Origin of the sequence: Campylobacter sp. LR291e (assembly GCF_008633915.1) — a bacterium.
Lineage (GTDB): Bacteria > Campylobacterota > Campylobacteria > Campylobacterales > Campylobacteraceae > Campylobacter_D.
Genome location: NZ_VJNV01000015.1, coordinates 111,850 through 167,881 on the forward strand (window position 1 = coordinate 111,850; position 56,032 = coordinate 167,881).

Consider the following 56,032-nt stretch of genomic DNA (forward strand, 5'->3'; position numbering starts at 1 on the left):
CTAATTGCATAAAAAATTCGTTCAAGAGAAAAACCTTAAAGGAGGTGGCCGGGAGAAAGGGATTCGAACCCCTGGAGGTGTTACCCTCAACGGTTTTCAAGACCGCCGCTTTCGACCACTCAGCCATCTCCCGATTAGCCAAATTTGGAGGCGACACCCGGATTTGAACCGGGGATCAGAGCTTTGCAGGCTCGTGCCTTACCACTTGGCTATGTCGCCAAAAACTAAAACAATGGTGCCCGAGACCGGACTTGAACCGGTACGGAAATAATTTCCGAGGGATTTTAAGTCCCTTGTGTCTACCAATTCCACCACCCGGGCGTTAATGGAGCGGGAAACGAGATTCGAACTCGCGACCCCAACCTTGGCAAGGTTGTGCTCTACCCCTGAGCTATTCCCGCAAAAGTATAAAGATGAGATTTTAGCAAAAAAAACTTAAATTGAGTTTATTTGCAAGTAAAGCCTATTAAAGCGTTTAAAACTTGTTCTTGTTCTTTGTTAAAATTCTGGATAGGTTTTCTATCTTTCATAGAATTTGTTCTTATGCTTTTAAGCGTACAAGTCTTATTTAAATCTATAGAATAAACACTTTCAAGCGAGTAGGCCTTGCTAATTAATTCTTTATTAAGTATTTTTTCATTTTCTTCTAGTATTAAAGGTGAAATTTTAGGATGAATTTTAGGATTTGACACGGCTATAAATTCGCTTTTTTCTATTTCTTTAAGTATATCTTTAAATAAATTATCAAAAATTTCCATTTCTTTAAACTCACAATCTAAACTTGCTTCAAGTCGTTGTCCCATAGGCAATTTAAAGCTGTCTTTTTGTGCAAAATGTGGTTTTAAAGTATATTCTTTTTCAACGCAAATTCCATTATTTTTAACGCGTTCAAATATGCTTTTAAAACTACTATCAATGCTTTCTTTATCTTCATTTGTTAAGATAAGCTTTTTACTTAAATTTTCATTTGAATAAAATTCAATACTAGCTGTAAAGCTATCAGCCTTTATTGGCATTTTTACGCTAAGGTCTGTTGAAAAATGAAGTTCATTTGAATTATTTTTTAAAAACTCAACATTAAAAATTACACCAGCTACAAAAAGAAGCAAGCACAAAAGCCCTACGCCAAGTCCTTTGAAAAAAGCTAACATATGAATCCTTTAAAAATGATACGCTTATTTTATCAAAAAATTATAAATTTAGCTAAAATTAGCAAAGTTATATTTTAAAGATTTATGATGAAATTTAAAAAAATTTATATAGAATTAAGTGATATTTGTGGGCTTAATTGTCCTTTTTGTCCTACAAAAAAAGAAGTTAGAGACAAAATGAGTGTGAGTAATTTTAAGACACTTACTAAGCAAATTAAAAATAAGGCCAAGCTTTTTACCTTTCATGTCCTAGGCGACCCTTTAATATTAGATAATATACAAGCTTATTTAGATATTGCTTTGCAAAATAATATGCTACTTGAACTTACCACTAGTGGCTTTTATATGAGTGAAAAAAATCAAAATTTGCTTTTAAATTATAAAAACATAAGGCAAATAAATATTTCTTTAATGGCATTTTTAACACAAGATAAGATAAGTTGCAATGAGTACTTTGATAAAATTTTTAAACTTTGCATTAAGCATTTACAAGCACAAAATAAAAGCTTTATTAATCTTAGGCTTTGGAATTTAACTTCAAATTTTGAGCATAAAAATGCTTTAATTTATGATTTATTAGAGAATTTTTTTAAAATAAAGATTGATAAAAGTTTAGATAAAAATCGCCTTGCAAGGCATATTATATTGCATCAACAAAGTTTATTTAAGTGGCCAAACTCAAAGCACAAAGCTAAAAATTTAGAATTTTCTTGTCATGCTTTAAATTCTCAAATTGCTATTTTAAGCAATGGTTCTTTGGTGCCTTGTTGTATGGATACAAAGGCAGAAATTTGCTTTGGAAATGTATTTAAACAAGATTTTGACACCTTGCTTAAAAGCCCTAGATTAAAGGCTATGAAAGAAGCTTTTAAAGAAAATAAACGTATAGAAAAGCTTTGTACAACTTGCGAATTTTACAAGGCTAGATAATTTTTAAAAAAAATGATTAATAAATTTATTATAAAATTACAAAAAACAATAAAGGACAAAATATGTTAATGCAAGGCAAAAAAGGCTTAATTGTAGGCGTAGCAAATAATAAATCAATAGCTTATGGCATAGCTAAGGCTTGTTGCGAACAAGGTGCAAAACTAGCCTTTACTTTTTTAAATGATACCTTAAAAAGACGCGTAGAACCAATAGCACAGGAATTTAACTCAAATTTTATTTATGAACTTGATGTAAATAATACTTCACATTTGCAAAATTTAGCCCCTATTTTAAAAAATGATTTTGGTGAAATTGATTTTGTAGTTCACGCAGTAGCCTATGCCCCAAAAGATGCATTAGAAGGAGAATTTATCAACACTAGCAAAGAAGCCTTTGATGTGGCTATGCAAACTTCTGTTTATTCTTTACTTTCACTTACAAGGGCTGTTATGCCTGTTTTAAAAGAAGGTGGGTCTATTTTAACTTTAAGTTATCTAGGTGGAGTAAAATATGTACCTCATTATAATGTTATGGGCGTTGCAAAGGCTGCACTTGAAAGCTGTGTTCGCTACTTAGCAAGGGATTTAGGACAAAAAAACATACGCATTAATGCTATCTCAGCAGGTCCTATTAAAACCCTAGCAGCAAGTGGAATTGGCGATTTTAGAATGATTTTAAAATATAATGAGATAAATTCTCCTCTAAAAAGAAATGTAAATACCCAAGATGTAGGAAATTCTGCTATGTATTTGTTAAGCGATTTAGCAAGTGGGGTAACTGGTGAAATTCATTATGTAGATGGTGGATATAATATCATGGGTATGGGCGATGTTAGCCTTGATGATGATGGAAATACCATACTTGCTTGGGATAAGGCAAAACAATAAATATTTTCATTAGTTTTTAAACTTCTTTTTATTTGCTTTATGTTAAATTGCCATTTATTTTTTAGAGGTGTAAAATGCAAGATTTAAAGCAAATTTTACAAAGCCGTATTAATGAGTTAAACACTTCTTCGCTTAAAGAAAAAAATACCATAAACGAAGAAAGTATTAAAACTTTATTTAAATATCTAAGCTTAAATAATGAACTACTTCCACTAGCACAAGAACTTTTAGAAAATTCCCCAAGAACTAAGATTGTTTGGCTTCACCTTTGTGAGTGCACGGGTTGTTCTGAAAGTGTTTTAAGAAGTGGAATGCCTAGCTATGATGAGCTTATTTTTGATTTTTTTTCCTTAGAATACCACGAAACATTAATGATAGCAAATGGCACAAAGGCTGAGGAGTGTCTTGAAAATGTTTTAAATTCAAATGAAGAATTTATCTTAGCAGTTGAAGGTGGTGTGGCTGATGGCTTTTTTTATACTATAGGTTTACATGGTGAAAGTGGACGCAAAATACTTAATAGATTAGCTAAAAAGGCTAGTATTATCTTTGCTGTTGGAAGTTGCGCAAGTTATGGAGGCATACAAGCTGCAAGACCAAATCCTACTAGAAATTGTGGCATTGATGAAATTTTAACTCAAAATGTGGTTAAAATTCCAGGTTGCCCTCCAAGTGATGTAAATATTATAGCTACCTTTTTTTATTATATTTTATTTAAACAAGCCCCAACCCTTGATTCTCAAAATAGGCCACTTTGGGCTTATGGTAAATGTTTGCATGATATGTGCGAAAGAAAGGCTAAATTTGAAAGTGGAATTTTTGCAAAGGAATTTGGCGATGAGTTTGCAAAGCAAGGGGCTTGTCTTTTTAAGCTAGGTTGCAAGGGGCCTTACACTTATAATAACTGCCCTAAGATTAAATTTAATTCTAAAACTTCGTGGCCAGTGGCTGCTGGTAGGGGTTGTATGGCTTGTAGTCAAAAGGATTTTTGGGATGATTTTGGCTGTTATGAAGCCCCTATGATTAATAAACTTGCTTATAAAAAGATAACACATAGTGAAAAATTGCTTTTTGAAAATAAAAATTCTAATTTAAACGAACTTGATTTAAATAGCGATGAAATAGCACTTTATCTAAAAGAAAAAACACAAATTTTATATAAAGAAAATGGAGAAAATAAAGAATTCTTAGACTTTGAATTTGAAAGCAATTTAAAGCTTGTTTTGCAAAATCTAGCTAAAACTAAATTAGGGGCTTTGCTGGTTGAAAATTATAAAAAAGAATTTAGTAAAAATTATGATTTTATACAAGAAAATTTTGACGAAACGCCGGCTTTAAGTAGTGATATTTGGACATTTTTTGAATCAAATTTTATTTTGGCTAAGGGCGAGTTTTTGTATAGAAAGAGTTTTTTTATTGATTGTGCTAAAAATTATTCTTTTACCCATGCTAGTCCTTATGATTTTAAATTAAATATAAATGAAAAGGCAAAGCTTGATATAAATAAGGCCTTTCGCTGTCCTTTGATTTATCTTTGTGGAGGCTTAGAATTAAGTGGCTTAGCCTTCAGTGCGATTAAGGCCTTTGCAAAAAGCGTTAATGATATTTCTAAGCATTTTAACGATAAAAAATTGGTTTTATGCCTTGATGATGATATAAATTCAAGCTTTTTACATAGCTTATTTAGTCCTTTGAATTTAAGCAAGGATAGTTTTTAACAATAACTGCTTTTGCAGTTATTTTAAATTTATAATCTTTCATAGCTTAATTTTATATCACAAATTTTAGCCCTATACATAGCCGTGCTAACTATGATATCAACACCAGTTCTTGCAAATTCGCTTACATTTTCTAAATTTATATTGCCCGTGGCTGAAAGTAAAATGTTAGGAAATTCTTCATCTCTTATTTTTTTAATAGTCTTTAAATCATTTACGCAAAATCTCTCACATTGCAATATATCAGCTCCCATTTTAGCAAATTTAATACTCTCTTCAATGCTAGAAATTTCTACTATAATTTTGTGTTCTTTAAATTTTGTTTTTAAATTAATAAAATCATTTTGCAAATTTTCGCATAAAAGTTTATGTTCATCAAAGATTAAAATGCTATCACTTAGCCCATATCTATGAGGTAGACCTCCTCCACTTATAAGGGCCTTTAAAAGCAATTTTTTAGCAAAGGGCATAGTTTTTCTAGTACCAAGAAGTGCTATTTTATCATTTTCTTTTCTTGCTAAATTTAGCATTTTATTTGTATAAGTAGCAACGCTTGAGGCGTATTCTAAGATATTTTGAAAGCTTTTGGCTACCTTTAAAACAATTTGTGCCTCACCCTTAATGCTTAAAAATGTCTCTTTTGCCTTTATGAAATTTGCATTTTCTTTACTAAATTCAACTTCTAAGCCTTGAAGTTTGGCTAATTTCACACACTCATCAATGCCACAAAGTATAATATCATCATTTTTTGGAAAAAAACTAAGCCTTGTATCTGTTTTAATATCTAGTCCAAAGCTTGTATTATCCAGGAAAGGTGCGTCTTGTGCAAGTAAATTTTCAAGTTCATATAAACTAAAATCAAACATAATAAACTCCAAAAATTAAAATATTAACCTTTAGAAATTTAAAATGCCTTTAAGAGGGGTTTATCCCTCTTTTTTAGTTTATGGTTCTAATTTTGCTGAATTTTATCCAAGCTATGATTTCTATAATAACTGCGATTAATAAAAAGAAGCTATTTATAAGCCAACCAATTACTGGTACTGGTAGAATAATTATTGATATTGTAAATACTGCTTTTGCAAAGAAAGTATAAAGGAAAAATCTTTCGTTTGTAACCCTTGCCATTGTGTGATAAAATTTGTAGTATAGATACAAACTTCCAAGAACGGCTATAAATCCTAGTATTACAAACCATGTACTTGTTACACCCAAAACTATTAGCAACGCCCCTACAAAGAAAAGTACGCAAGCTAGTACTAGCTTTGATACTAAATGAACTTTAGCCCTTTTTGCTATATGATGCTAATATAAAAAATACCAAGGCTATGGCTAAGAAAAACCAACCAGCAAATGAAATCATGTATAATAAATAGCAAAATAGGTAAATATAACCCATCATTTTAATCGATGATAGATTACCAGAGGAATTTGTAGAATTTAGCACAAAGATATTTTTTGCAATATCACCACTGGCCTCAAAATCCACTTGCGAATTTATCAATGAATTTGCACTTTGACCATTTAAATTTTGCACCTTATCCAAGACAAATGAGTACCTATTACCATCATCGCCACTTATAGTAAGGCTATCTAAGATAATACCACGTATAATGCTCCTTTTAAAGAATTTCAAAAGCAGCATTATATTTTTTTTAATTCTTGCTTTAAAAAACATAAATTTTTTTACGTACTTTAAATAAATTTATTTAAAAAGTTCATTGTGAGAACCTAAGTTAATAGCTTTTAAAATTAAAAGATTTTTATTTTTTTCATATATCAATAATAAATCTGGTTTAATGTGACATTCGCGAAGTTCAATTAAGCTTCCTTTTAACTTATGGTTTTTATATTTTTGTTCTAAAATTTCATCATTTATTAATTTTCAATAACATAATCAACAAGTTCTCTATCTTTATCACTTAGCTTGTCATAGGATTTATCAAATTTTTTTGTTGTAATAAAATCATATTTCATTTGATTTTTCTAAATTCTTTATATTCTTTCATTGATTTAAAGGTTTTTAATTCACCTTTTTTGTATTTTTCATTAAGTTCTTTACTTTCTTTTTCCATTTGTGTAATAATTTCCTGCCTTATTTTTATTTGTTTTTATTTTAGCATCTATACTTTTTGCAAGTCCCCTAAAAGCTGGTAAAAATTCTTCTTTAACATTTTCTATAATCAGTGTTATTTTTTCACCTTTATTTATAAATTTATTAATCACACAAGCAAATTTACATTGCTATCATCATTATTTTTTAACAATGCTTCCTGACTTTTTTCTAAATTTTCTCTAAGTTTTTCTTGCATTTTTTTCAATACTTCTTCTAATAAATTCTTACTATCTTCAAGCATTTTTAAATTTGTGCTTGCATTTTCAGTTTTGTTTTTATTTAGTAAATTATCAAGTGTGCTTACAAGCTTATCCATAGCAACATTTTGCGTATTTTCATCGCTTGTACCAGGTAAAATATCAGCTATTTGCATAGCAGAAGTAATCAAGTCCTGTGGGTTAAGCTCACTCACCTTAGAATTATCCAAAAATTCTTGTAAAAGTGGTTCTACATCTTTCATAGCCTCTTTAATCTCATCTAAATCTTCTTGACTTAATTTTGACCCCTCATAAGAAAAGTTAAATCCATATTCTCTTCTTAAACTTAGACTTTGTCCACTTTCATCTTGTAAATAATTTACACTTTGATTATCATACATACTTAAAGAAATGGTATTGCCACTTTTTGTAGTGTATGTAGTGTAAAAATTTTGATTATTGCTTGCATCAACTTGCATTTTGCGCCTTTCAATTATATTTGCTTACAAAATCGCTTTTTTTGCGTTTTATTTTAGTATAATTTTTCTTATGAATGAACAAATTTTTAATTTTATTAAAAAAAATAAGCTTTTAAGCCTTTGCATACGTGATGAAATAGGCGTTTATACAGCAAGTTGTTTTTATGCCTTTGATGAGTTAAATTTAGCCCTAATAATTGCCTCAAATGAAAATTCAAAGCATATTAAACTAGCCTTAAAAGATTCTAACATAGCTATAAATATAGCAAAGCTTAGTAAAATTTCTCTTTTAAAGGGTATCCAGGCAAAGGCTATTTTTAAAATAGCTAATGAAAAACAAGAAAAAATTTATTATAAAAAATTTCCCTTTGCAAAATTTGCTAATGATTTTAAGCTGTATAGCCTTTATTTACAATGGGCAAAGCTAACTGATAATAGCTTAATGCTTACTTCAAAGCTTGAATTTAATCGCTAGTTTTAAATTTAAGATATTTTTAGGCTTTTTTATTTTTACAATTTTTATATAAATTATATTTTTGCGTTTAAAAAAATAAGTTAAAATAAAGTAGATTTATAAATATTTTTGGATAATTTTTATGTTAAATGTAATCTACGCTCTATTTTTTAGAGAGCTAAAAACGCGTTTTGGTCGCAATAGACATCTTGGATATATCTGGGTTGTTGGTGAGCCAATGAGCGTTGTTTTAACTATAACTGCTATTGTTACTATAATTAGACAATATCATGATCAAGTAATGCCTGAGGGAATTTCTATTTTTATGTTTTTAGTTTCTGGCATTGTGCCTTATTTTATGTTTAGAACTATAGTTACTCAGTTAATGGGAGGAATTGCTGGAAATTTGGGGCTTTTTTCTTATAAGCCAGTAAAGCCTATACATGTTTTTATAGCTAGGACCTTGCTTGAATTTTGTATTTATTTTACTATATTTATATCCGTGCTTTTTGTGGTTGGTTGGTTTTTTAGGATAGATGTTATCCCAAGGCATATTTTAGAAGTGCTTTTTTGTATATTTTTATTAATGTGTGCTGGTTTTTGTTTAGGGCTTTGCTTTGCTATAGTATGGCATTTTTTCGAGCCTTTAAGGACCTTGCTCAATTATTTTAGTATCATTTTTTATTGGACTTCTGGGATTATTTTCCCTACTTGGTTAATGCCTCAAAGTTTGCTTGATATTTTTTATTTTAATCCCTTGCTTCATATAATGGAGCTTTTAAGATATAATTTTTTTGATTATTATCCTTTGCAAGATGAATATAGCTTTATTTATCCTATTTGTTGCTTAGCAATTGTATTATTTATAGGACTTTTCTTTTATTATTATAATAGACAGGCCCTAACTGCTGCGAGAAGATTATGATAAAACTAATAAATTTAAGCAAATCATATCCTCTATTTAATGGTTCTAGGCATTATATTTTTAAGGATTTTAGCTTTGAATTTCCTGAAAATTGTTCTATAGGGCTAATGGGTGGTAATGGGGCTGGAAAATCTACATTAATGAAGCTTTTAAGTGGTGCAGAATTGCCTGATAGAGGAAAAATCGTTACAAATAAAAAACTTTCTTGGCCACTTGGCTTAAATGGGGCCTTTCAAGGTTCTTTAACTGCAAGGGATAATGTTAAATTTGTGTCAAGGGTTTATGGCTATCATGGACCGGCTTTAAAAGAAAAGGTTCAATTTGTACAAGACTTTGCTGAAATTGGTAAATTTTTTGATGAGCCTATGAAAAATTTTTCTTCTGGAATGTGTGCAAGGATTGCCTTTGGTTTAAGTATGGCATTTGACTTTGATTATTATCTAATAGACGAGGCAGGGGCTGTTGGGGACCCTAAATTTAGAGAAAAAAGCGTTAAGCTTTATAAGGAAAGATTGAGTAAATCAAAGGTTATTATGGTATCGCACAATGTTTCTGAAATTAAAGAATGGTGTGATAAAATCATATTTATGAAAGACGGGACAATTACTGTATATGATGATATAGAAGAAGGAATTGCCGTTTATCAAGGAAAACAATGAAATATAATTTTAATGATATAAAAAATTTAAATATTTTTGATTCTTTTAAAATAGTTTGGATTTTAATGATTTTTGTTGTTGTTTATTATGTATTAATAGCAGCGAATCGTTATGTAAGTACTATGAGTTTAAGCGTTCGTTCTACTAGTGGAGAAGTAGCACAAAATAGTGGAATTTTATCCTTACTTAGTACAAGCACTAGCACGGGCGAGGATATTAAATTTTTACAAGGATATATACAATCTTTCGATATGCTAAGATTGCTAGAAGAAAAAATAGAACTTAAAAAGCTTTACCAAGAACAATTTATAGACTTACCTTTTAAAATTTGGGATTCTTCTTCTTCTGAAAGTTATTTACAATACTTTCAAAACAGGGTTAAGGTTCATACTGATGATAAAACAGGGCTTTTAGTAGTTGACGTAGAAGGCTTTACTCCTGATTCAGCCTTGCTTATCGCAAGGACCATTATGGAAGAGAGTGAAAAATTTATCAATGAAATTTCTCACAAGGCCGCAAGAGAGCAAATGGCGTTTGCAGAAGAAGAAATTTTTAAATATAAAGAAAGATTTCAAAAGGCACAAGCTGAGTTAATAGCCTTTCAAAACGAACATGGCACCTTTGACCCATTAAAACAAGCCGAGGCCAAGGCTACCTTAATAGCAAAGCTTGAAACGGATATAGCTCAAAAAGAAGCACAATACTCAACCATGCAAAGCTATATGAATGAAACAGCACCAGAAGTAGTTTTAATAAAGGCAGAGTTATCTTCTTTAAAAAAGCAACTTGATAAAGAATATTCAAAAATTTCATCAAATGAAGAAACAAGTAAGCTAAATGAGTTAGGGGCTTTGTATCAAAATTTAATAATAGAGGCAGAATTTGCTCAAAAAGCCTACGAGGCCTCGCTTACTTCTTTTGAAAGTTCGCGTATAGAAGCAGCTAGGAAGATAAAGCAATTAGTAGTAGTTCAAAGCCCAACCCTGCCTGATAGCGCAAAATACCCAGAAAGACTTTATAATATAATAACTGCTTTTATAGTGTTTTCTGTGTGTTTTGGTATCTTTAAATTTATAAAAATCATAATAGAGGAGCATAAGTATTAATGAAAAAATTAGTTATTATTTTAAGCCTTTGTATATTTTGTTTTGGTGCTGTTGATGTAAGTCAGATTGCTGCATCAAGCCAAAGCACAGAACAAAACTTAACAACCCAGCAAACAACAATTCAAACTCAACAAAGCCAAGATTTAAACGCAACTATGCAAAAAGAACAAATTCAAGTATTTGGTGCACATTTATTTAGTGGAAATTTTAGAAATTTTACTCAAAGACTTTATAATCCTGATTATAAAATAGCAGTAGGGGATCAAATTAGCCTTAAAATATGGGGAGCTGTTGAGTATGCCCAAATTTTAGTAGTTGATTCGCAAGGCAATATTTTCATACCAAAGGTGGGGGCTATAAAGGTTTTAGGAGTGAAAAATAGCCAACTTTTAAATGTTATACAATCAAGCGTTAGAAGAGTTTATAAGCAAAATGTCTTTGTTTATGCAGATATGAATGCCTATCAAAATGTAAGCGTTTTTGTAACGGGTAATGTAAATGCTCCTGGACTTTACGAGGGATTAAGTTCAGATTCTATAATCCAGTATATAGATAAAGCGGGAGGCATAAATTTAGAATATGGTAGTTTTAGGGACATTAAAGTTTTGAGAAACAATAAAGTTATTAAAGAAGTTGATTTATATGATTTTTTATTAAATGGGCAAATGGAGTTGTTTCCTTATAGAAGTGGGGATGTGATTTTAGTAGGGGATGTTTTAAATTATGCCTTTGTAAGTGGGGACGTACAAAAGCCTTTTCGTTTTGAGTTAGCAGATGATATTCAAAATTTAATGGACTTAGCAAGGGTAAGTGGAGCTAAGCCTATAGTTACAAATGCCATTGTTAAAACATATGGAGATAACCATAAATTAGATGTTAATGCTTATAATAAGCTAGAATTTGCAAATATAAGATTAAAAACGGGTGATGAGGTATTATTTCGCCCAGAATACATTTCAAAGGATATTAGTATAACTATTCGTGGAGAACACGATGGAATTCAAAGCCTAGTTGTAAAGAAGGGCTCAACCCTTGAAGATATATCTAAAATCATTAAAACAAATGCAATGTCTGATATAACTTCTTTGCAAGTATTTAGAAAAAGCGTTGCAAAAACACAAAAAGAATTAATCGCCGCCCAGCTTAAAGAACTTGAAACAATAGCCCTAACTAGCCCTTCTGTAAATGCCGAACAAGCTGCTATTAGAGCTACTCAAGCAGGGACTATTTTAGAATTTATTGAAAGGGCTAAGCAAGTTGAACCTAAGGGGCAAATTGTTATTGAAAATGTTAAGGCTTATTCTTCTATAGTGCTTGAAGAAGGCGATATTATCAATGTCCCAAGTAAAAATAATCTAGTTATAGTACAAGGCGAAGTATCTGTTCCAGGTGCCTTTGTGTATATAAATAAAGAAAATTTAAAATATTACATAGAATTAGCAGGTGGATATAGTGATAGGGCTGATACTTCAAGGGTTTTAGTAATTAGGGCAAGTGGCAAGGCTGAAAAATATCGTTCAAGTGTAAGTATGAAACCAGGGGATTCTATCTTAGTTTTACCAAAGGTTGATACTCAAAATTTACAAATTTTTGGAATGATTACTCAAATTTTATATCAAATTGCCGTTGCTACAAGCGTTGTGGTAAGTATTTAAGGTGTAAAAATGGATGCGTTAAAGATTGCAAAGGAAGTATTTGAAATAGAGGCTAAGGCCATTTTAGATTTAAGCAATAAGCTAGATGATAATTTTACCAAGGTTGTTGATTTAATCTTAAATACCAAGGGACGTTGTATAATAAGTGGCATGGGAAAGAGTGGGCATATAGCTACTAAAATAGCAGCGACTTTGGCAAGTACAGGAACGCCTAGCTTTTTTTTACACCCAAGCGAGGCATTGCATGGGGACTTAGGAATGCTTACCCCTGCTGATGTTCTTATAAGCATATCAAATTCAGGCGAAACAGAAGAACTTTTAAAAATAATACCTGCTGTAAAAAGGCGTCAAATTAAGCTTATAGTAATGACAGGAAATATTAAATCAACCCTAGCAAAGCAAGGTGATATTATCTTAAATATATCGGTTGAAAAAGAAGCTTGTCCCTTGCAACTTGCCCCTATGAGTTCAACCACTGCTACTTTAGCAATGGGTGATGCCCTAGCGGCAGCTTTAATGAAGGCTAAGAAATTTAAGCCTGATGATTTTGCACTTTTTCACCCAGGAGGAAGTTTAGGACGTAAGCTTTTAACTAAGGTTAAGGATGTAATGGTAAGTAAAAATTTACCTATAGTTAATCCAAATACCGAATTTAACGACCTAGTAGATGTTATGACTAGTGGCAAACTTGGGCTTTGTATAGTTGTAGAAAATGAAAAATTAGTAGGCATTATAACAGATGGGGATTTGCGTAGGGCCTTAAAAGGCAATAACAGACCTCGTTTTGATTTTAAGGCACAAGAAATTATGAGTAAAAATCCTAAATTAATTGATGCTGAGGCTATGGCTACTGAGGCAGAAGAATTAATGATAAAAAATAAGATTAAAGAAATAGTAGTCTCTCATAATGAAAAAATAGTAGGTATTATACAACTTTATGCTATAGGAAGTTTGTAGGTGAAGTATTCTGTCGCTATTCCTGTGGATTTAAATTTAAGACCTTTGGATATTATTAAAAAAACAAAGGATATTTTAAAAAGGGCTAGTAATGAAGTAGAACTTGTCTTTGGGCACAATGATAGGGGCAGTATTTTTGATAAATACTTTAAAAAAATCACAAAAAAAGACAATGTCAAGTTAGCCTCTGGTAAATTTTACACTCACTTAGTTTGTCAAAGTTTATTAAGAAACGAGGCCTTAAAGCTTTGTAGTAGTGATTTTGTTTATATAATGGACGTGGATTATATCTTTGATGAAGAGATTGCTGATTCTTGTATAAATGAGCTTAAAAATGGAGAAAAGCCTTTTGTTTATTTGCCTTGTTTATACCTTACAAGAAAGGGGTCAAGGTGCTTTTTTAAAAGCAATAGATTAGAAATGTTTGAAAAATTTATCAATTTTAGAAAGGACCTATTTTCAGGCATAGCCTCTCCTAGCGGTGGTAGTATTTTTTTAAAAAAGGATGATTATTTTAAAATAGGTGGCTTTGATGAGAGTTTTGTCGGACGTGGAGGAGAAGACTTTGAATTTATGATAAGGCTTGGTTTATATCATAAGCTTTTAACGCCAAGCAAGGATTTTAAGATAAATAAATTTTATAAATCCCCTATTTTAAGTGAGGGTTTTAGAAAGTATTTAAATTTCTTATCCTTGCCTTATTTTTTTGAAAAAAAGGTATCCTTTCATATTTATCACGGACGCAACCGCCTTAGGTCTTATTTTAGACAATATAAAAAAAATGCTGATATACTCGATGAAAAGATTAAATTTAACAACGAAAATTTAAGTACAAACGAGACTTCTTTGTTAAAGCTTTATGAAGAACTTTGTAAAAAATATGAACTTTCACTTGATAAATATATTATTTTATTTGATAGTTATCGCCCAAAATTATTTAGTATAGAACGTTTTATTTTATTTTTAAGAGGGCTTTAATGGTAGGCGTAATCGTGCCTATTTATAATGTGGCCCCTTATTTAAAAGAATGCCTTGAAAGCATTATTAATCAAAGTTATAAAAAATTAAGCATATTGTTAATAAACGATGGAAGTAGCGATGAAAGCTTAGAATTTGCTAAATTTTATGCCTTAAAAGATGAAAGAATAATACTTATAGATAAGCTTAATGGTGGCCAAGCACATACTAGAAATATAGGCATTGATTTTTTTAGTGGGGTTTTTGAATTTAAAGAATTTGAAAAGATAGAAAATTTATATACTTTTAAGGCTATAAATTCAAATACAATAAAACAAATTTATACAAAAAAACAAAAGTTTAATATCTTAGACCTTAATTATTTAATCTTTGTGGATAGTGACGATTTTTTAAACCTAACTTGCATTGAAGAATGCGTTGAAAGAATGAAAAATGTCGACGTGCTTTGGTTTGATTATAAAATGATAATGCATATTAAAAAAAGCACCTTTAATACCCTTATGCAAGATTATGGTTATAAAAATGAATGTGTGATTAGTTCAAAAGAATGGCTTTTAAATATTGATAAGCACGAAAAACCCCTGCCCTTATTTTGGTTTACTTGGCAAGGAATGATAAATTTTAATTTTTTAAAAAATTTAAAATTACACTTTGTAAATGGGGTAATCTTTGAAGATACACTTTTTGGAATTATTCTTTTCACAAAGGCTAAAAATATTTATATTTATCCAAAACAAGTTTATAATTATATACTAAGGGCTGGTAGTACTATGAATTATAAAAAAAATAGTATAGAAAAAAGTTCTTATTTGTATGATTTATATAAGCATTTTAATGATGATTTTTCAAGCTTTAAACGTTATCAACAAGCTTATAGTTGGCTTTTGCTTTGTATTTCAATGGCTGAGTTTTTTGAAAAAAATAGCGATGAAAGTTCTATTTTATCAAAGCAAATTTTTATGCCTTATTTTTTAGAATATGCCCTTAATATCTTATATATACAAAAGGACCCCTTAAATTTAAAAGCTAGATTAAAAGAATTAAAACCCCTTTTTGAAAGAACGTCTCTTTTTGGGGTAGCATCTTTACTAAATGATTATGAGTTTAGACTAGGTTATGTTTTTTTAATGAATTATAAAAGCTTAAAGGGCTTATTTTTGTTGCCAAGCTTATTAAAAAAAGAATTTTATCAATGCAAAAAAGATAATATCACCTTTAAAGAAAATCTCAAAAATTACCCCTATATACACTTTGATGAAAACAAAGAAAAAGACAATAAATATATAAAAAAGGTAAAAAATTTTTACTCGTATAAAACGGGTAAGATTATAGTAAAAATACTTAAAATATTAAGAATTTTTTAAGGGGCTTTGCTGATTAATTTATCGCCTTTAAAATACCCATATAAGCGATTTGTTCCATCTTTTAAAAGTAAAATTACAGGATATTCTTCTTCTATGCCTTGTTGCATTCCAGGACTTCCTTGTGGCATACCGTGTACTGAAAGCCCTATGATATCAGGCTTGTTTTCAAGTAGCCATTCTATAGCAGATACAGGTACATGCCCTTCTATAGCATATCCTTCAATTATTCCTGTATGACAGCTTTGATATTCAGGTTTAATTTTCATTTGTTCTTTAATCTTATAAAATTCATTACTCTCATGCAAATTTACTTTATAGCCATTATTTTTAATATACTTAACCCATTTCTTACAACAACCACAATAAGCACTTCCATAAACTTCTATATTTTTACTAAATAAACAAAGTGGCAAAGCAAGATATATAAGCCATTTTTTCATTTTGTAACCTTTATGAGATTTTTAAAAAATGATAGCTTAAAAAATTGAATTTGTTATTAAATTTTGCCCTAAAGGGACAAAATTTAGAAAGGTTAAGTAAAGAAGTTTTTAATCAAATTTTTGACCTAAAATATTACCATTTGCATCGGTATATACTTTCATGCCATTGTTAAATTTAAATTTGTAGCCGTGTACTTCTTTTTCTACTTGAATGATTTGAGCACCTGCTTGAGTAGATGATGCCTTTTGAACTACATTTGCAGGTAAAAAGTCTGTAGGTATTGCCTTATATTTGCCATCCACATCTTTCCACTCGCCTGTTATGATAAAATCAATCTCAGTACCATCAGCTAAGGTAACATCATAAGAATCTAAATCCTTTTTAACAAGTCCTATAGTAACACCCTTAAAATAAGTGTTAATAAAGCTTTGGGCATTAGCTGGAAGTTGATTTGCAGGAATCACCACATCATAAGCATAAGCTAAACCACTAAGTAACATAGCACAAAGTCCTAATTTTAATTTCATTTTTTCTCCTTTTAAAAAATTGATTTATGAAAGTGTAACTTATTTTTGTGAATTTAAAGTGAACTAAAAATTTATTCTCAAAAAGCTTTACATTTTGATTAGTATTATTATGTAAGATAGGATAAATTTGGGTGATTTTTTTACAAATATAGCTATTTTAAGTTTTTATTTTAAAGAAAAATGATAATATATATTAAAGTAAAATTTATTTTTATGATATATAATATCAAAAATTTTTGGAGCTTTGATATGGAATTTTTAAAAGAATACATAGATATAATTATCTTTGCTATACTTGGTTTAATGGCCTTTATCGCATTTTGGTGCGTTATTGAAAGAATTTTATTTTTTAGAAAGCTTAATTTTTCAGATTTTGCTAATCAAGAAAACTTTGATGATGCAATAAGTGAGAATTTAACGACTATTTATATAATATACTCAAATGCCCCTTATATAGGGCTTTTAGGCACGGTTATAGGCATTATGGTTACCTTTTATGAAATGGGTTTGGCTGGAAACATAGATGTTAAGGCCATTGTTATAGGACTTTCCTTGGCCTTAAAGGCTACTGCTCTTGGGCTTTTAGTAGCAATACCAGCTCTTATGGCGTACAACGCATTGCTTAGAAAAACTGCACTTTTAAGCAATGCTTATAGGCAAAAAAATGCTTAAATTACCACATAATGAGGGCTTAAATATCGTCCCTTTTATAGATATTATGCTAGTTTTATTAGCCATTGTGCTAAGTATTTCAACCTTTATAGCCCATGGAAAGATTAAGGTAAATTTACCACCTAGTGAAAATAGCGTTAGTATAGATGATGATAAACAAAAATTAATTATTGCCATTGATAAGGACAATATTTTTTATGTAGATGATAAAGAAGTTCAGCTTGAAACGCTTAAAACGCATATAGATTTATTAGAAAAGGCTACTATCGTAGAATTAAAAAGCGATAAGGATGCTAAATTTGAAAGCTTTGTACAAGTAATTGACATGCTTAAAGCAAAAGAACATGAAAATTTCCAAATTTTAACGGAGAAAAACAGATGAATGCCTTAATTACACACCATAAATTTCACGCCCTTTATATAACCTTTGTATTTTTTTCTCCTTTAATGTTTTTACTATTTTCTTCTGTGGTATTTTTTAAACTAGATTTTCAGCCAAGAGAGGAAAGTTTTTCTCTAGCAATGAAACAATTTGTTAGCACTCCAGCTTCTCAAGTTATGCCAACTACTCAGCCACCCACACCGGTAGTAAGCAAACCTGAACCTATAATTAAGCCCATTAAAAAGCATCACCATAAAAAAAAGCATATTAGAAAAGAAGTAATAGCTCAGCCTGTACCAAGTGTAGTTAATACAAATGAAAATGTAGCAAGTGTTGCAAATGAAGTCTCAAGTCAAGGTCCAAGCCTTGAAAGCTTTAGCCAAAGTGATGATAATGCCTTTTTAAGAAAAATGAGAAAGGCTATTGAATCAGTAAGAGAATACCCAAGACAAGCAAGAAAAATGCACCTAGAAGGCGTAGTAACAATAGAATTTTTATGGAAAGAAAATAAAAGTCTAGGTTATGTCAAAATACTTAAAAGCTCAGGTCATAAAGTCCTAGATGAAAACGCCATAGCAAGCATAAAAAAGGCAGCAAATTTTTTCCCATATTATAAAAATGACGCACGCATTACAATGCCTATTGCATATTCTTTAATAAAGTAGAAAATTTTAAAGACTTTTATGCTAAAATCAAGCCTTAAATTTAATTAAGGATAAATTATGCTTAATAATAGTCGTTTGCGTATAGCTATTCAAAAATCGGGTAGATTATCAAAAGAATCAATAGAACTTTTAAGGGCGTGTGGCGTTAAAATGCATATACACGAACAAAGCTTGATTGCAGTAAGTACAAATTTAGCCATAGATATATTTAGAGTAAGGGATGATGATATACCAGGGCTTATCTTTGATGGGGTTGTAGACCTTGGCATTATAGGCGAAAATGTCTTAGAAGAAAACGAACTTGAAAGAAAGTCCTTAGGAGAAAATATACAATATAAAAATCTTAAAAAGCTTGATTTTGGATATTGCAGACTCTCACTTGCCTTGCCCGTAAATGCTAAATTTGAAAGCATAAAGGATTTTGAAGGACTAAGAATAGCTACTTCTTATCCTCAGCTTTTAAAAAGATTTATGAAAAAACATAATATAAATTATAAAAATTGTCTTTTAACAGGTTCAGTAGAAGTAGCCCCAAGGGCAAATTTAGCTGATGGAATTTGTGATTTAGTTTCAAGTGGGGCTACCTTACAAGCAAATGGCTTAAAAGAGGTAGAAACGATTTATGAATCAAGGGCTTGTTTGATACAAAGGCAAAGCGAGTTAGACTCACAAAAACAAGAATTAGTAGATAAAATTTTACTTCGCGTTAGTGGGGTTATGCAAGCAAGAGAAAGTAAATATATCATGCTTCACATTAAAAAAGATAAGCTTGATGATATTATTTCTTTATTGCCAGGGCTTGAACACCCTACTATTTTACCACTTGCACACGATGAAACAAGCGTTGCTTTACATATGGTAAGTAAGGAAAATTTATTTTGGGAAACTATGGAGGCCTTAAAATTAAAAGGGGCTAGTTCTATTTTAGTTTTACCTATTGAAAAAATGCTTAAATAAGGAGAAAAAATGCAAATTGTTTCTTATAATGATTTAAATGAAAATGAAAAAAAAGAAGTTTTAAAAAGACCTGCAATTAGTGCTAAGGATGAACTTAGCAAGATAGTTAAAAATATTATTAGTGATGTTAGAAAAAGAGGCGATGTTGCCTTAATCGAACAAGCCCTTAATTTTGATAAGGTTGAAATTTCTAGTATAAAAGTTAGTAAAGATGAGATTGAAGAGGCAAGTAAAAGGGTTAATACAGAGTTAAAAGAGGCTATAAATTTTGTTTATAAAAATATCAAAAAATTTCACGAGGCCCAAATTTTTGAATCTATAAGGGTTGAAACCATAAAGGGCGTAGTGTGTGAGTTAGTTAGCAGACCTATTGATAAGGTAGGACTTTATATACCAGGTGGACTTGCCCCCTTACTTTCAACTACCCTAATGTTAGCCATTCCTGCAAAGATAGCAAAATGTGAAAAAATCGTCCTTGCAAGTCCTGCAAAGATAAATGATGCTATTTTGTATTGTGCGAATTTATGTGGAGTAGATGAGATTTATCAAATGGGTGGGGCAGGGGCGATTGCAGCCCTAGCTTATGGTACAAATTCAGTTTGCAAGGTGGATAAAATTTTTGGTCCCGGAAATTCCTTTGTTACAGAGGCCAAGGCACAAGTAAGTGCTGATATTAATGGAGCTGACATTGATATGCAAGCTGGACCTAGCGAGGTCTTAGTTATCGCTGATGAGAGGGCAAATGTTAAATTTGTAGCTTCTGATTTACTTTCTCAGGCCGAGCATGGGACTGACTCGCAAGTTATTTTAGTATGTTTAAGCAAGGAATTTGCAAAAAAAGCAGATGAAGAAGTAAAATTTCAACTTGAAAAATTATCAAGAAAAGAACTAGCCACTAAAAGCATAGCAAATTCAAGGATTATCATAGCTAGTAATTTAAATCAAGCTGTAGAAATTTCAAATTTTTACGCCCCAGAACATTTAATAATACAAACTGAAAATCCAAGGGCTTTAGTTAGTGATATAAAACACGCAGGGTCGGTTTTTCTGGGTGCATATTCTCCTGAGTCAGTTGGGGATTATGGAAGTGGGACAAATCATGTTTTGCCAACTTATGGGTTAACTAAAACGCATTCAAGCCTAAATTTAGCTGATTTTACTAAAAAAATGACCTTGCAAGAATTAAGTCGCGATGGCTTTAAAGCCCTTGGAAAAAGCATTGAACTTTTAGCAGCAGCAGAATCACTAGATGCTCATAAAAATGCTGTAAGCTTTAGGTTACAAGCCCTAACATAATCTTTTTTAAAGCAAGAATTAAAAAAAATATAATGCTACTTTTGAAATTCTTTAAAAGGAGCATTATGCGTGGTATTATCTTAGATACGTTACTATAAGTGGCGATGATGGTAATAGATACTCATTTGTCTTGGATGAGATTAGGAATTTAGATGGTCAAAGTATAAATTCGCTGATAAATGCACAAGTGGATTTTGAAGTCGATGCAATAACACAAAGGGCGTTTTTATCATGAAAAAGCTTTTCACTAGATTCTTTTAATGATGGTAGTCTATCGCCAATCAAGTTAAAGGCCTATATTTATTTGGTTTGTTCGCTTTTGTTTATGATACCAAGTGCTGGTTGGTTTTTTTGGGGAATAGGTTTTGTATTTTTAGTACTAGCTTCTATGAGTATAGCTAAAATAGCAAAGGTATCCTTAGTACCTAACATATTCTTAGCCTTTGGACTCTTCTTTTTTGGTATGTTGCTTATATTTTTCAATATAGCCACTTTACTTTGGGGTGGAGATTATACTTTAATCATAATAGGCTTTATAATGTTTCTTGCAAGTATATATTTTTATTACAGATTCTACAAAGTACTAGCCCTTGCTACAAATGAAAGATTTTTCCTTTATACCTTTTTTGCTAAAGCAGCCTATACTTTATCGTTATTCTTTATTTTTATACCTTTTTTGGTTGGTTTATAATCTATTTTTTACTAGTTGTTTCAGTTATAGTAGAAATCTTTGCTTGGATAAACTTTAAGGAAATTAAAACTATCAATTAATGTTTGTGGTGTTTTGCACCACAAATTTTTACTTATTTGATTTAGTTCTATTACAAGTCTTACAAAGCATTTGACAATTTTGCTTTTCTGTCTTTCCGCCTTTGCTCCACGGCTTTATATGGTCTGCTTCCATTTGTTCTATGTCACATTTCTTGTTGCATTTTTTGCAGATTCCATTTTGCGCCTCAAAGACTTCTCGCTTGATATTCTCGCTAAATGTGCGCAAATTCAAATGCTTTTCATTGCCACTTAGTGCATACGCATAAATTCCCTTTTTGCTTTGTATCTCGTCATCTTGCATTAATGCCGAGATTTTTTCCTCCAGCTCGTCTTTATCCAAGCTTTTATCCTTAAACTCATTGTAGAAAAGTCCCCATTCTAGCCCTTTCATCTCTTTGCGGTATTTTGGGAATTTCATTTCCACCCAGTCAATCACATTACAAAAATATCCCCATAATTTATCTGAGTTTTTCTCATCTTTTGCCACCTTTGCCATATATTCGCAAATCGCCTTATCATCGCCTTTTTTCTCATAGCTTATGCCCGTAATCCAGCTTAAAGCTAGCTCTAAAATCTCCTGCCTTATTGCCATCGCGCTTATGTATTTATTGCCTTTTTGTTCGGCTAGACAACTTCTTTTGCTAAATCTCCTTTTTGCATCACTTAGCCACGCGCTCGTGTAAATGGCATTTCTTAGCTCTTGCTCGGCTAGTTTCACGCCAGCGATATTTATCACTCTAAACCATTCTAGCTTCTCGCTATCGCTTCCCTCGCAAACATAAATCATCAATTCATAATCCAAAAAATTCTCTTTTTCGTTATTTTCTAAATTGTGAAAATATCGTTCATTGACAGAAAAATTGCCCTCGTAATATTCGCAAATACTAATCGTTCGTTGCTGTCCGTCCAACACCTCAAATTCGGGCGAATCCTTATCCTCCGTCTGCCTTACCCAATAAATCGAATTTAGCGGAAAGCCTCTTGAAATCGTTTCAATCACGGCGTTTCGTTGTTTTTCTTGATAGACAAATTCCCTTTGATACTTTGGGCGAATGTTTAGATTTCCGCTATACGCGCCCACTTGCGAAGTCTCCTCATCGTTGAAATAGTCTTTTACTAAATCTCGGATTGTTATTCGTTTTAAGTCTATTTTCATTGTTTTTCCTTTGGATTTTTGTTTTTGATTAGGATTCTTGCGTAAATACTAGAATACAACTCTCCTGTTTCACAATCTTGAAATGCCGGCTTTTCATCAGTTTTTGGATTAAATTTTCTATAAAGCGTTCCTTTGGCATTAAAGGTAAATTTTCCCGTTGGCAAGCCATTTTTATCTAAAATTTCCATTTTTTTATTACAGCTAAATTCAATAGAACCTACTATCCCTAATGCTAAAATATCGAATTGCTCGGGATTGTGTTTATCTAAAAAGGTTATTGGCACACCCATAACACCTTCATAATCTAGCGGAATCTCGCTCGTTTTATCCACATTTATAGCGTCATAATTGTCGTATTTTGGATATTTACTAGAATCTTTATAGTAACTAGCGATAGTCTCTAAATTTTCGTGTCGTTTTTTAATGTCTAGGTTTGTGAACCAGCAAATATTTCCCATAGAACGCCATTTTTGTCCATTATCATCTATCCAAAATCTTGTAGTCTTTTCTTCATAATCACTAGGTACTTTAAAGGCACAATAAGATAGACTTGAGCCAAGCCAAATTTGATTGTTTTTAATAAGTTTAAAAATTTCTTTATAAGTTATAGCATTTTGATTGCCGATAATCACAAATTTTTTATCATATTCCACTAGTTGCGCGACATATTCGCGAAATAAAGAAAATGGAGGATTTGTTACGACTATGTCGCTTTGTTTTAAGAACTTTATGCACTCATCGCTACGAAAATCACCGCCTTGTTTTAGCGTAATTTGTGGAGGATTCTTTTGGAAGTCGTTTCTCTCTCTCTCTCTCTCTCTCTCTCTTATTGTGTCTTTATCAAGAAGGCTAGGACTTATATATTCTTTGTTTTTGGCGACCATTTCGCGCGTGAGTTTTTCTGCGTAAGAATCGCCATCTTTATTGTAATGCGTGGTAATTAGGGATTTTAAGCTTAAAACTTCAAAATTCAATCTAAAATATCGGTGGAAATTACTATATTTAGGGTCATCGCAATTGCAGAAAATAACCTTGTCTTTGAAATGTTCTTTGTAATGTTTTAGCTCGTTTTCTATGTCGCTAAGTTGCGTGTAAAACTCGTCTTTCTTGGCTTCCTTAGCATTGTGTAAATTGTCATTTTTTGCCATTTGTAGTCTTTTTGCTAGTATTTATGAGTAAAATTATATAAAATCAAAACTTAAATTTATGCAAATATGCCTTTTTTGTTTGCTTATACAAAATGATATTAATTTAAAAAAATTTAGAATATTAAAATTGTACTAAACAAGGATTATTTAAAAAATAAAAGGCAGATGTTTTTCAGCAATTAATTTTTAATATCCACAACCACAACGGCCATTGCGAAATTTAAATCGTGAGATATACTAAGGCTTGAAGATTTAATATTAAAATATTTTTTAAGTTTTTTTGAGAATTTAAAAAAGGGTGAGCCATTTTTATCCTTACAAATTCTTATATCAAAAAAGCTACACTTCTTAGAAATTCCAACACCCAAGGCCTTACTTAAGGCCTCTTTCGCAGCCCAAAAACCAGCTATTGAATTTATAGAATGAATTATTTTTTGTTCTTTTTTGCTTAAAAATTTATCTAAAAATTTAGTGCTAAAATTATCATGTAATCTTTTTATACGATTAATGCTTACTAAATCACAACCCGTTTTTATCATGTTAAAAAAGCAAGAAAATCTTGCTTTATGATATTACAAAGTCAGCAAAAAAGACATTTTTAACAAAGCCATCGGTTAAAATTTCATTAATCTTACCGACAAGTTCATCTTTTAATCTTTCCTTGCCCTTTGCAGTGCCTACTTCTTCATAGGTTTTTGAAGTAAGCGTTCTAATGATAATGTCTCTTATAACAACCACCTTTTTTTCAAGTTCTGGCTGTAAAAGCTCGGTATTTTGTTCAAGTTGAATAGTGCATTTTACATATCTTGTGCCACTATCGCTTAGTAAATTTAGGGTAAATGGGTCAAGTGGATACATAGGACCTATATTTGAATAATCACTACCCCTAGAACCAGATTGTTTTTTAGCTATATTTTTATTTTTGCTTGTTTCTTGTGGTGCTTCTGTAACATTTTCATCGCTTGAAGTTGAAGTAATAAGCCAAGCGATAACGCCCATAAAGCCGATTAACAAGACAAATAGCAAAATAACTATTATAATGACAAAGGACCCACTTTTTTTCTTCTTCGCCTCGCCACCTTCTACTACTTCTTCTTCCATAATTTCCCTTTGTTTAATGAATTTAATGTAAAATTGTAGCAAATTTTTTTTTTCATTCCAAATTTTTTTAAGGTAAATTTGGAAATTTTATGAAATTTAAGGATAGATTAATGTTAGATGTAATTTTTAGAGAATATGATATAAGAGGGCTTTATGGCAAAGAATTAAACGAAAAAAGCGTTAAGGCAATAGGTTTTTGTCTTGGTAAAAAAATGCTAGAAAAAGCTTGTAAAAATGTAAGCGTGGGTTATGATGCAAGATATAGTGCAAATGAACTTTTTAATTATCTTGTAAGTGGACTAAATGCTACTGGTATAAGTATTTATAATATAGGGCTTGTGCCTACTCCACTAGGGTATTTTAGCTTATTTGAAGGTAGGAAATTTGACGCAAATATTATGATAACTGGTTCTCACAATCCAAAGGATTATAACGGCTTCAAAATCACTATTAATAGGGAGAGTTTCTTTGGACAAGATTTAAAAGAACTTTCAAAAGAAGTTAGTAAGCATTTAAACGATGATATAAAAGATGATTTGAGAACTCAAAATTATGATATTTTAAGCCTGTATGTTGATTTTATGAGTAAGCAATTTGCTCATTTAAAAAGCTTTAATTATGATTTTTTAATTGATTGTTCAAATGGGGTGGCTGGGGTTGTGATTGAACCCTTAATGAAGGCTTTAAATTTAAGATCTAGTATTTTATTTGCAAAACCTGATGGCAATTTTCCAAACCATGCACCAGACCCTACTGAAACGCAAAATTTAAAACAAGCACAAGAATTTTTAGAAAAAAATCCTAACACAAAAATAGCCTTTGCTTTTGATGGAGATGCTGATAGAATAGTGGCTTTAAACAAAAATCATATATTTTGTGGGGATGAGCTTTGTTATTTGTTGGCAAGGGATATTGATAATCCTAGAATTTTAGCAGAAGTGAAGTGTTCTAAAAATCTTTTTGATGAGGTGGCTAAATTTGGCACTATTTTTATGGGAAAAACAGGGCATTCAAATATTAAAAAAATGATGAAAGAATTAAATATTGATTTAGCAGCAGAAGTTAGTGGTCACATATTTTTTAAGCATAGATATTTTGGTTATGATGATGGAATTTATGCCTTTTTACGCACCCTGGAATTAATTTATAAGGGCTTTGATTTACAAGGTTTAATTGATACTTTGCCAAAACTTTATACCACGCCTGAGATTAAAATAAGTGTAGATGAGGATAAGAAATTTAAGATAGTTGAAGAATTTAAAAAAGTGGTTAAAAATGCGAATTTAAAGGGCGTTAAAGAATATTGTGAGATAGATGGCGTAAGGATAAATTTTAACGATGGTTTTGCACTTTTAAGGGCTTCAAATACCAGTCCTTATTTAATAACTCGTTTTGAAGCCACTACAAAGCAAAGGGCAAGTGAGCTTGAAAAAACTATTTTTGATATATTAAATAGTTTAAGCCTTTAAGCTAATCTCATCTATCGCATTAATGGCATTTAAGCTTCTAGGATAGCCTATGTATGGGATTAAGGCAGTTACCACATTAATAAGCCTTTGTCTGTCATTGCCCATATTTAAATTTCCTCTTACATGTCCTTTTACTTGTTCTTGAGCCCCTCCCATAGAGATTAAATAAACAAAGGTTAAAAGTTCTCTAAATTGTAAATCCAAACCCTGTCTTGTATAATAATCCCCAAAACAATTAGCCGATAAAAAGGTTCTAATGTGCTTATAATCTTTAGGAGTTTCATCATTTGCTTTATCAATAATATCTCCAAAAATCTTTTTTTGAACGCTAAGCCCTTTTTCAAAACGTTCATTATACTTAACCCTGCCTTGTTCTTTAAGTGGCAAGGCTATATTAAATTCCTTATAAATTTCATTTGTGGCATTTATAAAATCAAGCACTTTAGGCATTCCTACATAAGCACTTGCTTGATAAATCATTTCTTTAATGGCTACTGGATTAACGCCGTTATTTAAGGCTGCCCTTAGGGTGATTTTAAACTCACTTAATGCAGGGATTGATACAAAACAAGCTAGACTTATTAACAAATATTCTTTAAGTTCTAAATTTGACGCCCTTAACGTCTCATCAAAGGCAAAATTTACATAGTTTTCAAAATACTCAGTATCGCTTTGTGCTAAGTCAATTAATGGCGATTTGGTATTTGAAAAAAGTTTGTCAAAATTTTTTTGTGCCGTTTTTGTAAATTTCATTTCTTTCTCCTTTGCTAATAAAAGCGTGTCAAAACTCATTAATAAAGCTGTTAAAATAACGCTTTTCTTTAAAAAATTACGTCTTTTCATGTGTACTCCTTAAAGTATATTATAAAGCATAATAGCTAGTCTAAGTCAAGGTCCTTATTATTAAACTTGTTGGTAGATTAAAATATTTTATTAATTCTTCTTCTTTTTTTCTCATTTGTCCCTCATCTACTTCGTGATCATAACCTAATAAATGAAGCATTGCATGTATGAAAAGTAAAGATAGTTCATCATTTAAACTATGATTAAACTCCACGGCCTTTTTTTTAGCTAAATCCAAATTTATAACTATACTTCCAAGTGGTAAATTTGGTATTATGGCTTGCAAGGGAAAGGATAAAACATCGGTACTTTTATCGATATTTCTGTGAGTTTTGTTAATTTCTTGCATTGTTTTATCATCAACAAAAAGTAGTTCTATATCCTTATCGCTTAAAAAAATAGCGATTTTTTCTAAAAATTTACAATCTTCATCACAAAGTATCATAAGCCCTCTTTAATCAAAGCATAAAGTTCATTTATCTCATCATCATCAAAAACCGAAGAATTCTTACTTTCATAAAATTCTTTTAATTTATCCTTATTAAAACCATAACTTTGAATACACTCATAATGGGCGGGTAAAAACGCCCTTACAAGTACTATATTTTGCGTAATTTTTTCATCGCATACAAAGCAAGTAAATTTTTTATGAAGTCTTCCCTCATGTTCTAAAATTCGCACATAAGCATCGATTATAATGCGTTTTGGATTTTGTTTATCAAATTTTTTCACGCACTCATTTAAAAGTTCAAAATAAAAATTATCAATACTTTCAACCCCATTTAAATGCTTATACAAAAGTCTTATAAAATCTTGCCATATAAGCATTTTTTCCCTTTGAAAAAGCCAGTAAAAGCCTATATGCAAGACATCTTTTAAGCGAGGTAAGAAACGTGAATTTTCTTCTAGGGCAAAGTCTATTTTATAGCCTGTTAAAATACTTGAATGCCTAAGTCCATAAAAACGATAGGTTTTAAAAATAGCCTTTTTACTTAGTATAAAAACGATTAAATCTTCATCTTTAACCCTTTGAGTATGCAATACAAAACCTTGCATTTAAGCCCTTAAATACATTTTAAGATATGATAAAATTGAGGTATGTTAAATTGTGGTGGAAAGGGGACTTCGGCTTGAAAATCCTTGTAAGTATTACCGGGCAAGTAATCTACAATCTCTATAGTATAAACAGCACTTGTATTTTTCATTTGAGCACTTTTTATATTTTTATTATCAAAAACCTCGCCACCAGTAACCTTTTTATTGGTAATTGTAAGATGCAAATAACATTTTTTTATATCATATTTTGTTAAATTTTCAACCCTGCCAGATACTATAACGCTTTCATTTTTTAAATTTCTAGCGTATGTTAGTTTGATTAAGTCAGCTTGAGTTATAAATTGATTAATCATAGAAAAAACAGAATATATTAAAATCGCTGTAAAAATGGTAGCTATGGTATAGGCTATTAAAACAAATTCTTTTTTTGTCTTAACCTTTAAAAAAATCAATACACAAGCTATAACATAAAGGGCTATAAAAATCAAAAGGCTTAACCAGTGAAATAAAGTAAAATGCATTTTAAAAACACTCCGAGCTAATTTTTAGACTATAATTTCCTTCTGGGTTAAAATTTTCAAAAGAAATTCTTTGGGGCTTACTAGCATTTTTTTTAAGTTCTTTTAAATTCACGCTTTTCTTGCGATATGCTATAAATTTATCCTTATAAACTTGGACAAAATCAGTACTATTGCTATCTTTATAAATTTTAGCTACGACGCTACACTCATTAAAATCATGCTTTGAAGTATTTTTAATATCAAAATCTAAAATTAAAGCACCAGTACTTGGTATAATCCTTTGTTGAGATATAAAAATTTCTCTTTTTCTTACCTCAAAATCAATAAAACGATATCCATAAATATACACAAAAACACAAGCAATTATATCAAAGGCTATTACCATTAAGGCAATAATAGGGCGATGCCTTAAAAATACACATAAAAATAAAATGCAAACGAAAAGAAAAAAAACAAATAATATTAAGGCATAATCAACCGTGTAAAAATGGCTCGTATAAAAAAGTACTATTTGTCTTAATCTTTCCACTTTTTTACCTAATTTGAATTTATAGCACTTTGCCTTTTAGTATCCTTTGTATCCACCCATATATTTGGAACTGCCCCACCTGGTGTTAGGAAAATTTTAGCATCATTATTTACCTTTAAGGCATCATTAAAGGCCTTTTGTGTTTCAATTTGCCTTAAATTTAATAAAGGATTATTTAAACTTTGTGCTATTTCTTTATTTGCGTAAGCTTGTGCATCGGCTTCAATCCTAGCAGCATCAGCACGGCCTCTTGAACTAATAATAGTAGCATTTGCCTCGCCTTCTGCTAAGGTGGCCTTTTTGATAGCTTCTTGGGCTGCTCTTTCTGCTTCTTGTTTTGCAATTTGTACTAGTTCAATTTGCTGTTTAACTCCTGTTGGCAAAACAATTTCTCTAAGTTGAACCGAATTTAAAGTAACGGGGTGATTTGGCAATGCAGCTATAGTTCTACCTATATCTTCGTTAATTTGCTGTGCTATTGCATTACGATTTGCAGGCAATTCCTCGGCCGTATACTTACCAACCACGCTACGAACGACATCTCTAACTGTAGGATCTATGATTTTATCCTCCCAGTTTACATTCCAAGTAGCTATTGTTTGAGGGACTACATTTTCATTTAAGCTATATTGCACTGTTACATCTATTGAAACGCTAAGCCCTCTACTATCTAAAACAGAGATTGAACTTTTATTAATCACACCTGAACCTCTTTGCAAAGAACTTTCATTAACGCCTTCAACAGAAGCATAGGTCATTTGTCTAACCTTAGTATCTACAACTATGATTTTTTGCAAGATAGGTATAAAAAAATGAAGTCCAGGGCGAAGTGGTTCTGAACTAAATTCCCCCGTAGTTACCTTTATGCCCATTTCACCTGAATTTACAATGGCAAAAGGCTTTGCAACGGCTAATAAAACGATAATTATAAAAACTATAGTAAGCCATGGTGATAATTTTGAAAAGCCCTTAAAATTTAAATCAGGGGCTTTAAAATTGAAATTTCTATTAGAATTGCTATTTGAGTTTGAATTTTTTTTATTAAAATAATCATTTAAATCTGCTGGCATTTAAATCCTTTAAATATAAGTTAGCATAGATGCAAATTTTTCATTGCGTCCATAAACTACATCAAAATATGCATCTTGAAGTTTTTTAGTAAGACTTCCTCTTGTACCATTGCCTATTTTTCTTGCATCTATTGTATTAACCGGGGTAATCTCAGCTGCAGTTCCTGTTAAAAAGGTCTCGTCTGCTGTGTAGGCCTCGTCCCTTGTAATCCTTTGTCTAAGTACTTCAATACCTAAGAATTTAGCTATTTTAATGGTAGTATCCTGGGTTATACTTTTTAATGAAAAATCATTTGGAGGAGTGATTAAAACCCCATCTTTTACTATAAAAAAGCACTCTCCTGTACCTTCTGCTATAAAGCCTTCTTCATCAAGCATTAAGGCTTCTTCGTAACCACACTCGACGGCTTCGTATTTTGCAATTTGTGAATTTAAATAATTTGCACTAGCCTTTGCCTTATTCATAGAAGATTTAACGCTATTTCTAGCAAGGCTTGAAATTTTAACCCTAATGCCTTTTTCTAAACCCTCATCTCCTAAATAAGCCCCCCATTGCCAAGCAGCTATACCGACTCTAACAGGGGCTTTTGCATGGTAAAGTCCCATAACACCATCGCCTAAGAAAATCAAAGGTCTTATATAGGTATTTTCTTGAAAATTATTTGCTCTTAATAGTTCAATTTGAGCTTTTTCTAAATCATCTTGAGAATAAGGACAATTTAAAAGGGTAATTTTAGCCGATTCTAAAAGCCTTTTTGTATGTTCTTTTAGTCTAAAAATTGCTAAACCCTTATTTGTTTTATAAGCCCTAGTACCTTCAAAAACAGCATTCCCATAATGTAAAGAATGTGTTAAAAAATGCAAGGTAGCATCTTTAAAATCAACTAACTTCCCATCAAGCCAAATTTTATCTGCCTTAATCATCATTTTACCTTTATTTAAATTTAAATGTGAGATTTTAGCAAAATTATACTAACAATAAAATAAAGTTTATTTATTATTAATTTTAAGCTATACTTTCAAAAATTTTTAAAGGAGATAAAATGCCTATTGTTCATATTACAACAGCAAAACCAGCTTTAAGCAAAGAAGAAAAGGCAAATTTGATTGCTGATATAACTGAGCTTTTAAGCACAAAATACAATAAAAATAAAGAAAGAATAGTGGTTATGATAAAAGATATTGACCCTTTTGATATAGGTTTTGGTGGTATTAGCGTTGAAGAAATTAAAAATCGGGCTAGTAAATGAGTTTAAAAGTAGGTGATAAGGCACCTGATTTTTGTCTTTTAAATAGCGATGGGGTAGAAATTTGTCTTAAAGATTTATTAGGTAAAAAAATAGTTTTGTATTTTTATCCAAAAGACAATACGCCAGGTTGTACCCAACAAGCTTGTGATTTTAGTGAAAATTTTGATAAATTTAGCGATAAAAATGCCATAATTGTAGGTATTAGTCCTGATTCAGTGAAAAGTCATACAAAATTTAGTGATAAATTTAAGTTAAAACATATTTTATTAAGCGATGAAGACAAAGAAGTATCAAAGGTTTACGGCGTTTGGGGACTTAAGAAAAATTATGGAAAAGAATATGAAGGTATTATAAGAACTACTTTTATTATCGATGAAAAAGGAAAAATTATTCAAATTTATCAAAAGGTTAGCGTTAAAGAACATGCCTTAAAAGTGTTAGAAAGTCTTTAAATTTCAATGCTAGTTCATATTTGTTGTAGCGTGGACAGTCATTTTTTTATAAGTGAGTTAAAAAAAGCTTATCCAAATGAAAATTTAATAGGCTTTTTTTACGATCCAAATATACACCCTTATAGTGAATATGAACTTCGCTTTTTAGATGTTAAAAGGAGTTGTGATAAATTGAATATCAAACTTTATAAGGGTGAGTATGATTATGAATTGTGGCTAAATTTGGTTAAGGGTCTTGAAAACGAACCAGAAAAGGGTAAGAGGTGTAATGTTTGTTTTGATATAAGGATACAAAAAAGTGCCCAATTTGCTAAAAAAATAGGCGAAAAAAAACTTACTACTACGCTTTTAACTAGTCCTAAAAAGGATTTTACTCAACTTGAAAACGTCTTAAAAAAGGAATGTAAGCCCTATAATATCGAAGTAATTGCACCTGATTTTAGAAAAAATGGTGGCACTCAAAGACAATTTGCCCTAGCAAAGAAAGAAAGGCTTTACCATCAAAATTATTGTGGTTGCTTGTATGCACTTTCTAAACAAAAAGAAAATAAAAATTTTATAGCTGAGTTTATATCACCTATTAATAAACAAATTCTTCCAGCTAGTATAGAAGAGAAAAAAAATTTTTATAAAAAGCTTAATAATTTAGAAAAAAAGGGCGTTAATTTTGAACTTGTTAGGGAAAAATTTTTAAATTATCGCTTGCTTTTTGGACTTGTGAAATTTAATAAAAAGCCTGTAAAAACGCATATTTTATTTTATTCTCATTTTAAAAACTCATATACAAAATTTGCTTTAAACGATGATATAAAAGGAATTTATAGGTCCTTAAAAGATGAGCTTGTTTTGCTCGATTTTAATTTTTTAAATGCCCTTTGTAAGAATAAATTTAAAGATTTTAATGATTTTTTAAAAAGGTCTCTTAGCATAAAACAAGAAATTTTGCTTAGAAAAAAGCTTTTTGATGATTATAATCTTAGTGGGGTAATTATCTTTGAAGAACTAAAAAAAGGAAGTTATGAGTTTATTTGCAGGAATGAAATTTATTTTGATACAAGGGAAAAAATTATTAAAATTAATTAGTGTTTAATTTAAAAATGTAAAATTACCTTTTTAAAAACGCAAAAGCTAACTAAAATTAAAAAAAATTTTAAATTTTTAGCCTTGCTTTTATGCTTTTATAATATTTATTTTTGTAAAATTAAAGATTGTTATTTTTAAAGGTTTAAAGCTTATGATTGATATAATGCAAATTCAAGCAATTTTGCCACATAGATACCCTTTTTTGCTAGTTGATAGGATAGTAGAGTTAAAAATAGGTGAATTTGTAAAAGGTTATAAAAATATAAGTATTAGCGATGCTGTATTTATGGGACATTTTCCTAATCACCCTATTTATCCTGGTGTTTTAATCTTAGAGGGAATGGCACAAACTGGTGGTGTTTTGGCCTTTAAAAGCATGCACGATGAGATAAATCCTGCTGAAAAAGTAGTTTATTTTACTGGTATTGATAATGCTAAATTTAGAAACCCTGTTCGCGTAGGCGATAGGCTTGATTATGAAATGAATGTAGTTAAAAATCGTGGTGCTTTATGGGTTTTTGAGGGTAAGGCTCTTGTAAATGAAGTTTTGGTCGCACAGGCTGAACTTAAAGCTATGATAATGGATAGATAATGCAAAAAATACACCCAAGTGCTGTCATAGAAGATGGGGCTATAATCGGTGATGAGGTTGAGATAGAAGCCTATGCCTTTGTAAGTAAAGAAGCAAAAATAGGCAACAAAGTTATTATAAAACAAGGTGCAAGGGTGTTAGCAAACACAAGTATAGGCGATGGAAGTAGAATTTTTTCCTATGCTATTATAGGTGATATTCCACAAGATATCTCTTATAAGGATGAGCAAAAAACAGGGGTTATTATAGGAAAAAACGCTGTTATAAGGGAATTTAGCACTATAAATTCAGGCACAGCTAAAGGAGATGGCTTTACAAGAATTGCTGATAATGCTTTTATAATGGCATATTCTCACATAGCACATGATTGCGTTTTAGGAAGTAATATTATCTTAGCAAATAATGTTACCTTAGCTGGTCATGTTGAAATTGGAGATTTTAGCGTGGTTGGTGGGCTTACTCCTATTCATCAATTTGTTAGGGTTGGTGAGGGTTGTATGATAGCAGGCGCATCTGCCTTATCGCAAGACATAGTGCCTTTTTGCTTAGCTGAGGGCAATAGGGCTAGTATTAGAAGTTTAAATTTAATCGGCCTTCGTCGTAGATTTGATAAAGAAGAGGTTGAAATTTTAAACAAGGCTTATAAATTTTTATTTAGAAAGGGTGATTTAAAAGAAAATGCTAAAAATTTGTTACAAACAAATGATAATGAAAATGTGAAAAAAATGTGTAATTTTATACTTGAAACGAAGAGAGGAATTCCTATTTATAGAGGTAAAAATGGCTAAGACTTGTAATTTTTGTGGCGAAGAAGAAAGTGCTGATAGAAGAATTCTAGCAGATGAAACGGATAGTGTTTGCATTTGCGAATATTGTATCGGTGGGGCTTATGGTATCATTTATGGTGAAGAAGATAATCTAGAAAAATTAGATAATCTAGACTTGCATGGACACGGACATACTTTCCATGGTGGTTCAGATTATGGATTAAAAAATTTAACACCTAAGGAGTTAAAGGCCTATTTAGATCGCTATGTTATCGGGCAAGAACAGGCTAAAAAGATTTTTAGCGTAGGTGTTTATAATCATTATAAAAGATTATTTAGAGCTAGTTCAAGGCTGGATTTAAAGGATGATGATACAGAATTATTTAAATCAAATATCTTACTAGTTGGACCTACTGGAAGTGGAAAAACACTTTTAGCACAAACCTTAGCTAGATTTTTAGATGTGCCTATTGCAATTTGTGATGCTACTTCCTTAACCGAGGCTGGTTATGTTGGAGAGGATGTTGAAAATATCCTTACAAGATTAGTACAAGCTGCTGATGGCGATGTAGAAAGGGCTCAAAAGGGCATTGTTTTTATAGATGAGATAGATAAAATTGCTAGAATGAGTGAGAATCGTTCTATTACAAGAGATGTTAGTGGAGAAGGCGTTCAACAAGCTTTACTTAAAATTATAGAAGGCTCACTAGTAAATATACCACCAAAAGGAGGTCGAAAACACCCAAATCAAGACTTTATACAAATTGATACCTCAAATATTTTATTTGTTTGTGGTGGTGCCTTTGATGGCATACAAGAAATTTTAAAACGCAAACTTGGCGACAAGGTTATGGGTTTTTTTGATGAAGGCGATAATAAAAAAAATAAAGAATTGCTTGAAAAGATAGAACCTGATGACTTAGTGCATTTTGGATTGATACCTGAACTTATAGGTAGATTACATATAATTGCTACCTTAAATGAGCTTGAAGAAGATGATATGATTAGGATATTAACAGAGCCAAAAAATGCAATTATTAAGCAGTATCAAAAGCTTTTTGCAATTGATGATGTAAATTTGAAATTTGAAGATGATGCGATAAGGGCTATTGCTCAATTAGCCTTAGAACGCAAAACAGGGGCGAGAGGACTTAGGAGTATCATAGAAGAAATGATGGTTGATTTAATGTTTGAATTACCAGATTATAAGGACTATGATATTATTATTACAAAAGAGGTTGTTTGCGAAGGTGCAAAGGCCTTATTTATAAAAAGAAAAATCAGCTAAAAAGGGTTAAAATGATACTAGACCAGCTTATAGGATTTTTTTCCAGCGATATGGGTATAGATTTAGGCACAGCAAATACACTTGTGCTTGTTAAGGATAAGGGCATTGTGATTAATGAACCTTCTGTTGTTGCGGTTGAACGCGAAAGATATGGCTTTAAGGCTAAAATTCTAGCTGTTGGCAAGGAAGCTAAGGAAATGGTGGGTAAAACACCAGGCAACATAGAAGCCATTCGCCCTATGAAAGATGGCGTTATTGCTGACTTTGATATGACAGAAAAAATGATTCGTTATTTTATAGAAAAAACTCATCGTAGAAAAAGTTTTTTACGTCCTAGAATTATAATTTCAGTTCCTTATGGTTTAACTCAAGTTGAGAGAAAGGCAGTTAAAGAAAGTGCATTAACAGCTGGTGCAAGAGAGGTATTTTTGATAGAAGAGCCTATGGCTGCAGCTATTGGGGCAAATTTACCTATACAAGAACCAAAGGGAAATTTGGTTGTTGATATCGGTGGTGGCACTACTGAGATTGGCGTTATATCACTTGGTGGTCTAGTTATTTCAAAATCCATTCGCACAGCTGGTGATAAGCTTGATATGAGTATAGTAAATTATGTAAAAGAAAAATATAATTTAATTATAGGCGAAAGAACAGGCGAAGAGATTAAAATGGAGATAGGTTCAGCAATCCAACTTCCAAAAGAACTTTCCATGGTAGTAAAAGGACGCGACCAAGTAACTGGCTTATTAAGTAGAATCGAATTAACTAGCGAGGATGTTAGGGATGCTATGAAAGAACATTTAAAAGAAATAGCTGATGCTTTGAAAATCGTTCTTGAAATGATGCCACCAGACCTTGCCAGCGATATAGTTGAAAATGGCGTTGTTTTAACAGGTGGTGGGGCATTGATTCGTGGCTTGGATAAATATTTATCTGAGATTGTTCGCCTACCTATTTATATAGCTGATGAACCTTTATTAGCTGTTGCAAAAGGCACAGGTAAGGCTTTGGAAGAAATTTCATTATTGCAACAATTAACTAATGAAGAATAAAGTAATTTATGTATTAATTTTTGCTTTTTTAGTATTTGTCTCCTTTTATTATGGGGGACTCATTAAAAAAAATGTATTAGTTGTAAATGACTATGTGATTAAAAGTGCATATGATTTTAAGGACTTTGTAAGTGAAAAAATTTCTATACATTTTAATCAAATAGAACAAATTGAAAATTTAAAAGAAAAAAATGAAAAATTAGAAAGCCTAGGTATGCTTGTTGGTACCCTTTCAAACGAGATAAATAGGCTTTTAGAAGATAAAAACTCTACGCATTTTTTACCTAATGTTAGCTTAGCTCGCGTTATTTCTTATGTACAAATGAATGATTATACTAAAGTTTGGCTTGATGGTACAAAAAGTACTCCAAATAAAAATAAGGGCTTACTTTATCAAGGATATAGCGTTGGAATTTTAATAGACAAAGACGCAAGACCAATGGCCCTTTTGCAAGGCGATGAAAAGTGCATTTTTTCTGTTTATATAGGAGATAACAAAGCTCCCGGCTTTATACAAGGGCATAATGGTAAAATAATGGTAAAATACATTCCAAGATGGGCTAGTTTTAAGGTAGGGGATGAAATTTTAACAAGTGGACTTGATAATATCTTTTTTGCTGGTGTTCCTGTTGGGGTAGTAACTAGGGTTGTGGATGAAGATATTTATCTAAGTGCAGAAGTTAAGCCTTATGCTCAGCTTAATATACCTGCTTATGTTTATGTTATAGATAGATTATAAATTTGAAATTTTTTAAATAGAAAATGCAATTCCTACAAGTAGAAATTGCAAAAAATTCAGTTTCTAACACCTTGTTTTTTAACTAACATAGACTTTATAACGCCCTTTGGGTCAGTATAAAGTAAGTAAGCAATCCACACCACCAAGGCCAAGGCTATGACAGCTAAACCAAGATAAAAATCATTTAAAAGTTCTACAGGATTGATATTAAAAAATTCCTCACCTTCTTCTAAATATCCAGCTACAGCATCGCAAAACCACATGATTGACGCACCCCAAAACATCCAGCATAGCATACCGAGTTTCATATCACTTTCTAAGGCGTTTTTGTACCATAAGGCTGTGCAAAATACCGCAGCAAAAATAGTTATTAATAAAGTCATAATTTAAGCCTTTGCAACTTGTCTATTTTCGATTTTTTCAGCCACAAAGCACATTATAAGCCAAACTATAGTTATAGCCAAAGACATTGAAACGCCAACAGTTGCCATTTCATCAAGCATAACAGCAGTGTCTTCAGCACTATTCATAGCCGTTAAAAAAGGAGGCATTACGCTTATTTCTCCATGCCATAAATGTTCAAATGCTAACAAAAAAGCACCACCAAAAGAAAGTTTAGTAAGCCATGAAAATCTTTGAGCAATCTTTGCTCCATTCACCCTACCCTTAAACAACTTAGTTAAAACTGCACTAACAATGCCTTCACTACCAGGGACTATAAAGCAAGCCATTTTGTATCCTTTGTAATTTAATTTAGACATTGATTTTATAATAAAAAAATTTTTTACACAAGCCCTAAGGGGCATATTAATATTAAATTTTAAGCAAAAAAATAAACTTTAAATTTAGTAATTGATTCTTTGGGCTACAAAAAAGGCTTTAAGTAAGGCCTTGGGTATTGGAATTTCTAAGAAGTGTAGCTTTTTTAATATAAGAAATTGTAAGGATAAAAATGGCTCTCCCTTTTTTAAATTCTCAAAAAAGCTTAAAAGGCATTTTAAGATTAAATCTTCAAGCTTTAGTATATCTCACGATTTAAATTTTGCAATGGCCGTTGTGGATATTAAGGGTTAATTAAATATATTTAGGTATGAGTTTTATCCATCTTTATTTAATATATGCAAATATTCTATAGTACTATTTTGTTTTTGTGTTCTTTTACTATCTGCTTTAAATCTTTGGTGTATTTTGGTACTTAGTTCATATTTTCCATATTTTTTAAAGATATTTTGAATTTGTTCTAAACTTAACAACCCCTCATCGTTATAGCTTAAAAATATAAATTTAAAATTTGCATTTTTGATGATGAATTCTAGCTCATTTTCAACGCTCATTTTTTTACACCACGCGGATTTTTCATAGTATCTTAATCCTGTTTTTCCTTGAGGAATAAAATCATCATAAATTGCGATTGAATTTAGTAAATGATAGTTTGCACCATACTGTCTAGCATTATAAGGTGGGTCCAAATATAAAATATCTCCATTTATTTTGGTAATCAAATCCCTTGCATTCTCATTGAAAATTTGAGGCTCATTTATCCCATTGCAAATTTCAAAATTGGCTGGACTTAAAATCATTTTTTTTTGAGCAGATTTTTTAAGATGTTTTAGAAATGCCCCATAAACTGAGGCAGTATTTGCGACCTTGTCGGCGGATTCTAAAAGCGAGGCTAATAAAAAGAAATATTCATTTTCATTGATAGAATTTTCTTGTTTTAACTCTTCTATTTTTGTGCGAATAGTATCTATTTTTTTAGCATTTTCATCACTGAAATATTGCCTATTTTCACCACCACCTAAAGCATAATGAGTGAAAATTTTTCCTTTAATCAATAAAGTTGCGTCATTTAGACTATCCAAAAGCTTGCCAATCTCGTTTAATTTTATGTAATTTCCTATATAATTTTTTGCCAAAACGAAGCTATAAAATTCTTTATCATTTACGATAATTTGTTTAACCTTACCTTTAAAAAGTTTAGAAACTGCACAACTTCCAGCAAATAAATCGCAAAAAATACTTTGACTTAAAGGCTTTGCATTATGTCCTTTTAAAGTGTTATCAATATTTTCAAACAAAAAATCCGAAAGCCTAAACTTTGAGCCTATATAATTCATTTTTTTTCTTGTGAGTAAAGTTTTTGCATTATAAAATTACTCGCTTCTTTGACAATTTTCTTTATGCTCTCTTTGCGATATTGCACTGGGTCATATTGATAACAACCTACACAGCCAATTTCATCATTATAATTTTCGTCGCCTTGATAAAATTCATAGGGATTGCCTAAGATATTTTTTGCATTCCATCTTTTATTTGTTTCTTTACATTTTTTACAAATTTGTCTTTTAATATCATTTGCCGCCTTGCAAAGTGGCTGAAAATCCTCTAATTTTTGCGTTTTTATATTGCTTATTCTAAAATCATTTTTTCGTCCATTCTTATGGTCTATTTCTATTTTTGTATTTTCGCTTTTACCATTTACACCAAGCATTACACAATTTTTATTTTTATAAAAATCTTTTATATCTTTTCTTATGTGTTGTGAAAATTGTTGCGTTTTATTAAAACCATTGAGCTTAATTCTATCAATAGAATTTCCACTTGTTTTGCTTTTATCAAATTCTATATTATATTTTTTAGCCAAAGTGCTATTAGCTCTACACCAACTTCCACCATTTCCCAATGCCAAATCTTTATAATCTCCTATAAATTCATTGACATTCACCCATCTTGAGATTCCATTTTTATCTGGTTTTGCAAGTTCTAAGAAAAGTTGCGTTTTAGTCTTTTTTATTTCAAAATTCCTTTTTAAAAACAAAAATATATTCGTGCTTAAAAATATAATAATCACTTTTTAATGCCCTATATCGCCATATTGCATTTGTGCCTAGTTTGCCACGATTTCCTTCAATATTTTTGATGATAATTCCCTTAAGCTTCACCCTAAAATTTTTCTTAACAAGATTCATACATTCAAATGCCAATGGCTTTACTTCGCTTTCCTTATACACATCGCCGATAACCAAAGCAAAATAACGATTTTTATCCAAAAAATGTAGCGCATTTTGCAAGCTTAATAAAAATTTATCCAAAAACTCATTTAGGTTTGAAATATTGCTTAAATCTTCTTTTTTATCACCAAACTTGATTATATCCATATATGGTGGGTGAAAAATTATAAATTGCACACTTTTGTTGCACAGATTAGGCAAGGCGATACCAAGATGATTTTGCATTTGTTTTAAATTTGTATTATCACAAAGTCCCAAATAATAACGATTCAAATCAATATTGCCAAAATTTTGCGAAGCGACATTTAGGACATTTTCATTTATGTCAAGCCCTATGCACTTTCTTTTAAGTTTTTCACACTCAATTAGCGTGGTCCCACTGCCCAAAAATACATCAAGGACAATTTCATCTTTTTTCGTGTAACGAGTGATTAGCTGGCTTGGAATCTGTGGTATGAAATTGCCATGATAATTATTTTTATGTTTTCCACTTTTATCTCTATGTTGAATAATCCATAAAGAATCTGTATTAATATCCAAATTTTTCCATTCCGTTAAATTTAAATCATTATATTTCATTTAAATTTTTACTAATTTTTATAAAATTTTATCAATTCAGACCACAAATTTTTATAAAATTTTCCACCTTTAAAGCTGCACTGCCTATTAAAACTCCACTACAATGCTTTATATTTAAAATTTCTTTGATATTTTTTTCATTTACACTTCCACCATATAAAATGGGTGCCTTTGTCTTTGAATTTACAAATTCTAAAACTACTTCAATATCCTTTATATCAGCACTTACACCTGTACCTATAGAATAGATAGGTTCATAAGCTATTATAAGTTTTTCATAATTTAAATTTATATTTGAAAGTTGCAAATTTAAAAAGTCCTTTGTTTTGTTTTGATTCTTACAAGCTAAATTTTCACCTATGCAAAATATGATTTTAAAATTATGCTTTGTGGCAAAGTCAAATTTAGTTTTTATAAAATCATCATTTTCAAAGACTCTTCTTTCACTATGCCCTATTAAAACACAATTTATGCCAAATTCATCAAGCTGTTCTTTGCCAATTTCTCCTGTAAATGCCCCATTTATGCAAGGGTAAAAATTTTGAGTCCCTTGCGTGAAATTTAACCCACCTTGATAAAAGGCTATGTTTGGAGGAAAAACAAAAATTTCATCGTTTTTTTCTTTTAAGACCTTATTTAAAGCCTTAGCGTATAATTCAAAAGAAGTTCTTGTGTGATTGCATTTTAAATTCGCAGCAAAAATCATTCATTAACCTTGATTCTTAATGGCTTAACACCTGGAAGTTCCTTACCCTCGATTAATTCTAAAGAAGCCCCACCACCTGTGGATATAAAGGTAAACTCATCAGTATCCCCACTTCTTGCCACTACATCAGCCGTATCCCCACCTCCAACAACGGTAGTTGCGTAAGTTTCGCTTATATAATGGCTCATTTTAATACTGCCTTTTGAGAATTTATCAAGTTCAAAAACGCCCATAGGTCCATTCCACCAAATAGTTTGTGCATCAGCAAAGGCTTCTTTAAACAATCTCACACTAGCAGGACCTATATCAAGCCCCATCCAACCACTTGGAATTTCTTGTATAGGCACATATTTCATAATGGCATCCTGGGTACAAGAAAGGGCGACGCCAACATCAACTGGTAAATAAATTTTTACGCCTAGTTCTTTACCTCTTGTTAGGATATTTTTTGCCTCTTCTATTAAATCTTCTTCTAAAAGCGAATTTCCTATATCAACGCCCTTAGCCTTTAAAAAGGTAAAGGCCATGCCTCCACCTATTATTAATTTATCAACCTTAGATATTAAATTTGTTAGGGCTTGTAATTTACCACTTACCTTTGAGCCTCCAACTACTGCTACAAAAGGGCGTGCAGGGTGTTTTATAAGATTATGTGAAAATTCAATCTCCTTTAAAAGCAAAAATCCAGCAGCCCTATGTTCTATGTCAAAAAAATGAGTAATTGCCTCTACACTAGCATGCCCCCTATGGCAAACGCCAAAGGCATCATTTATATAAACATCAACCATTGATGCAAGTTCTTTTGCTAAATGTTCATCGTTTTTTGTTTCACCCTTTTCAAAACGTAAATTTTCAAGCAATAAAATTTCAGTTGGCTTTAAATTATTAGCTTTATTTTTAGCGTCCTGCCCTATAACATCCTTTGCCATTAATACTTCTTTATTAAGTAAGCGAGAAAGCCTTTTTGCCACAGGTTCTAAGGAGTATTTTGAGTTAATTTCTTTAGGTCTTCCCAAATGAGAGGCTAAAATCACGCTACAATTATTATCTAAACAATACCTTAAAGTAGGGATTACTGAGCGAATTCTTCTATCATCGGTGATATTTAAAAATTCATCCTGAGGCACATTAAAATCACACCTTATAAAGACTTTTTTATTGCTTAAATCCAAATCCTTAATAGAAATAATCTTATCATTCATTTTTTATCCCTCATATATAAATTTAGCCATATCTACAAGCCTTGTAGAATAACCCCATTCATTATCATACCAAGCAATAACCTTTATTAAATCATCACTTATAACCTGAGTTAAATCACTTGCCACAATGGCCCCATAAGAACAAGTTATAAAATCACTTGATACCCTTTCATCATCATCTACTAACAATATGCCTTTAAGATTTGAAGAAGCAGCCTTTCTAAAAGCATCGTTTATCTCATTCTTACTTACTTTTTTGCTTAAAACTGCGGTTAAATCTACACTTGATACATCTATAACAGGTACACGCATACTTTGTCCGTGAAGTTTGCCATTAAGTTCTGGCATAACAAGTTTCATAGCCTTAGCAGCTCCCGTTGAAGTAGGTATTATGTTTTGTGCAGCAGCTCTACTTCTTCTTTTATCCCTAGCCTTAGCATCGATTATACTTTGTCCATTTGTATAAGCATGAATTGTAGTCATTAAGCCCTTTTCAATGCCAAAATTATCTTGCAAAACTCTACACACAGGCCCTAGACAATTTGTAGTACAACTTGCATTTGAAATAATATTTTCGCCCTTGTAAAGATTAGAATTTACGCCTAAAACATAGGTTGGGGTATCATCCTTTGCTGGTGCACTCATAATTACCTTTTTAATGCCCTTATCAATAAAGCCTTGGCATTTTTCCTTAGTTAAATGTGCTCCTGTGCATTCTAACACTATATCAGCTCCAAATTTGGCAAAGTCAAGGTCTTTAATATCACGGTTTTTAAAGACTTTTATTAATTTATCATTGATAACTAAATCATCGCCCTTATTTACCACAGAACCATTAAATTCGCCATGCACACTATCATATTTAAAAAGATATTTTGTAAGCTCGATATCAGTAGTATCATTAATCGCAACAAGTTCTAAATCATCTCTTTGAAGGATAATCCTTGCAACACAACGTCCTATGCGTCCAAAACCATTTATAGCAATTTTTACCGCCATTTAATTTCCTTTTGCAAAATAAAATGCTAATATTTTACAAAAAAAAGGTTAAAATTTTTATGAAGATTGCACTTTTTGGTGGAAGTTTTGACCCACCACATAATGGTCATAGTAGCGTTATAAAAGAGACTTTAAGCAGTTTGGATATTGATAAATTAATTATTATGCCAACCTTTATCAATCCATTTAAAAAAGGTTTTTTTGCCGATGAAATGCAAAGATTAAAATGGATAAAAAAGCTTTGGGGTGATTTAGAAAGGGTTGAAATTTTAGATTATGAGATTAAACAAAAAAGGCCTGTACCTAGTATAGAAAGTGTTTTGTACTTGCAAGAGCTTTTTAGACCTAAAAAATTTTATCTAATAATAGGGGCTGACCATTTAGAAAATTTACATAAATGGCATGATTTTGAAAAACTTGCTTTAATGGTTGAATTTGTGATTGCAAATCGCGATAATATAAGTATCCCAAAGAAATTTAGAAAACTAGATACTCATATAAATATTTCTTCATCTTTTATAAGAAAAACCCTTGATACTAAGGAAGTTTGTGCTGATATTAAAGAAGATGTAAAAAGGTATTATAAAAACTTGCAAAAGGGTTGAAATTATTTTTGTGAAATTTATGAAGTTTGGGTAGTAAAAATCACCACGCAAATTCCGAACACGGGGTGCCATAATAGTTTAGGGTAAAAACCTTGATTTCTCGTCTAACACGAGTAAACATGATAATTTTATCAAAATAAAAAAACAAGTTAATTTTTGATTTTTTGCAATAAATTTATTAAATTGCTTTTAATCTTTCTAAGGCAAGTTTATAATACTTTTCTTCTAATTCTATGCCTATAAATTTTCTTTTTTCCTTTAAGGCTGCTACGCCTGTGCTACCACTTCCCATAAATGGATCAAGTATTAAATCATTTTCATTTGTATGAATAGCTATAAGTTCTTGCATGATTTTTAAGCTTTTTTGAGTTGGGTGCGTTGTTTTTTCTGCCCCACTTACTATTGGAGCCTTAAAAAGTGACCTTAAATAAGGTTTATTTTTAGGCTTATTAAATACCCATTTTGCCTTTTGTTTTATTGCCCATACTGCAAATTCCATGTCTTGTACATATCTTCTATTAACATTTCTTGGCATGGGATTACTTTTTTGCCATATTAATATATCTTTTATTTCGCAATTACTATTTTCTAAAACTTCACAAATTTCACTTAAAAATCTATACGAACAAAATATTATAAAAGACCCATTTTTATCTAAAATTTTAGAATAGCTTTGTATCCATTCTGTAAGATTAAAATCCTTATCCCATGTCCCAAAATCAATACCTTGCCTTTTTGCACTATTCATTGTTGAAAAATTATTTTTTTTAGAAATATTATATGGAGGGTCAGTTATTATGTGATTTACCCTTATACCTTGTTTTATGAAATTTTCAATCATTACATAGGCATCGCCATTATAAACGCTATATTTATTACAAATATAATTTTCTTGATTTATTTGACTTATGATGCTATCAGCAATAGTCTTAGCAAGAAGTGGAGGGACTGCGTTTCCTATTTGCTTACAAACTTGAGTTTTCGTACCATTAAATAAAAAACTATCATGAAAGCTTTGTAATCTTGCAGCCTCTCTTGGCGTTATAGCCCTGTGTAAAATAGGGTGTGAGTTTTTGCCATTGCTTGGGGTATCAAATCTAGTATCTATGGTTGGGCTTACTTCTTCCCAAATCAATCTCCCCCAAGTAGTTGAAAATTTTTGTTTTCCATGTAAATTTGGGGGTAAATGTTCTTTTCCACATTCAGGTGGTATCATTTTTAACTTAGCTATAGCGATTTTAGAATGCTTGGAGGCCATATGGTATTGTAAATAATCAGCTCTCATTTTTTCTTGATACGCACTTTGTGGCTTATTTTTATATTTTGATTGAATTTGTCCTTCGCCACTATTTAAATAACTTAAATCGCTTATAGCATCCCTAACATTTACTAAACAATCACTTTCTTTTGGAAAATCTAAAAATAAGTCCTTATGTGCTATAAAAAATACTCTTTCTCTATTTTGTGGCACACCAAAGTATTTTGCATTTAAAATTTTACAATTTATATTATAACCCATATTTTTTATGATTTTTATAATTTCATCCCTAAAATAGCCATTAACTGCGTTATATAAATTTTTAACATTTTCTATTATGAAAAGTTCGGGTTCTATTTTTTTAACAAGTTCTAAGTATTCTAAAAATAAAAAATTTCTCTCATCCTTTAAGCCCAAATTCTTACCTTTTAAGCTAAAACATTGACAAGGAGGCTCTCCTATTATCATATTTATTTTTAATTTTTTTGCTAAATTTACTATTTTATTTTTTACTTTTTTATCTGTTATATCTCCACAAATTCCCTTTGCATCTTTGAAATTTAAGTTAAAAGTATCAATGGCAGCTTGTTCAAAATCAAGTCCTATTAAGGTTTTAAAATTTGCATTTTGTTCTAAGCCATGTGAAAATCCACCAGCTCCACAAAAAAGGTCAAGTATTTTATACATTATAACTCCGAGGGACTATTTTTTTATCCCTCAATTTTATTGTTTTTTTCTTTGTTTTTAATAAAATGTTCGTATTTTAAAATAAAAGGTTTAAAAATGCAGTATTTAAAGCTTTCAGATTTTTTAAACTTAAAAGAAGAACTTCCATTTTTATTAGGGGTATTTTTTAGCAGATATAAATTTAGCAATGATTTAATATACACACTCTCAACTTATCGCCTTTCTAAATTTGTACAAAATGGAGATAAAATCATATATGAAAATAGTAAAATAGAATATTTAAATCAATTAAATTTACATAGTGAAATTCCTATGTGGCAACTTAATAAAGATAAAAAAATAAAACATGCAGACTTTGTTTTTGTTTTATACAATGATTTAAAATTAACGCAAGAACAATTTTTTGCAAGAATTTATACTAAAATTTTATTAAGCGATTTTGTTAGTAATCATGAAGCTATAAAGGCTAGAAAGAAATTCATAAGGGCATTTTTTGAACTTCGTGGCAGTGTAGATATAAATCATGATTATTTTACCCATGATTATTATTTTAACAATATTAACGAGCTAAAAAGAATAAGTTTATTTTTAGATAATTTTGGAATGTCTATTAATTTATTTAACATAAATTTTAGATATTTGCAAAAGCAGTATTTAAGTGGTGTTAGAAAAAGAAATACTCAGCTTAGAATAAATTTGCATTGGTATTTATCACAAATTGGATTTATTAATGGATTTATTAATAAATATAAGGCAAACATAGTAAAAAACGCGTTAAATATTAGTTATTTTCAAGTTGAAAATATATTTATGTTTAATTGTCAAAGTCCTAGTATTAATAAAAATAGTTTTAACAAAAGAATAGATTTTTATAGTACTAGAATTTTAAGTAATGATTTAACGCAGTTTGAAGTAAGTAAATTACGCAAAGAATTAAATTTTGATGATGATGAAAGTCAAATATTTAAAAGAAATTCAAATATTATCAATATTATAAAATTTCAAACACCTGATGAGTGTGCAGCTTGTAAGCATAAATATAATATCGTCGATAGGAGTTTTTTGACTAGAAAAGACAGGTACTACACTGAAATTCACCATTTTGTTTCAGTGGGCAAAAATAAAGAACTTGACGTACTAGAAAATTTTAACTAAATTACGCCCAATTTGTCATAGGGCATTAAGCGTAGGAAAGGCTAGTGAGGATTATCAAAAAGAATTAATCAAAAATATCTTAGATACAAATAGTTTAAACTATGAATTTGCTAGTATGATATTTGAAAGTAAAGATAAGGATTTTTTAATACAAAGGGTATATGAAAATTTAAAATAGTTTAGCAAAGTTAAATTTTCAACTTGTTATAATCTCTGTTTTAATCATATTAAAGGCTTAAAATGCACCTAGCTAAACGCAAAAAACATTTTTTTTTCTTAGGTTTTAGTTTATGGAAAAGAAATTTTATAAAGCCTTTTTTTAGGGAAAAAAATGCTAAATTTATCTTTTTAAATTCTGTTGAAAGACTTGATAAATTCAATATTTATATAGATGATGAGTTTTTTTTATGGGGTAATAAAATCAGCAAAGAAAGCTTAATAAAAAAGCTAAAAATTCGTATTAAAGATGAGATTTTGCCTAAAATTTCTTTTGTAGAAGACGGCTTTATTCGCTCTGTTTCGCTTGGTTCTGATTTAACCTGTCCTCTTTCTTTGATAGTGGATGATTTAGGTGCCTATGTTAATCCACATGAAGAAAGCAAACTTGAACATATTTTAAATTTTTATGATTTTGATGAAAATTTGCTTAATAGAGCAAAAAAGCTCATTGAGTGGTTAAAGCAGCATAAATTTTCAAAATATAATGGCTTAAAACATGAAAGTTTAAGTATAAAAGCAAGACCTAATCAAAAAATAATCTTAATTCCAGCCCAGGTTGAAGATGATTTATCTATGATACTTGGGGGCTTTAATCTTAGCAGTGAAAATTTTATAAAGCAGGTTAGAGAAGAAAATAAGGATGCTTATATTATCTTTAAAATTCACCCGGACGTTTTAAGTGGTAATAGAAAGGGTTTGAAAGATGAAAAGATTATTTTAGCCTATTGTGATGAAATTTTAAAAAATGTTAGTATTGATAGCGCTATTAATATAAGTGATGAAATTCATACTATTACTTCAACGGCTGGTTTTGATGCCTTATTAAGGGATAAAAAAGTAGTAGTTTATGGACTTCCCTTTTATGCAAATTGGGGTTTAAGTGAGGATAAGAGATGGTGTGAGAGAAGAAAAAGAAAATTAAGTCTTGAAGAACTAGTGGCAGGGGCTTTGATTTTATATCCAAGGTATATTAATGCAAAAACTAAAACTTTATGTGAAATTGAAGTTGCTTTGGATATAATATTAAAAATGCAAGAGGATTATTTTTTTAAAAGCTGGGTTAATATGCGTACAAATTTACGCAATCACTCACTTAGAAAGCTTAGGCGAATTTTTGAAAAGATAGTAAATTGATGGGGTATTTTTTTGAATTTAAAAGAAAAATTAAAGGATGAATTTAAAGATAAAAATGTTATCTTACTTCAAGGACCTATAGGGACCTTTTTTGCAAGACTTGCAAGATATATGAAAAAAAATAATACTAAGATAAGTAAGATTAACTTTAATGGAGGGGATTTTTTCTTTTATCCTTGTGGGCAAATTTATAGGGGTAAAAAAGAAAATTTATACGATTTTTATCTTAACTTTTTTGCTAAAAAACAAGCAGATGCTATTATTATGTATAATGATTGTCGCGTGGTACACAGCGAGGCAATAAGGGTAGCAAAAGAGTTAAACATAGCCGTTTGGATTTTTGAAGAAGGTTATTTAAGACCTTATTGTATAAGCTTTGAAAGTGATGGGGTTAATGCAAATTCTACTATTCCTAGAAATCAAGATTTTTATTTATCCTTAAATTTTAATAATGTTTTTTACGAGGTAAGAGACCTGCCTGGAGGCTTTAAATTTATGGCATTTTATGCCTTTTTGTATTGGTTATTTAGCTTTTTACTAGCCCCATTTTTTAATAACAAACTTCATCACAGAAGCCTAAACCCCCTTGAAATGTTTATTTGGCTTAAATCTTTGTTTTTAAAAAATAAATATAAATTTAGTGAAAAAAAGCTTAATCAAAGACTTTACGCCCTTAAAAAGAAGTATTTTTTAGCTATTTTACAAGTACATAACGACACTCAAATTTTCTTTCATTATAAAAAAAGTATAGAAATGTTTATAGAAGAAACCATACTTTCTTTTGCAAATCATGCAAGGGCAAAATCTTATCTAGTTTTTAAGCATCATCCTATGGACAGAGGTTATAAAAATTACTCAAAACTCATAAACGAACTTAGTGAAAAATATCATGTAGAAGGGCGAATTTTATATGTACATGATAGCTATTTACCTACCTTAATAAAAAATGCCCTTGGTTGCATTACTATAAATTCAACCGTTGGACTAACTGCTATCTTAGAAGGCTGTCCTACTAAGGTAGTTGGAGAGGCCCTTTATAAATTTGACGGTCTAGCCTATCCTAAAAAACTTCAATACTTTTGGAAAGATGCACATTCTTATAAACCTTCTCACAAACTTACTTCAAATTTTAAAAAATACCTACTTCAAACAAATCAAGCAAATGGCAATTTTTATAAAAATTCCTTTTTGATTAAATAAGATATTTTTTCCCTTTTGTAATATTAACTTTTTTAATTTAGAATTAACGTCATTATTAAAAAGGAAAAATTGTGCTTGTAAGAGATGTTTTTTATATACCAGGATATGACCCAAAGGGACAAAGATATTATTACTCCTTACTTAAAAATGGCTTTAATGCTTATGCTAAAAATTTCAATATAAAGGCTGACTTATCAAAGCTTAATATGAATGAAAAAATCCATTTTTGCGAATTTAATGGAGAAAATTTTAAAACAAAATATTCTTTTTTATTGTGGAATGATATAGTTAAAAAATACTGGAATAATAATTTTAAAAGTGCTTTAATTGACGTTTTTATCTTTTTTAGAATTTATTTTATCACGGGGCTTTTTTTAAAATTTGGCAAACACTCACCTTATCAATTAATAACAGGCTTTTATCCTCCTATTTTTATGATTTTATCTTTATTTTTAATATGTTTTTGTGGAGTTTTTACTTTTTTTATTTTAAAAATTTATATCCATTTTTCACTAGCACTAATAAGTGCTCTAACCATAGTTTTTTTAATGTATAAGTTAACAAGTTACCTTGGAAAAAAATTAGCAGTTTACTGGCTACTTAGATTAATTGTTTTTTGTGCCCTGTGGCAGGATAGAAAAAAAGGTGCTTTAGATGAGATAATCAAGGCTTTTTCACAGACCTTGTTTAATGCCTTAAATAAACACAAAGATGATGAAAATTATGAGCTTATTTTAATAGCCCATAGCGTTGGGACCATTTGCTGTATAGAGGTTTTATACAAACTTTTAAAGCTTTGCAAAGTAGCAAATTTAAATACTGATAAGCTTAAAATTATTACACTTGGAGAATGTATACCCTTACTTTCTTATCAACAAAAAGCAAAAAATTTCAAAGAAAAGTTAGAATTTATTTTTGCCTTTAATTTAAAATGGTATGATTATACTTCCATAATTGATGGTGCCTGTTTCCCAAGCATTGATTTTGTTGGTACAAGCGATGTTAAGACAGAATTTAAGCCAAAATTTCTTTCAGCAAGATTTCATACCCTTTATGAAAAAGATGAATATGCAAAGATAAAAAAAGATAAATATAAGGCACATTTTTTATATCTTTATGATATAAAAATTAAAAGTGGCAGTTATGATTTTTTTGATTTTATCTTAGGTGAAAACTTGTTAGAAAGAAAAATTATAAAGGAGTAGGAAAATGAGCAAGTGTCCATTTTATCCAAAGCCTTACGCAAACAAGGCTTCAACCATGCTTACTTTTTTGTTAAAACGTCGTTCTTGGCTTGATGGGCTTTATGAAAAAAGTTATAAAATGCAATCAGGTTATGTTAAAATGCCAAATTTTAATCTTTACGTAGTAAATGATACAAGAGAGGTTAAACGTATAATGATTGATGAGGTAAAAATTTTTCCAAAGAGTGAATTTTTACATAAACTTTTAAGTCCCTTACTTGGTGAGAGTATTTTTACTACAAATGGCGAGGTATGGAGAAGACAAAGGGAGCTTTTAAGACCTTCTTTTGAAATGACTAGGATTAGTAAGGTTTTTAATCTAATGTCAGAAGCTGTTAAAGATTTAATGCAAAGATTTGATAAATACGAAGATAAATCTATAATAGAAGTAGATGAAATGATGACCTTTGTAACTGCTGATGTGATTTTTAGGACTATTATGTCGGCAAAGCTTGATGAGGAAAAGGGCAAAGAAATTCTTGATGCCTTTGTGATTTTTCAAGAACAAAGTGTTCATTCTGCAATGCGTAGAATGTTTCATTTTCCAAGGTGGCTTTCTCATATACTTGGTGATTCTAAGAGATTAAAGGCTGGTGAGATTATAAGAAAGAATTTAAAAGAGATTATAAGACCTCGCTATGAAAGTGTAAATTTAAACGAGCCACCAAAAAATGAAGATATACTAGAATCTTTACTTCGCGTAGTTGATGCAAATACTAATGAAAGATTTTCTTTTGAAGAAATTTTAGACCAAGTTGCTATGCTATTTTTAGCAGGGCATGAAACTACTGCTAGTTCGTTAACTTGGACCTTGTATTGTTTAAGTATGTTTGAAAATGAACAAGAAAAGGCTTATGAAGAGGTTATGAGAGCAACAGGTGGAAAAAATGTTGAGATTACTCATTTGCCACAAATGCACCATTTAACAAATGTCTTTAAAGAGGCTTTAAGATTGTATCCACCAGTTGGCTTTTTTGCAAGGGAGGCTAAGGTTGATACTAAGATTAGAGATAAAGAAATAGCAAAGGGTTCAGGTGTTGTTGTAGCCCCTTGGTTAATTCATAGACATGAAATGTTTTGGAAAGACCCTCATGAGTTTAAACCTAGTCGTTTTGATGAAGAATATAAAAAAGATGCGTACTTGCCTTTTGGTAAGGGTGAAAGGGTGTGTATAGGCTACGGTTTTGCCATGCAAGAAGCTATTTTAATACTTTCAAATATTTTAAAGGTATATAAATTAGAACTTCAAGATGGCTTTACACCAGATGTGGTAGGTAGATTAACTGTGCGTTCGGCAAATGGAATGAATATTAAATTTACAAAAAGAAGATAATGATAAGAAAAAGGGTACGCATTAGGGCTAGACTTCGTTCAACCTTGCAAAATAAAGAAAGTATAAAGCTAAGTTTGCTTGAGAAACTAGCAGGTACCCTTTTGCTTTGTTCTATAGTACCCTTAGCAATTTTAGGCTATTTGCTTATAGTTATAGTTGGCACCTTTTTTAATACAAAACGTGCAAGACAAGGAGTTAGAGCACTTGACCACTTCGTAAACGCTAGTTTATTTAATGGCTATGCCTGGGAAAGTGTTTCATCTCATGCTTGGCGAGAAAGAAAAAATAAAAGATGGGCAAGATTTGTTATAAAAATTACTGATTTTTTTCAAAAAGACCATTGTAAAAGGGCAAATAAAAGAGAACAGCCCGTAGTTGACTTTGTACTTTCTAGAAAACTTGATAGACAAACTATTTATAAAAAGCCTTAGTAAAGGAAAATTTTAATGGATAATTATGAATTTAGCGAACTTTTAAAGGATTTAAAAAATAAACTTAGCAATATAGCCTTGATTATAAAGCCTGATTTGTTAAAAGAAAGATTAAGTGAGATTGAAAATTTAGAAAATGAACCCTCATTTTGGCAAGATATTAAAAGGGCTGGAATTTTAGGCAAGGAAAAGACTAAAATTTCAAATTTATTAAGTGCTTATGAAAAGGCGTTCAATGCCTTAAATGATACAGATGAGCTTTTTGAAATGGCAAATAATGAAGAAGATATTGAAACTTTAAATTCTTTATTTGAAGAAGCCCCACTTTTAAAAGAACATATTACAAATTTAGAACTTACCATGCTTTTAAGCGATGAAATGGATAGTAAGAATGCTATTGTTTCTATACACCCTGGTGCTGGTGGGACAGAGAGTAATGATTGGGCTAGTATGCTTTATAGAATGTATTTAAGATTTTGTGAAAGGCAGGGTTTTAAGGTAGAGACCTTGGACTTTCAAGAAGGAGATGAGGCCGGGCTAAAGGATGTTAGCTTTTTAGTTAAGGGTGCTAATGCCTATGGTTATTTAAAGGCTGAAAATGGAATTCACCGCCTTGTTAGGACAAGTCCCTTTGATAGTGCAGGGCGTCGCCATACTAGCTTTGCAAGTGTTGAGGTGAGCCCTGAGATTGATGATGATATAATTATTGAGATTAATGAAAATGAGGTAAGAGAGGATTATTATAGGGCAAGTGGGGCAGGTGGTCAGCACATAAATAAAACAGAATCAGCCGTTCGCCTCACTCATATTCCAACTGGCATAGTGGTACAATGTCAAAATGATAGAAGTCAGCATAAAAATAAGGCAACAGCCTATAAAATGCTACAATCTCGCCTTTATGAGTTAGAAAGACTAAAACAAGTAGCACAAAAGCAAGATATAGAAAAAAGTGAGATAGGCTGGGGTCATCAAATTCGCTCATATGTGCTTTTTCCTTATCAGCAAGTAAAGGATTTGCGTTCAAATGAGACCTTTAGTAATACCGATGCTATTTTGGATGGGGATATTAAAAAGATAATTGAAGGGGTTTTGATTAGCCAAAAGGCTAAAAAAGATTAAAAAATTAAAAATCTTTGTTATAATTTTGCTTTAAAATCACAAAGGGTTTTTTAAATGCCAAGACACAATTTAAGAATTAACACAAATCAACACAAGGCTAAGAATTTAAGGTCAAAAGAAGATGATTTGAATATCAAAGAAGCTATTACTAAAACAAAACTTTATTTAGAAGAAAGATTTAAAAATGGGGGGGGGTTGCCAACTTTAACGAGGGTGGCTATTATTTTGAAATAGCAGATAAGCTTGATATTTCTTTTATGATAGAAACAATTAAAAATTCACAAATTAGAGTACAATTTGATACAAATTTTTCACAACATTCTATTAAGCCAGATGGTGGAATTTTATTTTTACGCAAACAAGATGATGAAAATTTTAAAAAAGTTTTATTAATCACCGAGGCAAAGAGACAAGGAACAAATGATGAAAGACAAAAAGAGGGCAAAAAGAAACAAGCAACGGGCAATGCCATAGAAAGACTTGGGAAAAATTTAACAGGCATAAAGGCTATGTTAAATCACGAAAAAATAACACCTTTTGTATGTTTTGGCTGGGGGTGTGATTTTGGTCCTAATGTTAAGAGTGTTCTTACAAAACTTAATGTTTTAAATGAATTTTATTTTCTCAATAAAACCTATATTTTTAAGGCTGATGGAAATAGTAATTTTAACTATTTTTCCCCTGTGAGTATGTATTTTAGAGAGAAAAAATGGGAAGTTGATGAGATGTTTGACATAATGAAAGAAATTGCTGAAACTTCTTTGAGATATTACATTTTTTAGGTTTTAATATGATAAATAATGAAAATAATGAAAATAATGAAAATCCAGCTTTTTTAAAAGAACAAATCATAACTTATCTAGGTAATAAAAGGGCATTGCTTGGTTTTTTAAAACAAGGCTTTGATTTTGCTAGACAAGAACTTAAAAAGGACAAATTTAGCTTTTGTGATGCCTTTAGTGGAAGTGGTATAGTTTCTCGTTTTGCTAAGGCTTATTCAAGTTTCATAGTTGCAAATGACTTAGAAGATTATTCTAAGCTTATAAATTCTTGCTATCTTAGTAATAAAAATGACTTAAATATAAAAGATTTAGAAACAATGCATCAAAGCTTATGTGAGAATTTAGAACTTAAAAAAGGCTTTATTAGTACACTTTACGCACCTAAAAATGATGAATATATTCAAAAAAATGAAAGGGTTTTTTATACTCAAAGAAACGCTCTTTATTTAGATTCTATGCGTAGTAAAATAGAAAAAGAAATTCCAAAGGAATTTCAGCATTTTTTTATAGCTCCTTTGATTTATTCTGCTAGTGTGCATTCTAATACAGGTGGCGTTTTTAAAGGCTTTTATAAGGATAAATTTGGGGTTGGTAAATTTGGGGGGCAGGCTTGCAATGCCCTAAGTAGAATTAAGGGTGAAATTTTTCTTAAAATGCCTATTTTTTCAAATTTTTCTTGTGATTTTGAAGTATATAAAAAAGAGGTGCAAGACTTAGCAAAAGAACTTGATAAAATCGAAGTAGCTTACCTTGACCCACCTTACAATCAACACCCCTATGGGTCAAATTATTTTATGTTAAATTTAATAGCAAACTATCAAAAACCAAAAGAAATTTCAAGGGTTTCAGGCATTGTACAAGGCTGGAATAAAAGTGCTTTTAATAGTCCAAAATTTGCACAAGATGCACTTTTTGAATTAATATTAAATTTAAAGGCAAAGATTATTTTACTTTCTTATAATTGC

Annotated in this window: 66 protein-coding genes, 4 tRNA genes and 3 pseudogenes (2 of these 73 running past the window's edge); 38 read left to right on the top strand and 35 right to left on the bottom strand. The window is 30.7% G+C overall.

What is annotated here, in order from left to right:
* The 6 genes from ribD to FMM58_RS02965 form a co-directional block, all read right to left on the bottom strand.
* Positions 1 to 10, bottom strand: the 5' portion of a protein-coding gene (gene ribD / locus FMM58_RS02940; RefSeq protein ID WP_411675288.1) for a bifunctional diaminohydroxyphosphoribosylaminopyrimidine deaminase/5-amino-6-(5-phosphoribosylamino)uracil reductase RibD. Its footprint begins 965 nt before the window's first position; only the first 10 of its 975 coding nucleotides appear in the window; its start codon is at positions 8 to 10; its stop codon lies off the left edge, out of view.
* Between the two features lie 35 nt (positions 11 to 45).
* A tRNA-Ser gene (locus tag FMM58_RS02945) sits at positions 46 to 133 on the bottom strand.
* A 12-nt stretch (positions 134 to 145) separates the two neighbouring features.
* A tRNA-Cys gene (locus FMM58_RS02950) sits at positions 146 to 219 on the bottom strand.
* Between the two features lie 14 nt (positions 220 to 233).
* Positions 234 to 321 (bottom strand) — tRNA-Leu (locus FMM58_RS02955).
* A gap of 5 nt (positions 322 to 326) precedes the next feature.
* Positions 327 to 401, bottom strand: a tRNA-Gly gene (locus FMM58_RS02960).
* 45 nt (positions 402 to 446) lie between these two features.
* Positions 447 to 1,151 carry a hypothetical protein gene (locus FMM58_RS02965; protein ID WP_150140234.1) on the bottom strand — a complete coding sequence of 235 codons (705 nt, stop codon included), beginning with the start codon at positions 1,149 to 1,151 and terminating at the stop codon, positions 447 to 449.
* 87 nt (positions 1,152 to 1,238) lie between these two features.
* Here FMM58_RS02965 and FMM58_RS02970 point away from each other — a divergent pair, with 87 nt between their 5' ends.
* From FMM58_RS02970 to FMM58_RS02980, 3 genes are all read left to right on the top strand, one after another.
* Positions 1,239 to 2,081, top strand: a complete 843-nt coding sequence (locus FMM58_RS02970; protein ID WP_150151563.1) for a radical SAM/SPASM domain-containing protein — start codon at positions 1,239 to 1,241, stop codon at positions 2,079 to 2,081.
* 62 nt (positions 2,082 to 2,143) lie between these two features.
* On the top strand, positions 2,144 to 2,968 hold the full coding sequence (gene fabI / locus FMM58_RS02975; protein WP_150140237.1) for an enoyl-ACP reductase FabI: 825 nt from the start codon (positions 2,144 to 2,146) through the stop codon (positions 2,966 to 2,968).
* Positions 2,969 to 3,042: 74 nt separating this feature from the next.
* Positions 3,043 to 4,686, top strand: a complete 1,644-nt coding sequence (locus FMM58_RS02980) for a hydrogenase small subunit (RefSeq protein ID WP_150140239.1) — start codon at positions 3,043 to 3,045, stop codon at positions 4,684 to 4,686.
* Between the two features lie 29 nt (positions 4,687 to 4,715).
* On the opposite strand, the gene FMM58_RS02985 is transcribed toward FMM58_RS02980, so the two are convergent.
* The 5 genes and pseudogenes from FMM58_RS02985 to FMM58_RS03000 form a co-directional block, all read right to left on the bottom strand.
* Positions 4,716 to 5,552 carry a ModD protein gene (locus FMM58_RS02985; protein WP_150140241.1) on the bottom strand — a complete coding sequence of 279 codons (837 nt, stop codon included), beginning with the start codon at positions 5,550 to 5,552 and terminating at the stop codon, positions 4,716 to 4,718.
* A 416-nt stretch (positions 5,553 to 5,968) separates the two neighbouring features.
* Entirely contained in the window at positions 5,969 to 6,322 is a 354-nt protein-coding gene (locus FMM58_RS02990; RefSeq protein ID WP_150140243.1) for a hypothetical protein, read from the bottom strand.
* 69 nt (positions 6,323 to 6,391) lie between these two features.
* Positions 6,392 to 6,663, bottom strand: a pseudogene (locus tag FMM58_RS02995) (type II toxin-antitoxin system YafQ family toxin).
* A gap of 81 nt (positions 6,664 to 6,744) precedes the next feature.
* Positions 6,745 to 6,912, bottom strand: coding sequence for a hypothetical protein (locus FMM58_RS08650; RefSeq protein WP_190317932.1), 168 nt, complete (start codon positions 6,910 to 6,912; stop codon positions 6,745 to 6,747).
* On the bottom strand, positions 6,909 to 7,478 hold the full coding sequence (locus tag FMM58_RS03000) for an ATP-binding protein (protein ID WP_150140245.1): 570 nt from the start codon (positions 7,476 to 7,478) through the stop codon (positions 6,909 to 6,911). The genes FMM58_RS08650 and FMM58_RS03000 overlap by 4 nt, the downstream gene beginning before the upstream one ends.
* A gap of 70 nt (positions 7,479 to 7,548) precedes the next feature.
* Here FMM58_RS03000 and FMM58_RS03005 point away from each other — a divergent pair, with 70 nt between their 5' ends.
* From FMM58_RS03005 to FMM58_RS03040, 8 genes are all read left to right on the top strand, one after another.
* The gene (locus tag FMM58_RS03005) at positions 7,549 to 7,953 is read left to right on the top strand and encodes a hypothetical protein (RefSeq protein WP_150140247.1); all 405 of its coding nucleotides are present in this window, start codon (positions 7,549 to 7,551) and stop codon (positions 7,951 to 7,953) included.
* A gap of 121 nt (positions 7,954 to 8,074) precedes the next feature.
* Positions 8,075 to 8,857: an ABC transporter permease gene (locus FMM58_RS03010; RefSeq protein ID WP_150151566.1), complete on the top strand. Its 783-nt coding sequence runs from the start codon at positions 8,075 to 8,077 to the stop codon at positions 8,855 to 8,857.
* The gene (locus tag FMM58_RS03015; protein ID WP_150140250.1) at positions 8,854 to 9,516 is read left to right on the top strand and encodes an ABC transporter ATP-binding protein; all 663 of its coding nucleotides are present in this window, start codon (positions 8,854 to 8,856) and stop codon (positions 9,514 to 9,516) included. Before FMM58_RS03010 ends, FMM58_RS03015 begins: the two co-directional genes overlap by 4 nt.
* Positions 9,513 to 10,622: a capsule biosynthesis protein gene (locus FMM58_RS03020; protein ID WP_150140252.1), complete on the top strand. Its 1,110-nt coding sequence runs from the start codon at positions 9,513 to 9,515 to the stop codon at positions 10,620 to 10,622. Before FMM58_RS03015 ends, FMM58_RS03020 begins: the two co-directional genes overlap by 4 nt.
* Positions 10,622 to 12,277 (top strand): polysaccharide biosynthesis/export family protein, encoded by a 1,656-nt coding sequence (locus FMM58_RS03025; RefSeq protein ID WP_150140254.1) that lies wholly within the window; start codon positions 10,622 to 10,624, stop codon positions 12,275 to 12,277. Before FMM58_RS03020 ends, FMM58_RS03025 begins: the two co-directional genes overlap by 1 nt.
* Positions 12,278 to 12,286: 9 nt before the next feature.
* A complete protein-coding gene (locus tag FMM58_RS03030) occupies positions 12,287 to 13,234 on the top strand; it encodes an SIS domain-containing protein (protein WP_150140256.1) in 948 nt (315 codons plus the stop codon).
* A complete protein-coding gene (locus tag FMM58_RS03035; protein ID WP_150140257.1) occupies positions 13,235 to 14,212 on the top strand; it encodes a galactosyltransferase-related protein in 978 nt (325 codons plus the stop codon).
* Positions 14,212 to 15,576 (top strand): glycosyltransferase family 2 protein, encoded by a 1,365-nt coding sequence (locus FMM58_RS03040; RefSeq protein WP_150140259.1) that lies wholly within the window; start codon positions 14,212 to 14,214, stop codon positions 15,574 to 15,576. The genes FMM58_RS03035 and FMM58_RS03040 overlap by 1 nt, the downstream gene beginning before the upstream one ends.
* Here the strand turns inward: FMM58_RS03040 and FMM58_RS03045 are convergent.
* Together FMM58_RS03045 and FMM58_RS03050 are read right to left on the bottom strand one after the other, a co-directional pair.
* On the bottom strand, positions 15,573 to 16,016 hold the full coding sequence (locus FMM58_RS03045) for a DUF411 domain-containing protein (RefSeq protein ID WP_150140261.1): 444 nt from the start codon (positions 16,014 to 16,016) through the stop codon (positions 15,573 to 15,575). The two genes, FMM58_RS03040 and FMM58_RS03045, sit on opposite strands and share 4 nt — an antisense overlap.
* Before the next feature lie 108 nt (positions 16,017 to 16,124).
* Entirely contained in the window at positions 16,125 to 16,544 is a 420-nt protein-coding gene (locus tag FMM58_RS03050; protein ID WP_150140263.1) for a PepSY-like domain-containing protein, read from the bottom strand.
* A gap of 249 nt (positions 16,545 to 16,793) precedes the next feature.
* Here FMM58_RS03050 and exbB point away from each other — a divergent pair, with 249 nt between their 5' ends.
* Genes exbB through hisD form a run of 5 tightly spaced genes read left to right on the top strand, consistent with a single transcriptional unit; the run spans position 16,794 to position 20,516 of the window.
* Positions 16,794 to 17,216, top strand: a complete 423-nt coding sequence (gene exbB, locus FMM58_RS03055) for a TonB-system energizer ExbB (protein WP_150140264.1) — start codon at positions 16,794 to 16,796, stop codon at positions 17,214 to 17,216.
* Positions 17,209 to 17,598, top strand: coding sequence for a TonB system transport protein ExbD (exbD, locus tag FMM58_RS03060; protein ID WP_150140266.1), 390 nt, complete (start codon positions 17,209 to 17,211; stop codon positions 17,596 to 17,598). The genes exbB and exbD overlap by 8 nt, the downstream gene beginning before the upstream one ends.
* Positions 17,595 to 18,263: an energy transducer TonB gene (locus tag FMM58_RS03065; protein WP_150140268.1), complete on the top strand. Its 669-nt coding sequence runs from the start codon at positions 17,595 to 17,597 to the stop codon at positions 18,261 to 18,263. Before exbD ends, FMM58_RS03065 begins: the two co-directional genes overlap by 4 nt.
* Before the next feature lie 57 nt (positions 18,264 to 18,320).
* Positions 18,321 to 19,220, top strand: a complete 900-nt coding sequence (hisG, locus tag FMM58_RS03070; RefSeq protein ID WP_150140270.1) for an ATP phosphoribosyltransferase — start codon at positions 18,321 to 18,323, stop codon at positions 19,218 to 19,220.
* Positions 19,221 to 19,229: 9 nt separating this feature from the next.
* Positions 19,230 to 20,516, top strand: coding sequence for a histidinol dehydrogenase (gene hisD / locus FMM58_RS03075; RefSeq protein ID WP_150180372.1), 1,287 nt, complete (start codon positions 19,230 to 19,232; stop codon positions 20,514 to 20,516).
* 156 nt (positions 20,517 to 20,672) lie between these two features.
* Here hisD and FMM58_RS09105 read toward each other — a convergent pair whose 3' ends face one another.
* Positions 20,673 to 20,801, bottom strand: a complete 129-nt coding sequence (locus FMM58_RS09105) for a hypothetical protein (protein ID WP_263312654.1) — start codon at positions 20,799 to 20,801, stop codon at positions 20,673 to 20,675.
* 19 nt (positions 20,802 to 20,820) lie between these two features.
* Here FMM58_RS09105 and FMM58_RS03080 point away from each other — a divergent pair, with 19 nt between their 5' ends.
* Positions 20,821 to 21,207 (top strand): hypothetical protein, encoded by a 387-nt coding sequence (locus tag FMM58_RS03080; protein ID WP_150140274.1) that lies wholly within the window; start codon positions 20,821 to 20,823, stop codon positions 21,205 to 21,207.
* A 108-nt stretch (positions 21,208 to 21,315) separates the two neighbouring features.
* Here the strand turns inward: FMM58_RS03080 and FMM58_RS03085 are convergent, their stop codons facing one another.
* The 4 genes from FMM58_RS03085 to fliL form a co-directional block, all read right to left on the bottom strand.
* Positions 21,316 to 22,368, bottom strand: coding sequence for an HNH endonuclease family protein (locus FMM58_RS03085; protein ID WP_263312655.1), 1,053 nt, complete (start codon positions 22,366 to 22,368; stop codon positions 21,316 to 21,318).
* Positions 22,369 to 22,439: 71 nt separating this feature from the next.
* Positions 22,440 to 23,591: an adenine-specific methyltransferase EcoRI family protein gene (locus FMM58_RS03090; RefSeq protein WP_150180373.1), complete on the bottom strand. Its 1,152-nt coding sequence runs from the start codon at positions 23,589 to 23,591 to the stop codon at positions 22,440 to 22,442.
* A gap of 179 nt (positions 23,592 to 23,770) precedes the next feature.
* Positions 23,771 to 24,127, bottom strand: a complete 357-nt coding sequence (gene acpS / locus FMM58_RS03095; protein ID WP_150151643.1) for a holo-ACP synthase — start codon at positions 24,125 to 24,127, stop codon at positions 23,771 to 23,773.
* 28 nt (positions 24,128 to 24,155) lie between these two features.
* Positions 24,156 to 24,692, bottom strand: a complete 537-nt coding sequence (fliL, locus tag FMM58_RS03100; protein ID WP_150139890.1) for a flagellar basal body-associated protein FliL — start codon at positions 24,690 to 24,692, stop codon at positions 24,156 to 24,158.
* A gap of 110 nt (positions 24,693 to 24,802) precedes the next feature.
* Between fliL and FMM58_RS03105 the strand changes: the two genes are divergently transcribed.
* Complete coding sequence (locus tag FMM58_RS03105) at positions 24,803 to 26,161, top strand: phosphomannomutase/phosphoglucomutase (protein ID WP_411675285.1); 1,359 nt, start codon at positions 24,803 to 24,805, stop codon at positions 26,159 to 26,161.
* On the opposite strand, the gene FMM58_RS03110 is transcribed toward FMM58_RS03105, so the two are convergent.
* Genes FMM58_RS03110 through ilvE form a run of 7 tightly spaced genes read right to left on the bottom strand, consistent with a single transcriptional unit; the run spans position 26,150 to position 31,104 of the window.
* Complete coding sequence (locus FMM58_RS03110) at positions 26,150 to 27,004, bottom strand: carboxymuconolactone decarboxylase family protein (protein ID WP_223810442.1); 855 nt, start codon at positions 27,002 to 27,004, stop codon at positions 26,150 to 26,152. The genes FMM58_RS03105 and FMM58_RS03110 overlap by 12 nt on opposite strands.
* A 40-nt stretch (positions 27,005 to 27,044) precedes the next feature.
* A complete protein-coding gene (ybeY, locus tag FMM58_RS03115; RefSeq protein ID WP_150139888.1) occupies positions 27,045 to 27,449 on the bottom strand; it encodes an rRNA maturation RNase YbeY in 405 nt (134 codons plus the stop codon).
* Positions 27,446 to 28,060 carry a recombination protein RecO gene (recO, locus tag FMM58_RS03120; protein ID WP_150139887.1) on the bottom strand — a complete coding sequence of 205 codons (615 nt, stop codon included), beginning with the start codon at positions 28,058 to 28,060 and terminating at the stop codon, positions 27,446 to 27,448. The genes ybeY and recO overlap by 4 nt, the downstream gene beginning before the upstream one ends.
* A gap of 8 nt (positions 28,061 to 28,068) precedes the next feature.
* Positions 28,069 to 28,581 carry a DUF2393 family protein gene (locus FMM58_RS03125; RefSeq protein WP_150139886.1) on the bottom strand — a complete coding sequence of 171 codons (513 nt, stop codon included), beginning with the start codon at positions 28,579 to 28,581 and terminating at the stop codon, positions 28,069 to 28,071.
* A 1-nt stretch (position 28,582) separates the two neighbouring features.
* Positions 28,583 to 29,110 carry a DUF2393 family protein gene (locus tag FMM58_RS03130; protein WP_150139885.1) on the bottom strand — a complete coding sequence of 176 codons (528 nt, stop codon included), beginning with the start codon at positions 29,108 to 29,110 and terminating at the stop codon, positions 28,583 to 28,585.
* 8 nt (positions 29,111 to 29,118) lie between these two features.
* Positions 29,119 to 30,180 (bottom strand): prohibitin family protein, encoded by a 1,062-nt coding sequence (locus tag FMM58_RS03135; RefSeq protein WP_150139884.1) that lies wholly within the window; start codon positions 30,178 to 30,180, stop codon positions 29,119 to 29,121.
* Positions 30,181 to 30,189: 9 nt separating this feature from the next.
* A complete protein-coding gene (gene ilvE, locus FMM58_RS03140; RefSeq protein WP_150139883.1) occupies positions 30,190 to 31,104 on the bottom strand; it encodes a branched-chain-amino-acid transaminase in 915 nt (304 codons plus the stop codon).
* A 119-nt stretch (positions 31,105 to 31,223) separates the two neighbouring features.
* On the opposite strand from ilvE, the gene FMM58_RS03145 reads away from it, so the two are divergent.
* From FMM58_RS03145 to mreC, 8 genes are all read left to right on the top strand, one after another.
* Positions 31,224 to 31,430, top strand: coding sequence for a tautomerase family protein (locus FMM58_RS03145; protein WP_150139882.1), 207 nt, complete (start codon positions 31,224 to 31,226; stop codon positions 31,428 to 31,430).
* Entirely contained in the window at positions 31,427 to 31,882 is a 456-nt protein-coding gene (gene bcp / locus FMM58_RS03150) for a thioredoxin-dependent thiol peroxidase (RefSeq protein WP_150180374.1), read from the top strand. The genes FMM58_RS03145 and bcp overlap by 4 nt, the downstream gene beginning before the upstream one ends.
* Positions 31,883 to 31,888: 6 nt before the next feature.
* On the top strand, positions 31,889 to 32,965 hold the full coding sequence (locus FMM58_RS03155) for an epoxyqueuosine reductase QueH (protein WP_150180375.1): 1,077 nt from the start codon (positions 31,889 to 31,891) through the stop codon (positions 32,963 to 32,965).
* A gap of 151 nt (positions 32,966 to 33,116) precedes the next feature.
* Positions 33,117 to 33,557: a 3-hydroxyacyl-ACP dehydratase FabZ gene (gene fabZ / locus FMM58_RS03160; protein WP_150139879.1), complete on the top strand. Its 441-nt coding sequence runs from the start codon at positions 33,117 to 33,119 to the stop codon at positions 33,555 to 33,557.
* Positions 33,557 to 34,345, top strand: a complete 789-nt coding sequence (gene lpxA / locus FMM58_RS03165) for an acyl-ACP--UDP-N-acetylglucosamine O-acyltransferase (protein WP_150151581.1) — start codon at positions 33,557 to 33,559, stop codon at positions 34,343 to 34,345. Before fabZ ends, lpxA begins: the two co-directional genes overlap by 1 nt.
* Entirely contained in the window at positions 34,338 to 35,612 is a 1,275-nt protein-coding gene (gene clpX / locus FMM58_RS03170; RefSeq protein WP_150139877.1) for an ATP-dependent Clp protease ATP-binding subunit ClpX, read from the top strand. Before lpxA ends, clpX begins: the two co-directional genes overlap by 8 nt.
* An 11-nt stretch (positions 35,613 to 35,623) precedes the next feature.
* The gene (locus tag FMM58_RS03175; protein WP_150139876.1) at positions 35,624 to 36,664 is read left to right on the top strand and encodes a rod shape-determining protein; all 1,041 of its coding nucleotides are present in this window, start codon (positions 35,624 to 35,626) and stop codon (positions 36,662 to 36,664) included.
* Positions 36,654 to 37,403, top strand: a complete 750-nt coding sequence (mreC, locus tag FMM58_RS03180) for a rod shape-determining protein MreC (protein WP_150139875.1) — start codon at positions 36,654 to 36,656, stop codon at positions 37,401 to 37,403. Before FMM58_RS03175 ends, mreC begins: the two co-directional genes overlap by 11 nt.
* Before the next feature lie 56 nt (positions 37,404 to 37,459).
* Here the strand turns inward: mreC and FMM58_RS03185 are convergent, their stop codons facing one another.
* Positions 37,460 to 37,786 carry a hypothetical protein gene (locus FMM58_RS03185; RefSeq protein ID WP_150180376.1) on the bottom strand — a complete coding sequence of 109 codons (327 nt, stop codon included), beginning with the start codon at positions 37,784 to 37,786 and terminating at the stop codon, positions 37,460 to 37,462.
* 3 nt (positions 37,787 to 37,789) lie between these two features.
* Positions 37,790 to 38,134: a hypothetical protein gene (locus FMM58_RS03190; RefSeq protein WP_150139873.1), complete on the bottom strand. Its 345-nt coding sequence runs from the start codon at positions 38,132 to 38,134 to the stop codon at positions 37,790 to 37,792.
* Positions 38,135 to 38,255: 121 nt separating this feature from the next.
* On the opposite strand from FMM58_RS03190, the gene FMM58_RS03195 reads away from it, so the two are divergent.
* Positions 38,256 to 38,477 carry a 4'-phosphopantetheinyl transferase superfamily protein gene (locus FMM58_RS03195; protein ID WP_150180377.1) on the top strand — a complete coding sequence of 74 codons (222 nt, stop codon included), beginning with the start codon at positions 38,256 to 38,258 and terminating at the stop codon, positions 38,475 to 38,477.
* A 23-nt stretch (positions 38,478 to 38,500) separates the two neighbouring features.
* Here FMM58_RS03195 and FMM58_RS03200 read toward each other — a convergent pair whose 3' ends face one another.
* From FMM58_RS03200 to gap, 6 genes are read right to left on the bottom strand one after another with little or no spacing between them, the layout of a single operon-like run.
* Positions 38,501 to 39,520, bottom strand: coding sequence for a DNA adenine methylase (locus FMM58_RS03200; protein ID WP_150180378.1), 1,020 nt, complete (start codon positions 39,518 to 39,520; stop codon positions 38,501 to 38,503).
* Complete coding sequence (locus tag FMM58_RS03205) at positions 39,517 to 40,197, bottom strand: restriction endonuclease (RefSeq protein WP_150180390.1); 681 nt, start codon at positions 40,195 to 40,197, stop codon at positions 39,517 to 39,519. Before FMM58_RS03205 ends, FMM58_RS03200 begins: the two co-directional genes overlap by 4 nt.
* Before the next feature lies 1 nt (position 40,198).
* Positions 40,199 to 40,993 carry a DNA methyltransferase gene (locus FMM58_RS03210; protein WP_150180379.1) on the bottom strand — a complete coding sequence of 265 codons (795 nt, stop codon included), beginning with the start codon at positions 40,991 to 40,993 and terminating at the stop codon, positions 40,199 to 40,201.
* A gap of 31 nt (positions 40,994 to 41,024) precedes the next feature.
* Positions 41,025 to 41,699: a triose-phosphate isomerase gene (locus FMM58_RS03215; protein WP_150180380.1), complete on the bottom strand. Its 675-nt coding sequence runs from the start codon at positions 41,697 to 41,699 to the stop codon at positions 41,025 to 41,027.
* The gene (locus FMM58_RS03220) at positions 41,696 to 42,901 is read right to left on the bottom strand and encodes a phosphoglycerate kinase (protein WP_150180381.1); all 1,206 of its coding nucleotides are present in this window, start codon (positions 42,899 to 42,901) and stop codon (positions 41,696 to 41,698) included. Before FMM58_RS03220 ends, FMM58_RS03215 begins: the two co-directional genes overlap by 4 nt.
* A gap of 3 nt (positions 42,902 to 42,904) precedes the next feature.
* Entirely contained in the window at positions 42,905 to 43,900 is a 996-nt protein-coding gene (gene gap / locus FMM58_RS03225) for a type I glyceraldehyde-3-phosphate dehydrogenase (protein ID WP_150180382.1), read from the bottom strand.
* Between the two features lie 59 nt (positions 43,901 to 43,959).
* Between gap and nadD the strand changes: the two genes are divergently transcribed.
* Entirely contained in the window at positions 43,960 to 44,505 is a 546-nt protein-coding gene (gene nadD, locus FMM58_RS03230) for a nicotinate (nicotinamide) nucleotide adenylyltransferase (protein WP_150139866.1), read from the top strand.
* Between the two features lie 178 nt (positions 44,506 to 44,683).
* Here the strand turns inward: nadD and FMM58_RS08900 are convergent, their stop codons facing one another.
* Entirely contained in the window at positions 44,684 to 45,346 is a 663-nt protein-coding gene (locus FMM58_RS08900; RefSeq protein WP_223810449.1) for a DNA-methyltransferase, read from the bottom strand.
* Between the two features lie 78 nt (positions 45,347 to 45,424).
* Positions 45,425 to 46,450, bottom strand: a pseudogene (locus tag FMM58_RS08905) (DNA cytosine methyltransferase); the annotation flags it as partial.
* 96 nt (positions 46,451 to 46,546) lie between these two features.
* Here FMM58_RS08905 and FMM58_RS03240 point away from each other — a divergent pair.
* From FMM58_RS03240 to FMM58_RS03280, 10 genes and pseudogenes are all read left to right on the top strand, one after another.
* Positions 46,547 to 47,605, top strand: coding sequence for an HNH endonuclease (locus tag FMM58_RS03240; RefSeq protein WP_223810443.1), 1,059 nt, complete (start codon positions 46,547 to 46,549; stop codon positions 47,603 to 47,605).
* 270 nt (positions 47,606 to 47,875) lie between these two features.
* Positions 47,876 to 48,958: pseudogene (locus FMM58_RS03245) on the top strand (capsular polysaccharide biosynthesis protein); the annotation flags it as partial.
* A gap of 12 nt (positions 48,959 to 48,970) precedes the next feature.
* Complete coding sequence (locus tag FMM58_RS03250) at positions 48,971 to 50,158, top strand: capsule biosynthesis protein (protein WP_223810444.1); 1,188 nt, start codon at positions 48,971 to 48,973, stop codon at positions 50,156 to 50,158.
* A 71-nt stretch (positions 50,159 to 50,229) separates the two neighbouring features.
* Positions 50,230 to 51,363 carry a DUF829 domain-containing protein gene (locus FMM58_RS03255; RefSeq protein WP_150180383.1) on the top strand — a complete coding sequence of 378 codons (1,134 nt, stop codon included), beginning with the start codon at positions 50,230 to 50,232 and terminating at the stop codon, positions 51,361 to 51,363.
* A gap of 4 nt (positions 51,364 to 51,367) precedes the next feature.
* Entirely contained in the window at positions 51,368 to 52,735 is a 1,368-nt protein-coding gene (locus tag FMM58_RS03260; protein ID WP_150139861.1) for a cytochrome P450, read from the top strand.
* Positions 52,735 to 53,166: a hypothetical protein gene (locus FMM58_RS03265; RefSeq protein WP_150139860.1), complete on the top strand. Its 432-nt coding sequence runs from the start codon at positions 52,735 to 52,737 to the stop codon at positions 53,164 to 53,166. The genes FMM58_RS03260 and FMM58_RS03265 overlap by 1 nt, the downstream gene beginning before the upstream one ends.
* 15 nt (positions 53,167 to 53,181) lie before the next feature.
* On the top strand, positions 53,182 to 54,285 hold the full coding sequence (gene prfB / locus FMM58_RS03270) for a peptide chain release factor 2 (protein ID WP_150139859.1): 1,104 nt from the start codon (positions 53,182 to 53,184) through the stop codon (positions 54,283 to 54,285).
* Between the two features lie 54 nt (positions 54,286 to 54,339).
* The gene (locus FMM58_RS08910) at positions 54,340 to 54,519 is read left to right on the top strand and encodes a hypothetical protein (protein WP_223810445.1); all 180 of its coding nucleotides are present in this window, start codon (positions 54,340 to 54,342) and stop codon (positions 54,517 to 54,519) included.
* A gap of 23 nt (positions 54,520 to 54,542) precedes the next feature.
* Positions 54,543 to 55,067 (top strand): EcoRI family type II restriction endonuclease, encoded by a 525-nt coding sequence (locus tag FMM58_RS03275; RefSeq protein WP_223810446.1) that lies wholly within the window; start codon positions 54,543 to 54,545, stop codon positions 55,065 to 55,067.
* Positions 55,068 to 55,075: 8 nt separating this feature from the next.
* Positions 55,076 to 56,032, top strand: the 5' portion of a protein-coding gene (locus FMM58_RS03280) for a DNA adenine methylase (protein ID WP_150139858.1). The gene runs 156 nt beyond the window's last position; only the first 957 of its 1,113 coding nucleotides appear in the window; the start codon lies at positions 55,076 to 55,078; its stop codon lies beyond the right edge, outside the window.

Bases quoted from the DNA above. Each gene is read 5' to 3' on its own strand.
- FMM58_RS02970 (WP_150151563.1), top strand. From the start codon at position 1,239: ATGAAATTTAAAAAAATTTATATAGAATTAAGTGATATTTGTGGGCTT.
- FMM58_RS03240 (WP_223810443.1), top strand. From the start codon at position 46,547: ATGCAGTATTTAAAGCTTTCAGATTTTTTAAACTTAAAAGAAGAACTT.
- FMM58_RS03065 (WP_150140268.1), top strand. From the start codon at position 17,595: ATGAATGCCTTAATTACACACCATAAATTTCACGCCCTTTATATAACC.
- exbD (WP_150140266.1), top strand. From the start codon at position 17,209: ATGCTTAAATTACCACATAATGAGGGCTTAAATATCGTCCCTTTTATA.
- FMM58_RS03185 (WP_150180376.1), bottom strand. From the start codon at position 37,786: ATGACTTTATTAATAACTATTTTTGCTGCGGTATTTTGCACAGCCTTA.
- nadD (WP_150139866.1), top strand. From the start codon at position 43,960: ATGAAGATTGCACTTTTTGGTGGAAGTTTTGACCCACCACATAATGGT.
- hisG (WP_150140270.1), top strand. From the start codon at position 18,321: ATGCTTAATAATAGTCGTTTGCGTATAGCTATTCAAAAATCGGGTAGA.
- FMM58_RS03105 (WP_411675285.1), top strand. From the start codon at position 24,803: ATGTTAGATGTAATTTTTAGAGAATATGATATAAGAGGGCTTTATGGC.
- FMM58_RS03135 (WP_150139884.1), bottom strand. From the start codon at position 30,180: ATGCCAGCAGATTTAAATGATTATTTTAATAAAAAAAATTCAAACTCA.
- FMM58_RS03110 (WP_223810442.1), bottom strand. From the start codon at position 27,004: ATGAAAAGACGTAATTTTTTAAAGAAAAGCGTTATTTTAACAGCTTTA.
- FMM58_RS02985 (WP_150140241.1), bottom strand. From the start codon at position 5,552: ATGTTTGATTTTAGTTTATATGAACTTGAAAATTTACTTGCACAAGAC.
- FMM58_RS02980 (WP_150140239.1), top strand. From the start codon at position 3,043: ATGCAAGATTTAAAGCAAATTTTACAAAGCCGTATTAATGAGTTAAAC.
- fabZ (WP_150139879.1), top strand. From the start codon at position 33,117: ATGATTGATATAATGCAAATTCAAGCAATTTTGCCACATAGATACCCT.
- fabI (WP_150140237.1), top strand. From the start codon at position 2,144: ATGTTAATGCAAGGCAAAAAAGGCTTAATTGTAGGCGTAGCAAATAAT.
- hisD (WP_150180372.1), top strand. From the start codon at position 19,230: ATGCAAATTGTTTCTTATAATGATTTAAATGAAAATGAAAAAAAAGAA.
- FMM58_RS03200 (WP_150180378.1), bottom strand. From the start codon at position 39,520: ATGAATTATATAGGCTCAAAGTTTAGGCTTTCGGATTTTTTGTTTGAA.
- bcp (WP_150180374.1), top strand. From the start codon at position 31,427: ATGAGTTTAAAAGTAGGTGATAAGGCACCTGATTTTTGTCTTTTAAAT.
- clpX (WP_150139877.1), top strand. From the start codon at position 34,338: ATGGCTAAGACTTGTAATTTTTGTGGCGAAGAAGAAAGTGCTGATAGA.
- FMM58_RS03220 (WP_150180381.1), bottom strand. From the start codon at position 42,901: ATGAATGATAAGATTATTTCTATTAAGGATTTGGATTTAAGCAATAAA.
- FMM58_RS03090 (WP_150180373.1), bottom strand. From the start codon at position 23,591: ATGGCAAAAAATGACAATTTACACAATGCTAAGGAAGCCAAGAAAGAC.
- exbB (WP_150140264.1), top strand. From the start codon at position 16,794: ATGGAATTTTTAAAAGAATACATAGATATAATTATCTTTGCTATACTT.
- prfB (WP_150139859.1), top strand. From the start codon at position 53,182: ATGGATAATTATGAATTTAGCGAACTTTTAAAGGATTTAAAAAATAAA.
- FMM58_RS03175 (WP_150139876.1), top strand. From the start codon at position 35,624: ATGATACTAGACCAGCTTATAGGATTTTTTTCCAGCGATATGGGTATA.
- FMM58_RS03125 (WP_150139886.1), bottom strand. From the start codon at position 28,581: ATGCATTTTACTTTATTTCACTGGTTAAGCCTTTTGATTTTTATAGCC.
- mreC (WP_150139875.1), top strand. From the start codon at position 36,654: ATGAAGAATAAAGTAATTTATGTATTAATTTTTGCTTTTTTAGTATTT.
- FMM58_RS03145 (WP_150139882.1), top strand. From the start codon at position 31,224: ATGCCTATTGTTCATATTACAACAGCAAAACCAGCTTTAAGCAAAGAA.
- FMM58_RS03050 (WP_150140263.1), bottom strand. From the start codon at position 16,544: ATGAAATTAAAATTAGGACTTTGTGCTATGTTACTTAGTGGTTTAGCT.
- FMM58_RS03000 (WP_150140245.1), bottom strand. From the start codon at position 7,478: ATGCAAGTTGATGCAAGCAATAATCAAAATTTTTACACTACATACACT.
- ybeY (WP_150139888.1), bottom strand. From the start codon at position 27,449: ATGATACTTTGTGATGAAGATTGTAAATTTTTAGAAAAAATCGCTATT.
- gap (WP_150180382.1), bottom strand. From the start codon at position 43,900: ATGGCGGTAAAAATTGCTATAAATGGTTTTGGACGCATAGGACGTTGT.
- ilvE (WP_150139883.1), bottom strand. From the start codon at position 31,104: ATGATTAAGGCAGATAAAATTTGGCTTGATGGGAAGTTAGTTGATTTT.
- FMM58_RS03155 (WP_150180375.1), top strand. From the start codon at position 31,889: ATGCTAGTTCATATTTGTTGTAGCGTGGACAGTCATTTTTTTATAAGT.
- FMM58_RS03045 (WP_150140261.1), bottom strand. From the start codon at position 16,016: ATGAAAAAATGGCTTATATATCTTGCTTTGCCACTTTGTTTATTTAGT.
- FMM58_RS03015 (WP_150140250.1), top strand. From the start codon at position 8,854: ATGATAAAACTAATAAATTTAAGCAAATCATATCCTCTATTTAATGGT.
- recO (WP_150139887.1), bottom strand. From the start codon at position 28,060: ATGCAAGGTTTTGTATTGCATACTCAAAGGGTTAAAGATGAAGATTTA.
- FMM58_RS03260 (WP_150139861.1), top strand. From the start codon at position 51,368: ATGAGCAAGTGTCCATTTTATCCAAAGCCTTACGCAAACAAGGCTTCA.
- FMM58_RS08900 (WP_223810449.1), bottom strand. From the start codon at position 45,346: ATGATTGAAAATTTCATAAAACAAGGTATAAGGGTAAATCACATAATA.
- FMM58_RS03190 (WP_150139873.1), bottom strand. From the start codon at position 38,134: ATGGCTTGCTTTATAGTCCCTGGTAGTGAAGGCATTGTTAGTGCAGTT.
- FMM58_RS03265 (WP_150139860.1), top strand. From the start codon at position 52,735: ATGATAAGAAAAAGGGTACGCATTAGGGCTAGACTTCGTTCAACCTTG.
- FMM58_RS02965 (WP_150140234.1), bottom strand. From the start codon at position 1,151: ATGTTAGCTTTTTTCAAAGGACTTGGCGTAGGGCTTTTGTGCTTGCTT.
- FMM58_RS03030 (WP_150140256.1), top strand. From the start codon at position 12,287: ATGGATGCGTTAAAGATTGCAAAGGAAGTATTTGAAATAGAGGCTAAG.
- FMM58_RS03005 (WP_150140247.1), top strand. From the start codon at position 7,549: ATGAATGAACAAATTTTTAATTTTATTAAAAAAAATAAGCTTTTAAGC.
- FMM58_RS03040 (WP_150140259.1), top strand. From the start codon at position 14,212: ATGGTAGGCGTAATCGTGCCTATTTATAATGTGGCCCCTTATTTAAAA.
- FMM58_RS08910 (WP_223810445.1), top strand. From the start codon at position 54,340: ATGCCAAGACACAATTTAAGAATTAACACAAATCAACACAAGGCTAAG.
- FMM58_RS03275 (WP_223810446.1), top strand. From the start codon at position 54,543: ATGATAGAAACAATTAAAAATTCACAAATTAGAGTACAATTTGATACA.
- FMM58_RS03010 (WP_150151566.1), top strand. From the start codon at position 8,075: ATGTTAAATGTAATCTACGCTCTATTTTTTAGAGAGCTAAAAACGCGT.
- FMM58_RS03020 (WP_150140252.1), top strand. From the start codon at position 9,513: ATGAAATATAATTTTAATGATATAAAAAATTTAAATATTTTTGATTCT.
- lpxA (WP_150151581.1), top strand. From the start codon at position 33,557: ATGCAAAAAATACACCCAAGTGCTGTCATAGAAGATGGGGCTATAATC.
- fliL (WP_150139890.1), bottom strand. From the start codon at position 24,692: ATGGAAGAAGAAGTAGTAGAAGGTGGCGAGGCGAAGAAGAAAAAAAGT.
- FMM58_RS03210 (WP_150180379.1), bottom strand. From the start codon at position 40,993: ATGAAATATAATGATTTAAATTTAACGGAATGGAAAAATTTGGATATT.
- FMM58_RS03025 (WP_150140254.1), top strand. From the start codon at position 10,622: ATGAAAAAATTAGTTATTATTTTAAGCCTTTGTATATTTTGTTTTGGT.
- FMM58_RS03215 (WP_150180380.1), bottom strand. From the start codon at position 41,699: ATGATTTTTGCTGCGAATTTAAAATGCAATCACACAAGAACTTCTTTT.